Annotated in this window: 50 protein-coding genes (2 of these 50 only partly in view); 10 read left to right on the top strand and 40 right to left on the bottom strand. The window is 49.9% G+C overall.

What is annotated here, in order from left to right; all coding sequences use genetic code 11:
* Together ACFVVF_RS21885 and ACFVVF_RS21880 are read right to left on the bottom strand one after the other, a co-directional pair.
* Nucleotides 1-343 carry the 5' portion of a cache domain-containing sensor histidine kinase gene (locus tag ACFVVF_RS21885; RefSeq protein WP_387814204.1) on the bottom strand. 1,436 nt of this gene lie to the left of the window's left edge, so 343 of the gene's 1,779 nt are visible here — the first part of the coding sequence; its start codon is at nucleotides 341-343; its stop codon lies beyond the left edge, outside the window.
* 181 nt (nucleotides 344-524) lie between these two features.
* Nucleotides 525-1,424: a helix-turn-helix transcriptional regulator gene (locus ACFVVF_RS21880; RefSeq protein WP_387814202.1), complete on the bottom strand. Its 900-nt coding sequence runs from the start codon at nucleotides 1,422-1,424 to the stop codon at nucleotides 525-527.
* Here ACFVVF_RS21880 and ACFVVF_RS21875 point away from each other — a divergent pair.
* Both ACFVVF_RS21875 and ACFVVF_RS21870 read left to right on the top strand, forming a co-directional pair.
* A complete protein-coding gene (locus ACFVVF_RS21875; RefSeq protein ID WP_387814200.1) occupies nucleotides 1,423-1,722 on the top strand; it encodes a hypothetical protein in 300 nt (99 codons plus the stop codon). The two genes, ACFVVF_RS21880 and ACFVVF_RS21875, sit on opposite strands and share 2 nt — an antisense overlap.
* Nucleotides 1,723-1,762: 40 nt before the next feature.
* Nucleotides 1,763-2,677 (top strand): MBL fold metallo-hydrolase, encoded by a 915-nt coding sequence (locus ACFVVF_RS21870; protein WP_387814198.1) that lies wholly within the window; start codon nucleotides 1,763-1,765, stop codon nucleotides 2,675-2,677.
* Between the two features lie 103 nt (nucleotides 2,678-2,780).
* On the opposite strand, the gene ACFVVF_RS21865 is transcribed toward ACFVVF_RS21870, so the two are convergent.
* The 8 genes from ACFVVF_RS21865 to ACFVVF_RS21830 form a co-directional block, all read right to left on the bottom strand.
* Nucleotides 2,781-5,540: an alpha-mannosidase gene (locus ACFVVF_RS21865; RefSeq protein WP_387814196.1), complete on the bottom strand. Its 2,760-nt coding sequence runs from the start codon at nucleotides 5,538-5,540 to the stop codon at nucleotides 2,781-2,783.
* 31 nt (nucleotides 5,541-5,571) lie between these two features.
* Nucleotides 5,572-8,703 carry a beta-galactosidase gene (locus ACFVVF_RS21860; RefSeq protein ID WP_387814194.1) on the bottom strand — a complete coding sequence of 1,044 codons (3,132 nt, stop codon included), beginning with the start codon at nucleotides 8,701-8,703 and terminating at the stop codon, nucleotides 5,572-5,574.
* Nucleotides 8,700-10,019: a glycoside hydrolase family 125 protein gene (locus ACFVVF_RS21855; RefSeq protein ID WP_387814192.1), complete on the bottom strand. Its 1,320-nt coding sequence runs from the start codon at nucleotides 10,017-10,019 to the stop codon at nucleotides 8,700-8,702. Before ACFVVF_RS21855 ends, ACFVVF_RS21860 begins: the two co-directional genes overlap by 4 nt.
* Nucleotides 10,020-10,055: 36 nt before the next feature.
* A complete protein-coding gene (locus ACFVVF_RS21850; protein ID WP_387814190.1) occupies nucleotides 10,056-10,991 on the bottom strand; it encodes a carbohydrate ABC transporter permease in 936 nt (311 codons plus the stop codon).
* Between the two features lie 54 nt (nucleotides 10,992-11,045).
* A complete protein-coding gene (locus ACFVVF_RS21845) occupies nucleotides 11,046-11,984 on the bottom strand; it encodes an ABC transporter permease (RefSeq protein WP_387814188.1) in 939 nt (312 codons plus the stop codon).
* A 77-nt stretch (nucleotides 11,985-12,061) separates the two neighbouring features.
* Complete coding sequence (locus ACFVVF_RS21840) at nucleotides 12,062-13,525, bottom strand: ABC transporter substrate-binding protein (protein ID WP_387814187.1); 1,464 nt, start codon at nucleotides 13,523-13,525, stop codon at nucleotides 12,062-12,064.
* 195 nt (nucleotides 13,526-13,720) lie between these two features.
* A complete protein-coding gene (locus tag ACFVVF_RS21835; protein WP_387814185.1) occupies nucleotides 13,721-15,241 on the bottom strand; it encodes a response regulator in 1,521 nt (506 codons plus the stop codon).
* Entirely contained in the window at nucleotides 15,234-17,051 is a 1,818-nt protein-coding gene (locus ACFVVF_RS21830; RefSeq protein WP_387814183.1) for a sensor histidine kinase, read from the bottom strand. Before ACFVVF_RS21830 ends, ACFVVF_RS21835 begins: the two co-directional genes overlap by 8 nt.
* A 234-nt stretch (nucleotides 17,052-17,285) precedes the next feature.
* Here ACFVVF_RS21830 and ACFVVF_RS21825 point away from each other — a divergent pair, with 234 nt between their 5' ends.
* Together ACFVVF_RS21825 and ACFVVF_RS21820 are read left to right on the top strand one after the other, a co-directional pair.
* Nucleotides 17,286-17,510 carry a hypothetical protein gene (locus ACFVVF_RS21825; protein ID WP_387814181.1) on the top strand — a complete coding sequence of 75 codons (225 nt, stop codon included), beginning with the start codon at nucleotides 17,286-17,288 and terminating at the stop codon, nucleotides 17,508-17,510.
* A gap of 357 nt (nucleotides 17,511-17,867) precedes the next feature.
* Nucleotides 17,868-18,092 carry a hypothetical protein gene (locus tag ACFVVF_RS21820; RefSeq protein ID WP_387814311.1) on the top strand — a complete coding sequence of 75 codons (225 nt, stop codon included), beginning with the start codon at nucleotides 17,868-17,870 and terminating at the stop codon, nucleotides 18,090-18,092.
* Nucleotides 18,093-19,194: 1,102 nt separating this feature from the next.
* On the opposite strand, the gene ACFVVF_RS21815 is transcribed toward ACFVVF_RS21820, so the two are convergent.
* From ACFVVF_RS21815 to ACFVVF_RS21790, 6 genes are all read right to left on the bottom strand, one after another.
* Nucleotides 19,195-21,144: an FtsX-like permease family protein gene (locus ACFVVF_RS21815; protein ID WP_387814179.1), complete on the bottom strand. Its 1,950-nt coding sequence runs from the start codon at nucleotides 21,142-21,144 to the stop codon at nucleotides 19,195-19,197.
* A 9-nt stretch (nucleotides 21,145-21,153) separates the two neighbouring features.
* Complete coding sequence (locus ACFVVF_RS21810; RefSeq protein WP_387814178.1) at nucleotides 21,154-21,960, bottom strand: ABC transporter ATP-binding protein; 807 nt, start codon at nucleotides 21,958-21,960, stop codon at nucleotides 21,154-21,156.
* 204 nt (nucleotides 21,961-22,164) lie between these two features.
* Nucleotides 22,165-22,971 carry an ABC transporter permease gene (locus ACFVVF_RS21805; RefSeq protein WP_387814176.1) on the bottom strand — a complete coding sequence of 269 codons (807 nt, stop codon included), beginning with the start codon at nucleotides 22,969-22,971 and terminating at the stop codon, nucleotides 22,165-22,167.
* A gap of 13 nt (nucleotides 22,972-22,984) precedes the next feature.
* Complete coding sequence (locus tag ACFVVF_RS21800; RefSeq protein ID WP_387814175.1) at nucleotides 22,985-23,794, bottom strand: ABC transporter permease; 810 nt, start codon at nucleotides 23,792-23,794, stop codon at nucleotides 22,985-22,987.
* Nucleotides 23,791-24,813 (bottom strand): ABC transporter ATP-binding protein, encoded by a 1,023-nt coding sequence (locus ACFVVF_RS21795; RefSeq protein ID WP_387814173.1) that lies wholly within the window; start codon nucleotides 24,811-24,813, stop codon nucleotides 23,791-23,793. Before ACFVVF_RS21795 ends, ACFVVF_RS21800 begins: the two co-directional genes overlap by 4 nt.
* A gap of 98 nt (nucleotides 24,814-24,911) precedes the next feature.
* Nucleotides 24,912-25,949 (bottom strand): NAD(P)/FAD-dependent oxidoreductase, encoded by a 1,038-nt coding sequence (locus ACFVVF_RS21790; protein ID WP_387814171.1) that lies wholly within the window; start codon nucleotides 25,947-25,949, stop codon nucleotides 24,912-24,914.
* A 266-nt stretch (nucleotides 25,950-26,215) separates the two neighbouring features.
* On the opposite strand from ACFVVF_RS21790, the gene ACFVVF_RS21785 reads away from it, so the two are divergent.
* Together ACFVVF_RS21785 and ACFVVF_RS21780 are read left to right on the top strand one after the other, a co-directional pair.
* Nucleotides 26,216-27,229: a Gfo/Idh/MocA family protein gene (locus ACFVVF_RS21785; protein ID WP_387814169.1), complete on the top strand. Its 1,014-nt coding sequence runs from the start codon at nucleotides 26,216-26,218 to the stop codon at nucleotides 27,227-27,229.
* A gap of 127 nt (nucleotides 27,230-27,356) precedes the next feature.
* A complete protein-coding gene (locus tag ACFVVF_RS21780; RefSeq protein ID WP_387814167.1) occupies nucleotides 27,357-28,619 on the top strand; it encodes a GyrI-like domain-containing protein in 1,263 nt (420 codons plus the stop codon).
* Between the two features lie 49 nt (nucleotides 28,620-28,668).
* On the opposite strand, the gene ACFVVF_RS21775 is transcribed toward ACFVVF_RS21780, so the two are convergent.
* From ACFVVF_RS21775 to ACFVVF_RS21735, 9 genes are all read right to left on the bottom strand, one after another.
* Nucleotides 28,669-29,013 carry a DUF1801 domain-containing protein gene (locus tag ACFVVF_RS21775; RefSeq protein WP_387814165.1) on the bottom strand — a complete coding sequence of 115 codons (345 nt, stop codon included), beginning with the start codon at nucleotides 29,011-29,013 and terminating at the stop codon, nucleotides 28,669-28,671.
* Nucleotides 29,014-29,136: 123 nt separating this feature from the next.
* Nucleotides 29,137-29,532 carry a VOC family protein gene (locus ACFVVF_RS21770; RefSeq protein ID WP_387814163.1) on the bottom strand — a complete coding sequence of 132 codons (396 nt, stop codon included), beginning with the start codon at nucleotides 29,530-29,532 and terminating at the stop codon, nucleotides 29,137-29,139.
* 132 nt (nucleotides 29,533-29,664) lie between these two features.
* Entirely contained in the window at nucleotides 29,665-29,847 is a 183-nt protein-coding gene (locus tag ACFVVF_RS21765; protein WP_387814161.1) for a hypothetical protein, read from the bottom strand.
* A gap of 572 nt (nucleotides 29,848-30,419) precedes the next feature.
* The gene (locus ACFVVF_RS21760; protein ID WP_387814159.1) at nucleotides 30,420-31,265 is read right to left on the bottom strand and encodes a sugar phosphate isomerase/epimerase family protein; all 846 of its coding nucleotides are present in this window, start codon (nucleotides 31,263-31,265) and stop codon (nucleotides 30,420-30,422) included.
* A 52-nt stretch (nucleotides 31,266-31,317) separates the two neighbouring features.
* Nucleotides 31,318-32,325, bottom strand: a complete 1,008-nt coding sequence (locus tag ACFVVF_RS21755; protein WP_387814158.1) for a zinc-dependent alcohol dehydrogenase — start codon at nucleotides 32,323-32,325, stop codon at nucleotides 31,318-31,320.
* Between the two features lie 18 nt (nucleotides 32,326-32,343).
* Nucleotides 32,344-33,228, bottom strand: coding sequence for an AraC family transcriptional regulator (locus ACFVVF_RS21750; protein ID WP_387814156.1), 885 nt, complete (start codon nucleotides 33,226-33,228; stop codon nucleotides 32,344-32,346).
* A 93-nt stretch (nucleotides 33,229-33,321) separates the two neighbouring features.
* A complete protein-coding gene (locus ACFVVF_RS21745) occupies nucleotides 33,322-34,170 on the bottom strand; it encodes a sugar phosphate isomerase/epimerase family protein (protein ID WP_387814153.1) in 849 nt (282 codons plus the stop codon).
* 110 nt (nucleotides 34,171-34,280) lie between these two features.
* Nucleotides 34,281-35,540 (bottom strand): RNA polymerase sigma factor, encoded by a 1,260-nt coding sequence (locus tag ACFVVF_RS21740; RefSeq protein WP_387814151.1) that lies wholly within the window; start codon nucleotides 35,538-35,540, stop codon nucleotides 34,281-34,283.
* Nucleotides 35,537-35,971: a YciI family protein gene (locus ACFVVF_RS21735; protein ID WP_387814149.1), complete on the bottom strand. Its 435-nt coding sequence runs from the start codon at nucleotides 35,969-35,971 to the stop codon at nucleotides 35,537-35,539. The genes ACFVVF_RS21740 and ACFVVF_RS21735 overlap by 4 nt, the downstream gene beginning before the upstream one ends.
* Before the next feature lie 876 nt (nucleotides 35,972-36,847).
* Between ACFVVF_RS21735 and ACFVVF_RS21730 the strand changes: the two genes are divergently transcribed.
* A complete protein-coding gene (locus ACFVVF_RS21730; RefSeq protein WP_387814147.1) occupies nucleotides 36,848-37,618 on the top strand; it encodes a class I SAM-dependent methyltransferase in 771 nt (256 codons plus the stop codon).
* A 34-nt stretch (nucleotides 37,619-37,652) separates the two neighbouring features.
* Here ACFVVF_RS21730 and ACFVVF_RS21725 read toward each other — a convergent pair whose 3' ends face one another.
* The 13 genes from ACFVVF_RS21725 to ACFVVF_RS21665 all read right to left on the bottom strand — a co-directional run bounded on the left by ACFVVF_RS21725 (nucleotide 37,653) and on the right by ACFVVF_RS21665 (nucleotide 53,798).
* Entirely contained in the window at nucleotides 37,653-38,135 is a 483-nt protein-coding gene (locus ACFVVF_RS21725) for a GNAT family N-acetyltransferase (protein WP_387814145.1), read from the bottom strand.
* 141 nt (nucleotides 38,136-38,276) lie between these two features.
* Nucleotides 38,277-39,425, bottom strand: a complete 1,149-nt coding sequence (locus tag ACFVVF_RS21720) for a hypothetical protein (RefSeq protein WP_387814143.1) — start codon at nucleotides 39,423-39,425, stop codon at nucleotides 38,277-38,279.
* Nucleotides 39,426-39,543: 118 nt separating this feature from the next.
* Nucleotides 39,544-41,040 (bottom strand): sensor histidine kinase, encoded by a 1,497-nt coding sequence (locus ACFVVF_RS21715; protein ID WP_387814142.1) that lies wholly within the window; start codon nucleotides 41,038-41,040, stop codon nucleotides 39,544-39,546.
* A gap of 14 nt (nucleotides 41,041-41,054) precedes the next feature.
* The gene (locus ACFVVF_RS21710; RefSeq protein ID WP_387814140.1) at nucleotides 41,055-41,753 is read right to left on the bottom strand and encodes a response regulator transcription factor; all 699 of its coding nucleotides are present in this window, start codon (nucleotides 41,751-41,753) and stop codon (nucleotides 41,055-41,057) included.
* A 121-nt stretch (nucleotides 41,754-41,874) separates the two neighbouring features.
* On the bottom strand, nucleotides 41,875-42,927 hold the full coding sequence (locus ACFVVF_RS21705; protein WP_387814138.1) for a C45 family peptidase: 1,053 nt from the start codon (nucleotides 42,925-42,927) through the stop codon (nucleotides 41,875-41,877).
* A gap of 129 nt (nucleotides 42,928-43,056) precedes the next feature.
* On the bottom strand, nucleotides 43,057-44,097 hold the full coding sequence (locus ACFVVF_RS21700) for an NAD(P)/FAD-dependent oxidoreductase (RefSeq protein ID WP_387814136.1): 1,041 nt from the start codon (nucleotides 44,095-44,097) through the stop codon (nucleotides 43,057-43,059).
* Nucleotides 44,097-45,089, bottom strand: a complete 993-nt coding sequence (locus ACFVVF_RS21695) for an ABC transporter substrate-binding protein (RefSeq protein ID WP_387814134.1) — start codon at nucleotides 45,087-45,089, stop codon at nucleotides 44,097-44,099. Before ACFVVF_RS21695 ends, ACFVVF_RS21700 begins: the two co-directional genes overlap by 1 nt.
* 84 nt (nucleotides 45,090-45,173) lie before the next feature.
* Nucleotides 45,174-46,817 (bottom strand): helix-turn-helix domain-containing protein, encoded by a 1,644-nt coding sequence (locus tag ACFVVF_RS21690; RefSeq protein WP_387814133.1) that lies wholly within the window; start codon nucleotides 46,815-46,817, stop codon nucleotides 45,174-45,176.
* A 111-nt stretch (nucleotides 46,818-46,928) separates the two neighbouring features.
* Nucleotides 46,929-47,834, bottom strand: coding sequence for an AraC family transcriptional regulator (locus ACFVVF_RS21685; RefSeq protein ID WP_387814131.1), 906 nt, complete (start codon nucleotides 47,832-47,834; stop codon nucleotides 46,929-46,931).
* A gap of 155 nt (nucleotides 47,835-47,989) precedes the next feature.
* Entirely contained in the window at nucleotides 47,990-48,436 is a 447-nt protein-coding gene (locus ACFVVF_RS21680) for an OsmC family protein (protein ID WP_387814129.1), read from the bottom strand.
* Between the two features lie 464 nt (nucleotides 48,437-48,900).
* Nucleotides 48,901-50,718 carry a family 43 glycosylhydrolase gene (locus tag ACFVVF_RS21675; RefSeq protein WP_387814127.1) on the bottom strand — a complete coding sequence of 606 codons (1,818 nt, stop codon included), beginning with the start codon at nucleotides 50,716-50,718 and terminating at the stop codon, nucleotides 48,901-48,903.
* Nucleotides 50,719-51,031: 313 nt separating this feature from the next.
* On the bottom strand, nucleotides 51,032-52,675 hold the full coding sequence (locus ACFVVF_RS21670; protein WP_387814125.1) for a helix-turn-helix domain-containing protein: 1,644 nt from the start codon (nucleotides 52,673-52,675) through the stop codon (nucleotides 51,032-51,034).
* Between the two features lie 169 nt (nucleotides 52,676-52,844).
* Nucleotides 52,845-53,798 (bottom strand): ABC transporter substrate-binding protein, encoded by a 954-nt coding sequence (locus ACFVVF_RS21665; RefSeq protein WP_387814123.1) that lies wholly within the window; start codon nucleotides 53,796-53,798, stop codon nucleotides 52,845-52,847.
* 452 nt (nucleotides 53,799-54,250) lie between these two features.
* Between ACFVVF_RS21665 and ACFVVF_RS21660 the strand changes: the two genes are divergently transcribed.
* Complete coding sequence (locus ACFVVF_RS21660) at nucleotides 54,251-54,823, top strand: DUF4062 domain-containing protein (protein WP_387814121.1); 573 nt, start codon at nucleotides 54,251-54,253, stop codon at nucleotides 54,821-54,823.
* A 40-nt stretch (nucleotides 54,824-54,863) separates the two neighbouring features.
* Entirely contained in the window at nucleotides 54,864-55,466 is a 603-nt protein-coding gene (locus tag ACFVVF_RS21655) for a transglutaminase-like domain-containing protein (protein ID WP_387814119.1), read from the top strand.
* A gap of 165 nt (nucleotides 55,467-55,631) precedes the next feature.
* Here ACFVVF_RS21655 and ACFVVF_RS21650 read toward each other — a convergent pair whose 3' ends face one another.
* On the bottom strand, nucleotides 55,632-56,051 hold the full coding sequence (locus ACFVVF_RS21650; RefSeq protein WP_387814117.1) for a GNAT family N-acetyltransferase: 420 nt from the start codon (nucleotides 56,049-56,051) through the stop codon (nucleotides 55,632-55,634).
* 36 nt (nucleotides 56,052-56,087) lie between these two features.
* Complete coding sequence (locus tag ACFVVF_RS21645) at nucleotides 56,088-56,807, bottom strand: SDR family NAD(P)-dependent oxidoreductase (RefSeq protein WP_387814115.1); 720 nt, start codon at nucleotides 56,805-56,807, stop codon at nucleotides 56,088-56,090.
* A gap of 206 nt (nucleotides 56,808-57,013) precedes the next feature.
* Here ACFVVF_RS21645 and ACFVVF_RS21640 point away from each other — a divergent pair, with 206 nt between their 5' ends.
* Nucleotides 57,014-57,671, top strand: the 5' portion of a protein-coding gene (locus ACFVVF_RS21640; protein WP_387814309.1) for an SDR family oxidoreductase. It continues 107 nt past the right edge of the window; only the first 658 of its 765 coding nucleotides appear in the window; its start codon is at nucleotides 57,014-57,016; its stop codon lies beyond the right edge, outside the window.

Here is a 57,671-nt window from a genome sequence, read left to right as displayed (position 1 = left end):
CAATCGACTTAATCGAATAGTCGTGAAACGGATAGGTGAGCAGCTTTTGCTTCAAGGCGCTGACCGCTGTCAAATATTCCAGCGTCCCTTTTTCATGCTTGATCTGCTTCAGCCGCTCTTGAATATCGGGATCACTGACGAGGGTGAGCGTAAACTTGTCGATCTCGTTCAGTTTCTCTTCCATCCGCTCCGAATACAAATAAAGCTTGTCGCTCGCTTCCTCATAGACAAGCCGTTCATATAATGTCTGCATTCTTTGAACATACAGCAGGCCGACAAAACTAATGGCAACGGCCCCGATAATGACGAACAGCACCAGCTTGTGCCGCAGCTTGAGTTTCATGGCTCACCTTCCCTAATGATGGAGAAAAAGGCTTTCGCAGCAAGCTGCCGGCATTGCCGCCCTTGCCGAAAAGCCTAAGCCTGATCGATATGTATATCCCTATTAATCCGATATGCTTTGAATACTAGCATTCTAGCAAGCTTCACTAGACGTGTCAATTTACTGATCCGGCAATCGCTCGCTAGACATCTTCCGAATAGATTTGCAGCATTTTCCCCAGCGTATCTTTCAGCTCCTGACGCAAGCCAGCCGGCTCGATAATTTCTGCATCCTCGCCAAAGCTGAGCAGCACCCGGATGAGCCATCTGGAATTGTCTGCATCGCGAAGCTGCAGCTTGATCGTCATCGATCCGTCTTCGTGATAGGCTCGTTCCTGGTTGTTGAAATAATCCAGCGCCATGGCAAGCGACTGTTTCGTAAAACGCAGCACAACGTCCACAGGCTCGGCGCCTTCATTATGGAAATAGGGCCTGCGGTCTTCCGGAGCCAGCTCGACTCTGCGCTGGAAGTGCTCCGCCAGCACCTTCATATCCGAAATTCGCGACAGCTTGAATTCTCTGAAATCATTCCGTTCCCTGCAAAAGCCGTACAAATACCACGCTTGCCGTCTGAACTTCAGACTAGCCGGTTCTACGCTGCGCTTCGTCCGCTCGTTTTTCCAGCTGATATAATCGAATTGAATAACCGTCCTTTTCTTAATCGCCTCTCTTAGGTCGCGAAGTAGCTGGTTGTAAGAAGGGTGGCCGCCCATCTCCAGATTGAGCACCGGATCGGCGTTATCCCTTTGTATCGTTTGCAGCTTGCGTACCGTATCCATCGCCTGCTCGTCCTCAAAGACGGTCGACAATCCGCTCAGTACAGTAATAAGCGTTTCCGCGTCAAAAGCATTCAGCAGGCTTTTGTCCATTTTATAGGAGTCGATAATGCCGTAACCGCCGTTCACGCCCTGATAGGATACGACCGGTATGCCTGCCGCACTTATCGCTTCAATATCGCGATAAATCGTTCGCTGCGACACTTCATACTTGTCAGCCAGCGCGGAAGCCGAAATGACTTCATTGTTCAATAACATGTAAATCATGGATATGAGACGTTCTAGCTTCACTCGTGTACTTCATCCTCTACAATTGGCCCTTAGAAGGCCTAATATTGAGGTTATTATACCATTTATTTGCTGCGGGTCAGGCAGAAAGATTCCGCTGTCCGTTCATGCTATAATGGCAACAAAAAAAGAATTGAGGCTGACCCGTGATTGTATTCATTTCCCTGCTCATCTTGGTATTGATGGCAGCCTTCTTGATAATTGTTCTATATCCTCCGCTTGGAAAAAGGCCCTCGGCTCTGCTCCGCAGCCGGTATCAGCGCTATCCGAATTATAATGGCAGCAAGTTCCATAATGAGATTCCCACCTCGAAAAGCATGAAGCCATCCGAAATGGCGAAGGTGATGGCCGATATGGCCAAGGGCGATCCTTTACGAAAGCCAAGTCGTCCATTAGAAACCGTACCGTTCCGTCCGGAGAAAACAGGCGAAGCCCGCGTCGTATGGCTCGGCCATTCGGCAGTATGGGTCGAGCTTGCAGGCAAGACCTTGCTGCTTGATCCGATGTTTGGCCGCTCTCCGTCGCCGTTCCCGATATTCGGCAACGGCCGCTACAGCCGTAAATTGCCGTTTGATATTAGCCAATTGGGCATGATTGATGCCGTCGTCCTCTCGCATGACCATTATGACCATCTTGATTACGGCACGATTCGCAAGCTGAAGGACAGGGTCCGGCGCTTTATCGTGCCAGCGGGCGTGAGCATCCATTTGGAAGCATGGGGCGTACGGCAAGAAGCGATTGAAGAATACGGCTGGGGAGAAACGGCCGAATTTGAAGGCTTGAAGCTCGTCTGCGCGCCAGCCAGACATTTCTCAGGGCGCAATATCATCGGCGAAAATTCCTCTCTATGGTGCTCATGGATTATTGAAGGCGGCGGAGCGAAGCTGTTCTTCAGCGGTGACAGCGGCTACGGTCCTCATTTCCGTGAAATCGGGGAAAAATATGGCCCGTTCGACCTCACCTTGATCGAATGCGGCCAATATGACGAGCGCTGGCGCGACATTCATATGCTGCCCGAGCAATCGGTGCAAGCCCATCTCGACGTTCGGGGGAAACGGATGGTGCCGATTCATTGGGGCGCATTCACGCTCGCCGTCCATGACTGGCATGACCCCATTAACCGGGTCGTACGAGCGGCTGAGCAGCGGGGCATCGAGCTGGCCACTCCGCGAATCGGCGAACCGGTCGCTATGCGCTCCGCGCGCTTCCCTGCCTCCGTCTGGTGGCAATAAAGCGCCGGGCTTGCCGGACTGCAAAGCAAATAAAAAGCATCGATTCCAGGGAGCTGATCCGAGGAACCGATGCTTTTTTTAGCATACCTAATAATAAATCGCCTTAATGTTTAACGGCAATGGTCACAATCTCGCAAGGCCCGACCGGCACTTGCACGTAGGATTGCGACTTGCCATCTGCATGAACAGTCAGACCTTCGCCTGCCTGCTCCAGCACATCACTCTTATACGCCCCTTCAACCGTTGCGTAAGCAGCACCCGCCAGCTTCAGCTCGGCAGAAGCTGCATTCATGTTATACCATCTCGCCATGTAATCGCCGGACTGCTCGCTTACCTTCAGCGAGCTGAACGCCAGGCCGCTTCCTTCCCACTGGAACAAAGCGCCTGCCGGAGCAAGCTTTCCGGAATGAATGCCCGTCTGGCTGACCGTCCAAGGCGCTTGGAACTGGTAAGCCCCCGCATAAGCGCCCGAAGCGGCACCGTCTCCGTTATGCGGCAGAATGACTAAGCTGAATTGCTGCTCGCCCAGACATTGCGCTTCCGGTGTCGGGAATACGCCCCAGTCGCCAAGCTCGGCAACTGCGCGAAGCAGTGTAACGGCGATGGACTGGCGTCCGTCGCGCAGCACCTCGTACTCATTCAGGCCGAGGTTCGCTACCGTCAGACCTGCTCCTCCGTGACTCACGTCAACGAATGCCTGCTGATGCTGAGCGTTGCTTGGATTGCTCCACTCCGGCGCCGGCTCGTTGTCGCGGCGGACAACCTCGAAGATCGAATCCGCATGGTGGTATGCTGAAGCGAGATCCGTCGGGAACAATACGCGAACCCGGTGATCCTTCGCCTGGTTGTTGAAGGAAGACTTCCACTCGAGTCCTTTGCCTTCACGGGTCAATGCAATCTCAGTGCGGATGACAAGCGGAACCGTCGTCTCCGTACGCTGCGATTTGCGGTCCGGGAAATAGACCGCTTCTTGTTTCTCTACTTCGAAATTAGGCTCAGCGGAAGCCGGAATCGCCCATTCATGAATGATCTCGAAGGAAGCGCGGTATGGCGTATCCTCCACCAGTCGAATGCGTGCCGGCAATCCCTTCGTCGTCAATGCCTGCTCGCCGTTCGGCTGCTTGTACATATATTCGTTGCCGATATCGCCGGTATTCTCGTATACGCCAAGATCGGTGTAGACCTGACCATTGCGCTTATCGGTCAATTGGAACGACCCGTCGCTATTGATGTCGACCCGAAGCCATTCATTTTCCAGCGCATTCTGGCCAGATGCCAGTGATACGGAGGCCTGCTCTGCTGCTGTTGCAGCTACAGCAGCTTTGCGGACATAACCGTAAGCAGCCAGACCAAGCGCTGCAACGTCCTTTGCTTCGAACGTAAGACGTACTCTGCGAGCCATATAAGGCTGACGGAACTTGTCGTCCGGCAGCTCATAGCCGAAGTGAAGTCCCATATCGGTCATGCTGTGAGCAACTGCGCCGCCGTTATGGTCAACAAGCTCCCGGCCCGTCACATCAACGGCGTACATCATCTGATTCATCGTCTCCAGCAAGTGGCCGTCACGGAAATAGATGCGCTCGATATCGAGCTCAATGCTCACGACGCCGCTGCGGCTCCAGCCCGTCGTATTGTAGACGACGAACGGAACAGCCGCCTCACCGTATTGCTGGAATACGGAAGTATCGACAGCATCAGCGACAACTTGCTTGCTCTCGTCGATGATCGCTTTCGCTACATGGCGGCTCTTATCAAAGCGGGTCACCATCTCGCGGTGAACCTCGTCGACGCTGCAGCCGCAAATGCTGTCATGCGGATGGTTCTGCATCAGCGTCTTCCAAGCATACGTAAACAAATGATGCGGATATTCATGGCCGAGCGAGTAAGCAAATGCAGCGAGCGGCTCTGCTACGCGCTCCAGCATCGCTTGTCCCAGCTGATTCATTTGCTTCAAGTACACCCGTGCGGATGCCGTATTCACGAGCGTTGACCAGCCGTCCGTACGCTGACTGCGAAGCTCGCCCTTCACGACGGACAGCTCGCGGGTCATCGATGCGTTCACGGAAGCCAAGTAGTCCTCGAAGTTGGAATGAACAAACTCCGTGTCCGGGTATAGCTTCCGCGCCATCTCCAGCGCAGCGGGCAAATCCCGTTGGATCGGCTGGTGGTCGCAGCCGTTCATGAACAACAATTGCCCCGTAGCGGCATATTTCTCCGCATCGGCAAGCTTGCGCTCCCAATATTCCTTGGCGCTTGCTTCGTCCGCCGGCACTTCATTGCCGTTGGAATACCAGTTCGCGAAAAGGATGCCGAGTACACGGGAACCGTCCGGCCCTTCCCAGATCAGCTCCGAGAACGAGGATTCGTATTCCGAATCCGCTACTGTATTATTGAAGCCTGTCGGCTTCACGCCTCTTCCGAACACAGCGTTGTCAATGCCTGCTTGGCGCATCAGCTGCGGCGCTTGACCAATATTGCCGAACGTATCCGGGAAATAGCCGACTTTGGCAATCGTACCATAGCGGCTTGCATCCTGATGTCCAATCTGCAGGTTGCGGACATTCGCTTCACTGCTCGTCAGGAAGGCATCCTGCAGGATGTACCAAGGGCCGATTACGATTCGGCCTTCTTTAATATACCGCTCCAGCCGTTCCCGGTTATCCGGGCGAACCTGCAAATAATCTTCCAAAATAATCGTTTGTCCGTCCAAATAAAAGCTTTTGAATTCCGGATCAGTCTCCAGCGTATGAAGCAGCGTATCCACTAATTTGACGAGCAGTACATGATGCTTCTCGTATGGCAAATACCATTCCCGGTCCCAATGGGTATGCGAGATGATATGAGCAGTCCGTTTGTAGGTCATCGTTCAGACCCCTTTCTATACTCATTAATTCTTAGCTGTTAAGCGAGGTCACCGTAATACTAGACTCGTGAGGCCGATAGACAGAAAGCAGCCGGCCTTGGGGATCCGTTGCAAACAATACCGATCTTTCTTTCGGAAGCTCGAAAGCATACCCGGAGCCGGTAACAGGATCCTTCACTTCAATGTCTGCATGGCGCCCAAATTCCGAAACGAAGATGAACAGCGAGCCGTTCTGGAACTGAAGCTTGCGCCCGTATACGCCAGGCAAGTCGCCGCCTTTGATCCATTGCAGCTCCTGTGAACAGCCCGAGGAGGCTAAAGCATACTTATATAGTGCTGTAAGTGTCTCCGTACGATCGTTCAGCTCTACCGGCAGCGGGCACCAGATAATGCGTCCTTGGCCAAGCGGCAATTCTCTCAAATTGTCTGCATCTGTATCGGTCTCGCCTTTACGGGATTCCTTCCACACTTGCGCAATCCGGCGGCTGCCGTAAGAAACCGGCCATACCCGGTCGCCGATACGAAGCTGCTCCTCGCGCACGACGTTCTTAAGCTCTCTTTCTCCGAACAGCTCCGAATGACGGTCAATTGGCCGCCAATACGCATCCAGACTGGTTGGTCCCGTCAGCAGCAATGTCGCTCCCGACTTCTCGATGCAGCCGAGCAGCTGTTCGAACTGCGCGTCATCCAGGTTATGGGCACTTGGCAAAATGACCAGCTTGGCAGGATTCGCTTCCAGCTCATGCAAGTGGTATTCCGATATGCCGCGGAACGGCTTGTTCAGCTCATAAGCAAGTACTCTTGTCGCTTTCGTCGTTGCATCAAAGGCCAGCTTGCGGTTAGAGAAGTCATTGGAGTACGGGAATACGACTGCCGTATCCTCCAGCTCCCGGCCAGTGAATAAATCCCGGATTTCTGCCATGAACCGGCCGAAATCATAGGATACATCGGCCTCCGGCTTCTCCGTGCCGTCCGCGCGAACCGCTCCGATATGAGATTCATTAGCATTGTCCATATAGAAGTTGGTGTTCCAGATCCACTGCACAGCGCCTGCGCCGCCAGTCGAGAATGCATACGCATATTTGCGCTCTAGTATGTTCCGCAGCTCAGCCTCGGAGCGCTTCGCCCGGCCTTCCGGCGTCTCTACGTACATAATGCCGGTCTCCTGCACAAGGTTCGGCTTGTCCGCTGTCTTCGCAAAAATGCCGTCCCAGACGAGATAATCGTTCAGCCACCAGGAATGAACGGTCGTGTAATCAACCGCCTCGCCATAGAAGAATGGAGAAGGCCGCTGCGCGCCAAGCGCCTCGTCCTGACCGACCGTTACCATATGGTCCGGGCATTCCTCTTTGATAGCATCATACAATTCCTTAGCCCAGCGGTTGTGCATATCCATGGAGAACAGGACGTAATCCAGCCAGCGCGTCCCTTTCTTGCCTTGGTGCATATCCTGAACGTCGAAGTTGATTTCTTCCGGCTCTGGCGGTACCGCCGACTCGAAATCCGGCAATTGCTCCGGCGTCATGTTCCATACTTTCTGAAGCCTTGTGATGGAGCCATGACGCTCCTTCAGCCATGCCGCATAGGCAGCCTGCTCGAATGAATCACGCGCCGATCTTGGACCGTCCGAGAAAATCCGCGGCGGATCAAACATCGAAGGCTCGTTGATCAAATCCCAGTCGACATGCTTCGATTGACTGTGACGGGAGATGATCGACCGGATGAACCGCTTCTGAGCTTCCACGCTCCGCGGGTCCAGATACGGATTTTTCCCTTCCCAGGTTTCCGGGGTGAAGGAGAAGAACGTGAAGGTCACCTGCAGATCATGACGCTTTGCGGTTAAAAGGAAGGCATCGATTGCGCGAAGCGCTTCCTCGGAAGCATGTCCGTCTACCTGCATCACATTGCGGTAGGCGGTCCATATGCCGGTACGAATCCAGTTGATGCCGGCCTTTCGCATTTGCACCATATCGCGTTCCCAGACCGAAGCATTCGGCAGGAATAGAAACTTCCGCGCCACATCTGAGGTCATATAGGTCATGCCGACAACCGGCATCGGGCGGCCGTCCTTGATGAAGTAATCACGTTCGCAAGTAACGGGGCTGCCTGAGGCAAGCAGCTCGCGATCCATGCCCCAGAAGCCTTGACGAAGCACGCGCCGCTCACCCGTCGATGACTCGGCAATACACTCGACACTGTAATAGCCGCTCTCAAGCGTAAGCGGAACAGGCAAGCGAAGAATTAGCTGCTTGCTTGTCGCTTCCTCTTGCAGACGGTTCGACCAACGCTGCTCCGAATTGTTCTCATGCTCGACAGAGACAATAAAACTCCAGCTTGCAGAAGCTTTATCTGCACTGTAATGACAGCTAAGCTGCTGCATTTGCAGCGTCAGCATCGCCCGTTCACCCGGCTCGTAGGAAGCATAATTTGGCTTCAGCCACAGCTCTGTTACGCCTGCGCTGCAATAAGCCGCCCAGCGAAGCAGCTCTTGAACGCCGCCGCCTTGCCAGAAGGCTTCGGTCAACGGCTGGTTAACGAACAGCCAACGGGCACCGGCGAAGGCACCCTTCGTGTTCTCCCACAATAGTACAGGGGCGGCAACTTCTCTTCCTTGGGAAGAAACGCCCTTAAGCAGCGGATACAAATGAGCATCCATCGGACCTGCCGACCCCATTTGATGCGGCAAGTCACTGCTTTTGGATACATGAGGCACCAGATTCCACGTAGGCGAAGCTTCAAACAGCGATTCCTTGCCCGCTAGCAGCGGAATATCCGCCATAGCCGACAGCGTGCGGATTGGAGCGGCATCTACCGGCAGGGCTTCATGAATTTGCAGCTCGCGGTGATAAGCTGTCTGCGCAGGTTCCGCCTCCCACACCCCAGCTTCATTACGCGATACTGGAATTTGAAACGGCGCTCCGCCAACGCTGATCAGACCGCCGCCGCGCCGCAGGTAGGAGATAATATCACTCCAGGCTGCCTTCGGGAAGTAAGGCGCGTGCAGATTAATAAAGCTGCCGCCGCCATCCGCAGCGAGCGCTTCGCCTAGACCGTTAGCGTCAACGGCAAGCAAGCTCCCCGCAAGGAGCTGCTCTGCTGCCGAATCGGGGCGGGATGCCGCCGGGAATGAGGGATCGTAGAAAATGATGGCGTTATGGCTCATAGCAGCTCGTCCTTCATCGCCTGATACACAAGCTGCGAGAACAGGCTGTTCGACCAAGCAAACCATTTGCGAGTGAACTGAGTTGGATCATCCGAATGGAAGCCTTCATGCATATAGCCGGTATCTGCATCGGTTGCCTCCAGCATATCGATCAAAGCGAGCTTCTCTTCGCTGCTCGTTGCCGTAATGCCTTGCATCGAGAGCGCCATATGCCAGATATAGCCTGGAGGCGTATGCGGGCTGCCGATTCCTTTGGCCGCTTTCCCCTCGTAATAGAACGGATTCTCCTTGCTGAGCGCGAATCTTCTTGTGTTCTGGTAGATCGGATCGTCTGCATTCGTATATCCCAAGTAAGGGATAGAGATCAAACCCGGCGTACCGGCGTCGTCCATCAGGCAGTAGTTGCCGAAGCCGTCTGTCTCATAAGCATAGATCGGGCCAAACTCCGGATGACGGTAAATACCGTACAGCTGAATGCCATGATCCACGTCTTCCTCCAGCTTTTTCAGCTCCTTCACCAGATCCATATCACGGAATACCCATTCCGCAATATCTCTCATTTGGCGAAGCGCGACGACAGCAAACATATTATCCGGAATGTTGTAGTGGAAATCGCAGGCATCGTCGCTGGAGCGGAAGCCCGACCAGATCATGCCGGTATAATTGACAGGCATGCCAAGTCCGCTATTGCGCAGCGAATCGGTCGGAATGCCGTTATCCCGAACGAAACGGTACGGCGACAGCTCGAAGTGGCGCTGCTCTGTTTTCCACAGCGAGACGATCGTGCGCATCGCGGCCTTGAAGCCGGAATCGAAAATATCCGTCAGCTCGGTTTCTTTCCAGTAAGCATGGGCAAGACGCATCGAGAAGCAGATCGAATCGAGCTCGAACTTGCGCTCCCATACCCATGGGGACATATCCGTCTCATCCGTCGTATTCCAGTGCCAGTCATTGTCCGTCTCGTTGAACGCGTTGGCATACGGATCGATCTGAATGTATGCGATATGGCGCTTAATCAAACCGCTCAATATACGCTGAAGCTCTTTGTCTTGCTTCGCTAGCGGTACATAATGAATAACCTGCTCAACGGAGTCGCGCAGCCACATCGCCGGAATATCGCCGGTAATGACGAAGGTCGTGCCGTCCTCCATCAGCTTCGTAGTCGTCTCAAGCGTGTTCGGAAAACAGTTCTTGAACAGCTGCAGCAGCTTCGGACGATGCGCCAGCTTCTGCTCCGCTTCCTCCAGAACGTCTTGTACGGCCTTTGGCAGTGTGAGCTTCGGCATCGGGATTTTCGGTAGTCTAAATTGCTCCATAGTAGTTAGATGCTCCTTTGCAGACAGATGAGTAAACTATTCCTTAACGGCGCCAACCGTCAAGCCTTGAATGAAATAACGCTGGAAGAACGGATAAGCGAATACGATTGGACCTGTTGCCAGCACAACCATCGCCATACGCGATGTATCCTGAGGCATCGATTGCAGTACGCCTACGCTAAGCGACGTATTTTGCGCGTTCTGCATAATGAACTGCATATTATTTTCAATCCGCATCAGCATGGACTGCAGCGGCACTAAATTCGGCGTATTAATGTACAGGAGTGCATTAAACCAGTCATTCCAATAGCCCAGCGTGCTGAACAAAGCGATTGTGGCCAGACCCGGCAGCGCCAAAGGCAGCACCAGCTTGAAGAAGATGCCGAACTCCCCTGCACCATCAATTCTGCCCGATTCGATAATCGCGTCCGGCACCATCGTCGAGAAAAACGTGCGCAAAATCATAATATAGAAGGCGTTGACCGCCAGCGGCAAAATAAGTGCCCAGATCGAATCCTTCAACCCTAGCAATTGCGTAACGATAATGTAGGTCGGCACCAGGCCGCCGTTGAACAGCATGGTGAAAAATGCGAAGAATGCAAAGAAATTGCGGTATTTAAAGTCACGGCGCGATATCGCGTAAGCGAAAAGCGCAGTAGCCACGACACCGATGACCGTGCCGATCACCGTTACAGCAATCGTTACACCATAGGAGCGAAGCAATTGGTCGCCTGCTTTGAATAAATAGCTGTAAGCCTCTACGCTCCACTTTTCCGGAAACAGGCTGTAGCCGTTTCTAGCGAGCGTATTCTCGTCCGTAAAGGAAATAACCATAACGAATATGAAAGGAAAGACGCACATGAGAGCAAAAATACCGGCCATGGCATGAAAAATAACGCTCCATACCGGGCTTAGCTTATGAAAATCACGGCCTTTCGCCGATTGAGATTGAATTTGAGTTTGAGCGGACACAGCGGTTTTCCTCCCCTCGCAATGCTTAACTGTTCAACTGGATAGCCGGAAGGACTAGAACAAAGCATTGTCTTTGTTGAATTTGCGGACAATTCCGTTCGAAGTAATGACGAGAATGAAGCCGATAAGCGACTGATACAGGCCTGCAGCCGTACTCATCCCGATCTCGCCTGTCGATTTCAGACCGCGGTACACATACGTATCGATAACGTTCGTCACGCTGTACAGCGTTCCCGAATCCCTTGGCACTTGATAGAACAATCCAAAGTCCGCGTAAAAGATTTTGCCGATCGCAAGCAGCGTCAATATCGTCATCAGCGGCGTCAGCATCGGAATCGTAATGTTGCGGATTTGCTGCCATTTATTTGCGCCGTCAATCATTGCAGCTTCATACAGCGATTTATCAATGCCCATAATGGCCGCCAAGTAAATAACGCTGTTATAGCCGACCGATTTCCACAAGAAGACGACGACGATAATAATCGGCCAATAGGTGGGGTCGGAATACCAGCTCACGGGATCAAGGCCGAATGATCCGGCAATCCGGTTCACGACGCCCCGGTCCACGCTCAGGAAGCTGAATACGAAATAGCCAACGATGACCCAGGACAGGAAGTAAGGCAGGAACATGCCTGTCTGATAAATTTTCGCCAGCTTCTTATTCGTAATTTCCGCCAGAACAATCGCCATCGCAACGGCAATAATAAGTCCCAGCACGATAAAGAAGATATTGTACACGACCGTATTGCGCGTAATGATATAAGCGTCATTCGTGCTGAACAAAAACTTGAAGTTTTGCAGGCCTACCCATTTGCTCTCAATAATGCTGGCCAGAAACCCGTCCCGGCTGTAGCGGTATTCCTTAAATGCGATAACCATGCCGGCCATCGGCAAATAGGAGAATAAGATAAACCAGAGCGTCGCCGGCAGTACCATAACCAGCATCGCTTTATTTTTATTGATGTCTTTGAAAAAACGCCCAAAGGCTCCCATGTGATCACCTCTCTGCTGTTAAATGAATGAGAGAAGGTATGAATCGATAGACTGCCGACCCATACCTTCCCGCTAAATTACTTGTTGGCAGCTCTCCACTCGTCAAGCTGGCGCTGCGCCTCAGCCGTCACTTTATCCAGTCCGGCTGCCTTGAATTTCTCGATAGCGCGCGGCAGGTACACATCAGGGTCAACCGTACCTGTCATTAATGCCGCCCAGAACTCTTGCTTCACGTTGTTGACGGCTGCAATTTCCGTCGCAACCTTCGACGTATCGAAGTTGAAGCCAAGCAGCGGAGCTTTCGTGCCCGCATCGTTAAACTTCTTGAACTCCTCCCACTTGTTCGCAGGGTCAGTCGGATTCAAGTAAGTGAGCATAACGTTGCCGAACGAGAATGTCGGCATGTCATAGTTTTTGGACTCATCCAGATTTTCCATCACATTGTCGCTTACTTTCTTGTAGTGAACGCCTTCGATACCGGAATCAATCATGTTGCGAAGAACAGGATCGGTATTCAACAGGTTCAAGAACTGCATCGCTTTCTCCGGGTATTTCGTATTAGCGGAGATAGCCTGCATCGAGCCCATTACGGACCAGTTGTAGATCAAAGCGTCGCTGGCCGGTGTGGATACGACCGGATAGCCGTAGCTTGCGGACCACAGATTGTCTGCGAACGGCTGCGAAGTTGCACGGTCTGCAAACCATTTGCCCGTCGCTTGCAGATCTGTCAGCGAATCCAGCGTTGCTGCTTCCGTAGGGATGTAGCCGGCTTTATAGTATTTGTGCATCGTTTTCAAAATTTGCTTCATCTCAGGCGTTTCCAGTACGTTCACGATTTTGAAATCGGTCGTGTTAACCGGTACGGCCATCGGAAGCTTCTCAATGACGTAATCATAAGGAATGTAAGGCATTTGATTCTTATCTACGGCAAGCGGATAAATGCCCGGCTCGCTAGCCTTAATTTTTTGGAGCAGCGGCTCCAGACTTTCTAGCGAGTACACATTGGCAATATCCAAGTTGTACTTGTCGAGCATATTTTTGTTGAAGCGCCATACTTCTTGAGCAGGAAGCTCCTTGTTGGCAGGAATGCCGTAGTTGTGACCATCAACCTTGGAGCCTTCCAGGAACGCCGGGTCAAGAACATCTATGATGCCTTGGCCGTATTCCTTAAGCAGATCATCAATCTGCAGGAATGCCCCTTTTCTAGCGTTCTGAACGTAATCGAATGCCCATGAAGCTGTGAACATAATGTCTACCGCTTCACCGGAAGCAGTCATCACTTGCAGCTTCTGTGCGTAGTCGCCCCAGTCTACCATGCTCATTTTGATGGTAACGCCGATTTTTTCCGCCGTATATTTGCTTACTTCAGCCATAACTTTATCTACATCTTTCTGCGGCGTGCCAATCGTGTACCATAGCAGCTCAACCGGCTTTTCCGGCGTGCCTTCCACTTTGTCCTTGCCCCCGCAAGCGCTTAACACAATCGACATGACCATCAGCAGCGCAAGCGCCGGTATGAAGCCTTTTTTCTTTCTGCTCATCGTAATCCTCCCGTGTGTATCGTAATGCGAATCATCATGATGCAGCCCTCGAGAAAGCGGTTAACTGCCCGCCCCCATTTCAAGAATCCGTTTTCAAAGGCTAATATAAAAGTACCGGATGAAAAGGGTTTCAAAAAGACAACAAAGTAAAGATATGATGTACAAATTAAAGAAAAAACTGCTCCAATCTTTAAATTAGAGCAGTCCTTTGTAATCCGTTGGGGAGATGCCGACGTATTTCTTAAATTGTTTGTAGAAATAGCCAGTCTCCCAATATCCCACTCGAATGGCAATTTCCTGTACTTTCAATGGGGTGTCCTTCAGCATTTCCTTCGCCTTGTCGATGCGGTATTTGTTGATATATTCCGTAAACGTCTCGTTCGTTTCCTTCTGGAACAGATGGCCGAGGTAGACGGGATGGATGTTGTACTGCTGGCTGAGTGTTTTCAGCGACAGCGGCTGCGCATAATTGTCATGCACATTGGCAAGAAGCTGCTGGATAATCGGACTCTTTACGTCCCTGTTGAGCGAATCCACTGTCAGCGTTGCTGCTTCCTTCACGGCAGCGGCGAGCTCCTCGATTTTGTCAGCCTGCATAATTTGCACGAAACCGGCCTTGTACAGCTCCGGCTGATCGGTGCGCTTAATTTCCTTCAGCTCCATCTTGAAGCGGATCATCATCTCAATTGCCATGCTTTGAATATAAGCTGGGGTTACGCCGTCGATCAGCTGAATCTGCTCGAATTCTGCATCAATCGCCTCATGCAGCTGCCCCAGCTCCTTGGCCTTGATCAGCTTGGAGAATGGCGACCAGTCCAGAGCAACCGCCGCTTGGCTTCTATTGCCGCTTCGCTCGGACAGCGATTCATAATCCAGCACGACCGGTTCGTCATGCAGCATAAAATACTCCTGCGCTTCCTTCGCTTGCGCGTAGCTGGCCGGTGCTCCGTCCTCTGTCTGCTCCACACTGCCGAGCGATATGCGCACCAGGTTTGATGACATTCTGCTCTGCAGGCTGTTCAGGACATCCAGCGCTTTCGCCTTGCCCTGCTCCCGATCCGAGAACAGGAAGATAATGACCTGATCCCCGTCAATATCAACGAAAGGCAGGATCGACTTGTCCTCGTCAGCCAGCTGCTGCACCGTGTCATAAAAAGGCTTGCTCGGGCTGTCTGTACGGAGCACTGCAACGGCAAGATACGGGGCATCCAGCCGAATGTTCAGCATTTCCGTCCGTTCGTTCAGCTCATATGACGCAATTCGGCGAGTCAGCCAGCGATACAATATATTATCTCTAAGAATGCCAATATCGTATTCACTAAACATCCGGTCCGGCCGGCTCTGATCCAGCTTGTTAATCGTATTCGCAAGCGTCTCCTGCAGCTCTTCAATATTGATTGGCTTGAGCAAATAGTTCTCTACACCAAGCTTGAGCCCGGACTTGATATAGTCAAACTCATTGTAGCCGCTTAATATAATGACCTTCAGCTCCGGATGAAACTGCCGGGCTTCGCGTATTAAAGATAACCCGTCCATGACCGGCATGGAGATATCCGTGAGTAAAATATCGACGGACAGCCCTTTAAGCGCTTCCAGCGCATCCCGGCCATTTTCCGCAGAGCCGACGATTTCCAGTCCGTAAGCCGGCCAATCGATAATATCGTACAGCCCTTCGATAATGAATGGCTCATCATCCACTAAGAATACTCTATACATGCTGTCCCTCCTGTTGTCCGGGAAACTCGATGCTCACCTTCGTACCTTCGCCCGGCACACTTGTCATTTCAAGTCCGTATTCATTGCCGTACAGCAGCTTTAACCGTTCATGGACGCTTCGCAGTCCGAAGGATTCTCCGGTCTCTTCAATAGCATCCAGTGAATGGCGGATTTGCGCCAGCCGCCCAGGCTCGATCCCGCTGCCGTTGTCCTCCATTTCGATGCGGATCCGGCCTTCCTGTTCCGATACGCGAATTTCGATCCGGTTATCAGCTCGATGGGGCTGCAGGCCATGTACGACATAGTTTTCGATGATCGGCTGCAGAGCCATCCTCATAATCCTTTTTCGCCCAAGACTCTCCTCGCATTGGATGTCATAGGACAGCTTGTCTTTGTAGCGGATGCGGAACAGCTCCAGGTAAAGCCGGGAAGTCTCAAGCTCTTCCTTAATTGTGCTCTCCCCTTTGGGCTGTACGAAACTTTTGAAGAGGACAGACAGGCTGTAGATCATGTCGCCGACATCCTTCGCCCCTTGCGAAATAGCCCGCATGCGAATGACTTCAAGCGTATTGTACAGAAAATGCGGATTAATCCGCGCTTGCAGCGCCGCCAGCTCCGTATGCTTCTGTTTAATCTCCGCGACGTAGACGCGATCAATGTGGCGGGCAAGCTCTTCAAGCATATCGTTGAAGCTGCGGGAGATTTGTCCCAGCTCGTCCTCCTTCTCATCATGGATACGAGCCGACAAATCGCCGCTCTCCACCTTGCGCATGAAGCGGATAATTTTATTCGTACGTTTCGCATAGTTGATGACGACAAGCACCGGAACAAGCAGCACTATTGCGATACAGATAGCGCTTATGAGAATAATGGTCTGCTTGAGTCCCTGGTAGGACGAAGCTATCTCTGCTTTGGGAGCAACTCCGACGACCATATAGCCGGCCTGATTTTGCGACAGCGTCGTAACTAGAGACTCCTGCTCCAGCATCGCTGTGTCATTAAGCGGATCGATTCGGTCCGCATAAGGATAACGGCTGCCGTAGTAACGATTGGACGAGTCGAACAGCACCTCGCCGGCTGGTCCCAGCACAAGAATATAGCCCTTTAGCTGCTCCCTATAGCTTTCGAGCGCTTGAGCAATGCCGTCCGAATTAAAATAGACGAGCATTTGGCCGAGATTTTTCAGCGTGTTTTTATCCGTAATCGGAACGCGCATCGCGTACAGCTTCGGATCATGCTGATCGATTGCTTGACGGACCCATTCGTTGGGCACGGACATTGCACTGTTCTCGAGCGCCATGGCATCAGGAATATAGGAACGTGAAGCATTTGTTGAAATTAATTTGTTCACATGATCCTTTTTATAAACAAATAAGAATTGCTTTTCCGAGCTGTACAGCAGCAGATTCTCGATGTCGATGTCATTTTCCAGCTTATTGTTGAAATAATCGAGCCCCTTCGGCACATCAACATCCGCTCCGCTTGCATATTGGTCGAGCTGATACTTCACATAATCCTCAAATGGATGCTGCAGAAAATAAGAAAGATGCATCGACAGCGCTTCATTCCGGTACACATCGCGCATAATGGCTTGCACCGAATCGTATTTGCGGGTCATATAGCTATTGACGCTCTCCATCGCCTTTTTCTGATTTTCGAGATCATTGCCAATGATCGACTGCGTCATCACATTGAACATAAAGTAGGAAAAAGTCACGATTGTTGCCGTCGTAATGAGCGCGAACAGCAGAATCATTTTCATGAACAGATTGTTTTTAAGATAGCTGTCGTATAAGCCTCTGCCTTTCAAAACAGACTCCTTTCCCGTGCATGCATATAGGTCTCATCACGATGTTCGTTACAACGTCTAATCATACTGCACGGCTATTTGCGGATACAAGAAGAATTCCTTCATCAACTAGGCTTCCCCTATGGAGAGGCGATTTACCTTGCTGCGAGAAGGAAAATGACATGGGCTTGAATGCTGGCGAGGAAGGGGCGTATAATGTGGGGGTGAGGAAGAAGTGAAGGGAGAGATGATCGTATGACGCTGGGTAAAATGCTTCGCAATGTTTCTGTCGGTCTAATTTTCGGCATCATCGCAATCGGACTCCTGCCGTTTTTAGTCATTTTCAACTGGGTGGAAATGATCAATGTGGCCGAAATCGAAGCCTCGCCGCTGTTCTTAATTATCGGACGGTTCGTCGGCACTGTTGCCCGCAAAGACAGGAAGAGTGAGCCGGATCAGTCGCAGCAGATCGACTCGTAGTTATTTGTACTCATTATGGCTCAGAAGCGCTTAGCTGCTTCTGGGCCTTTCTTTTTTTGTGTGGGGGCAGGGCCGTATCGTTTGACCGCAGACGTGTGACTTCAACTCTTATCGTGATGGGATCACGCATTAGGAGATGTGTGCGCTGCGGAATGGCTGGAAGAGGTGCGGCAGTAGTGACGAATACGCTAATACGCCTCATTAGCGCAGCTGGGGATGCCCTATAATTGCATTGCAGAGCCAAGCACAAGGTAAAGCACATGCGTACAGGACTGTTTCTTACTTAGTTAAATCCTCTTTTCACCTCCGCAAAGGCCCTTCATACAATGTAGTGGAGGTGAATACGCGATGCTGCAAATGGCATGGTATTCCAAAGCATTGGGATTGGTCGGCCAGCCTGTCGGCGTGTCTCTGACGAATGGGCAGGGCGTCACTGGCGTGTTGTGCAGCCTTACAGGCGGCAGCGTTGTCCTGCAAGAATATTTGTACCAAAGTCAATTCGCTACCAAGCAATATCCGTTCAATACCGTACGGGATATTAATGGTTTTCCCGGATGCGCGGTCCCCGGGCCGCTGTTTTAAGAGCTGGGCAGGGCTGGTCTGGGCATCGACAATGGTGGCGCGACGCTTTAAAGGGCGTCATATTACCTTAATTTGCGAAGCTGGTTCGCTGCTCGTAGGGGCTCTTTCCTCGAACGAACCAGCTTCGCTTTTTTGCGAACCTATCTTCGCTGCTCGGACGGACGCTGTTCTCGAACGAACCAACTTCGCTTTTTTGCGAACCTATCTTCGCTGCTCGGACGGACGCTGTTCTCGAACGAACCAACTTCGCTTTTTTGCGAACCTATCTTCGCTAATTCACCCTTTGCAGCATGCGCCTGAGTCTGGAACGAACTAATTTTCGCTTTCCGTGAACCTTGGTTCTCCAGTAGCGAAAATTAGTTCGTTGTTGCCTCATAGCTGCCCATGAACTCATCGCATAACGAAGTTTGCTTCGCTTTTTTACGAACCTAGCTTCGCTAATTGGCCCTTTGCAGCGTGCGCCTGTGTCTGGAGCGAACTAATTTTCGCTTTCCGTGAACCTTGGTTCTCCAATAGCGAAATTTAGTTCGCTGTTGCCTCACAGCTGCTCATGAACTCATAGCCGAACGAAGTTAGCTTCGTTAATTTGCGAAGCTGGTTCGCTCTGGGAGCCACCGTCGTTGAACAGCGAAGCTGACTTCGCTATTTGCGAAGGCTGGTTCCCTTTTAAACTCCACAGTACTTTCTAACGAAAAAATTACTTTAATTTGCGAAGCTGGTTCGCTGCTCGGACGGACTTTCCCGTCGAACGAACCAACTTCGCTTTTTTACGAACCTGACTTCGCTAATCCAACCTTTGCAGCGTGCGCCTGTGTCTGGAGCGAACTAAATTTCGCTATCCGTGAACCTTGGTTCTCCAGTAGCGAAAATTAGTTCGCTGTTGACTGTCGGACACTTGTGGAACCATCGCCGAACGAAGTTAGCTTCGTTAATTTGCGAAGCTGGTTCGCTCTGGGAGCCAACGTTGCTTCTCAGCGAAGCTGGTTTCACTATTTACGAAGCTATCTTCACTAATAGTGAAACTAGCTCCTCTGCAGCAACTCCCCACACGCAAAATAAAACAGACTTCGCTATCAAGCGAAGCCTGCCCTACCTACTGCTGCTAGCGCAGCACGATTCTCTTATACAAATTCACTGTTATGAAATAGTAAGCGGAGTAGATTACCGCAAACAGCAGAATCGGCAGCCAGAGCCGGTAATACGGCTCCGCCAAAATAAACGAGAAGAGACGCATGCCCACCAACACATGCAGCAAACCGGCAATGCCCGGGAATAAGAAGACGAGCAGCAGCTCCGTGTAAATCGAACGAGACAGCCTCTCTCTCCGTACGCCAAGCTTATGCAGCATTTCGTAGCGCTGAACATCTTTGGCTGCTCCGGACAATATTTTGAACATCAGGCAGCTGGCCATCATCGCCAGAAAGGCGATGCCGAGGAAGAAGCCCATGAACATCGTGCCGCTTGAAATGCCGAGCGCCCGCTGATAGTTCTCATATTTGCTCCAGGTAACTCCCATCCCCTCGTTTTTCTTCATTGCAAGTTGGTCTAACTGCTCCCACGAGGAACGGTATGCCAGAAAGTCATCTGTTCTGCCAATTACGACAATCTGCTCCTTCGCCTTCAACGCATCAAATTGTGCGTTATCGGCCAAACGAACGTCGGAGTAGGACAGACTAGGAGGTGCAATTTGCCACAGAAAGGTTGTCCACTCCCCACTATGGTTCTCCCCTTCTCCCCTTACATTCCCGTCATTTATTACAACATTAGCTTTACTTTCATTTCCCGTATCATAGCTCGAAGCAGCTCCATCCGTGCTCTCTTCCGTCACTTCCCCAGCAGAGCCACCCGCGCTCTCACCAGCCGCCGCCTCTCCTGCAGAATCGGCCGTCGCCTTCGGCAGCGGATCCGCCAATCGCTTCAACTGATCCCAATAATCACGCCCTTGCTCCGAATGAACGAGCGGCCGTTGCGACTCCAGATCCTCCTTCGCATAATAAAGAATTTCATTGTCCAGCTTATAGCGATAGGTGAACCGCTCTTTGAACGGAATGCCCGCAAGCACATTCGTCTCCGCTTCATTCGGATCATGAACGGTCGCATCGTAAACCCGGTATGTCTCGCCTCGTATAAACGCATCATTCCAGAACGCTAACCCGCCCGCGATAGCTCCCGCTCCAAGCGCAATGAGCATCGCCACTGTAGCGAGCAGCTTCGTCAGTCCATTAATGCGAAAACTAAGCTGACCAAACGTAAATGCCCGGATGCCGCGTAATTGATGACTCTTCTTCAGCCTGGCAACAAGCGGCGGCAAAAACGCCATAAACAACAGATAAGTGCCGAGCGGCGTCATGATGGTTGCCGTGAATAAACCGATCTCGCGCAGCTGTTCCATGAACGTCAAGGACAGATACCCAAGCACGATGGCGATAACGCCAACAACGACCATTACCTTTTTCCAGCCGTTGCTGTGCCAAGGTCGATCCGCCCTCATACTGCCATGCAATAGCTGCAGCACCTGCATACGCGCCAGCTTCAATTGATTCCACAATGCCGAGAACACAAACAACGCGACGAAAAACAAAACGGTAAATCCGATTGCCGGACCGTATACCGGATAATAGCCTGTCAGATCTGCTTGAAGCTGCTGCGCCATGAGACGCCCAACCAGCGCCGAAAGACCGAAGCCGATACCGAGTCCAGCGGCCATAGAAACCATACCGAGCACGACTGTCTCGATAAACATCAGCATGCGTATTTTATCTTTTCTGGCCCCCAGCACCATATAAAGGCCAAACTCCCGTTGGCGGAGCGAAAGCAAAAATCCGTTGGCATACAAAATATAAAAAAATGTAATGGCTGATAACAAGATGGTCCCTAGCACATATACCAGCTGAATTGAATTAATTACCGCATTGTTCTCCGTGAAGCTGCGATTCCAAGCCATCGTCTGAAACATATAGAAGATCGATATTGAAATAACAAGTCCGGCCAGCAGCACCAAGTAATCCTTCAGCTTGCTCTTCATGCCGGATAAGGCGAGTTTGATCAACATGATGCCAGCCTACCCCCTATCCGCATCAGCGGATATTTCCTTGGCAGCCGCTTCAGCTGCCGCCGCGCCGTAATCGCCCAGCACATTCAGGATTTGCTTGTAAAAAGCTTCGCGGCTCCCCAGCCGATAAAGCTCCTGCACCAGCCGTCCGTCTTGTATGAACAATATTCGGCTGCAATAGCTCGCACTGAAAGCATCATGCGTCACCATCAGAATAGAGATTTGCTGCTGCTCGTTCAGCCGCTTCATTTGCTCCAGAAGTCCCACCGCATTTTTCGTATCCAATGATCCCGTCGGCTCGTCTCCCAGCAGCAATGCAGGCTCATGCACAATGGCCCTTGCAGCCGCCGTCCGCTGCCGTTGTCCGCCCGATATCGTTGCGGGATATTTATCCGCAAGCTCTGCGATGCCAAGCTGATCCAGCACTTTGCCCACTCGGTCCATAATTTGATGTACAGGCATGTCTTGCAGCGATAAAGGCAAAGCAACGTTCTCGTAAACCGTCAAATTATCGAGCAGATTGAACTCTTGGAAAATAAAGCCTAGACGCTGCGCGCGGAAATCCGACAGCTCCCTCGCTTTCATCCGTGTGATATCCGTACCCGCAATAGCGACTGTACCCTCCGTTGGATGATCCAGCGTGGAAACCGTGTTCAGCAGCGTTGTTTTTCCCGAGCCCGATGCGCCCATAATGCCAATAAATTCGCCTTTTTGCATCGTAAAAGAAACATCATTCAAGGCATAAACCTGATTTTCGGTTTTTCCCCCGTATATTTTAGATACATGGTTCATCTCGATAACATTTTCTATAGCCATTCCTTATTGCCTCTCCTTCTGAACGCGGCGCAGCGAAATCAACCCTGCCAATCGCCGCATTTGATTCACTTAGTATAAGGAAGACTGTTAAAGAGACTCTAATGTAACCTTTAAGATTTTCTTATTTTCCCGCCGGCGAAATTTAAGAGATGGATACACGCAAAAAAAGCGGCCGCAATGGCCGCTTGCTCACTATCACTAAACCTAGCTTCCGGTACCTTGATACCGGTTCAACCCCGCATTCCACACTCGATACGCGATAAAGAATAGAATGACGCCCACAACAGGAGTAGCATAAGGCAGCCATGACGCGAACAGCGACCCGCCGCTTTCCTTATCCAGAATAAGCTGGGACGGGTAGAAATTGACGAAGCCGTAAGGAATGATAAACGTCAATATGACCCGCAGCACTTTGCTGTAGATCGAAATCGGATAATCGGCAAAGCCCCGGATGCCGAAAATAACGACGTTCATCACCGAACGGGCTCGCACGATCCAGAAGCACATCGAGCCTGTAATAACGATGAAAGCCGCTTGAATGAGCACCGCTCCAAGCAGCAAAGCTGCAAATCCGGCATAAGCCGCCAAGCTTGGATGAAGATCAAGACGGCTGAAGCAGAATCCGAGCATCAGAATCGCGATCACAATATCGCCCAAGAAGAAATGGCCGAAGCTGCGGATAATCATATGGATGAACGGATTAATCGGCTTGACCAGCAGACTGTCGAAGGAGCCTTTATGGACGTCCTCCTCAACATCATTCATTTGGAAAAAGAAAAACACCGCTGCGATGGCGTAAGTGAACATATTGAGCGTATAAATGATCATGACCTCGTACATATTCCAGCCGTTAATCGTCTGAAACCGGCTCATTAACGCCCAAATGACCGCATAGCTGACGATATGGGAGAGGGCAAAGCCGACAAAGTCCATATAAAAGCCGAAACCATGCTCCGTTTTGCTTTTGAAATAAATCGGAATAAACCGTGCGTAAAGCTTCAAGTATCTCATGATAACCTCCCCCTTAGCCTCCCTGAACGACAAGCCGCCGAACCGCTTTCGACCACATCCACTTTTGCAGCAGCAGCAGGCCTATAATCCATGCCACTTGCTGAATAACGATTGCTAGCAGCTCCTGCCAGCCCGTTACTTTGCCCAAATAGACGGAGATTGGTTCATAGTAAATGAGGCGGAACGGCAGGAAGTAGGAAACCTGCACCAGCGAATCGGAAAAGAACCAGATCGGAATAAACGCTCCGGAAAACAACCGGATCAGCCCGTTAAGCACCGTGTTGATTTGCCAAATCAGAATATACCAGAACGCAATGAGTCCAATCGTATACGTAATGAGGAAATTAAGAATCAGGCCGTTGAAGACTAGAACTAGGAAGGCGATGCCGCTTGCAAGCGAAGGAAGCTGTACGTGGAAGAATAGCAGGCTGACAATAACGAGAGGCACTAATTCAAACAGCATCCGGTACATGTTCGTACCGAAGGTCTGGCAAAAGACGACAGACCGGAAACTCATCGGTTTAATAAGATCCATCGCGATCTCTCCTGAGGATACCTTGGAGCTGACTTTAAAAATAACGTCATTCGTAGCAAATACCGATATGACGGAGCTGATGACGACATACGTAATCATTTCCTGAATGGAAATCGATCCGGCCTGTGAGGCCAGTTGGCCAGAGTCGCCGAACAATGCGTGCCAGATATAGACCTGCACGAATATTTTGAACAGCTGACCGAACAGGAACAGCAGTACCTCAGCCCGGAAAGCGAGATGCGTACGAAAAGCATTCATCGTCATTTCCCGGTAAAGAGCGATTCTCATGCCATCACTTCCTGACGCGGCCGCTCTTCCTGACTGAAGCCCGCATATAGATTGCGGATGATCTCTTCAATTTCGGTTTCCTTGACCTTAAAGTCACGAACCGAGTAGCGTTCCATAATCCATTTGATAACAGCGGAGGAGTTAATATTTTTCTTGTCGTAGACGAGTTGGGTGCGGGCTTCTTCGGTCTGGGAGGACGTAATTCCCATGCGCAGCAGCGCATCGTCCATGACAAAAACTTCCTCGGTATCCAGCTCCATCGTCTCCATATTGCCGTAGTCATTCTTGAGCGTTGATAAATTCCCGTCATACATGAGTTTGCCATGATCAACTACCATAACGCGGCTGCACAGCTTCTCAATATCGGACATATCATGCGTCGTCAAAATGACGGTCGTGCCTCTTTCCCGGTTAATCTCGCGAATGAATTCGCGGATTCTCTCTTTCACGACGACATCAAGGCCAATCGTCGGCTCATCGAGATAGACGATGTCGGGATCATGAAGCAATGCCGCGCAAAGATCAGCCCGCATCCGCTGCCCCAAGCTAAGCGACCGTACGGCTACATTCTTAAATTCATCCAGCCCGAGAATATCACCGAACAGCGCCATGTTTTGCTGATAGCGATCATCTGGTATATCGTACATATACTTGGTCAGCCGAAGCGACTCAATGACGGGCGTATCCCACCATAGCTGGCTTTTCTGGCCAAACACCGCGCCGATTCGCCGCGCGTTCTCGATCCGGTTCTCGAACGGCACCAGTCCGTTCACATGCACTGCCCCGCTTGTCGGGACGAGAATGCCGACCATCATTTTGATCGTGGTCGATTTGCCTGCTCCGTTTGGCCCGATGTAGCCGACAATTTCGCCTTGGTCGATCGTAAACGAAATGTCCTCGACCGCTACCTTTTGCTCATATTCCCGGTACACCAGACTTTTCATCAACGGCCAGAACCCGTCACGACGCTTTTGTCTTTTGAATTCCTTGCGCAGATTTTGTACCTCTATAAGCGGCATGAGTGACCCTCCCTTTATCCGTATCCGATTAATTGTAGAAAAAGGAAATAGATAAAGGTATATGGGAATCTAGTCTTTTGCAGTACGGTATTAGCCGTTTAAGATTCTACAACACCCAGCGCTTTGTTTTTCTCTTTAAATCTTTCGTTATGAGAGGACACGTATGCCATTCTAGCAGCCTCAGGCTCCAGATACAGCTTTGCGCTGTTAACTGCTATTCCTGCATCGGTGAAAGCGCCTGCGATCAGGTTCAGCTTACTCTCAAAATATGCAAAATCACCCGCCGCATAAATACCCGGAAGATTGGTCGCCAGCTTCGGACTTACGAACACATTCCAATCATCCATGTCCAAGCTCCAGTCCTTGATTCCGACGAAATCGGATTTCAATCCATGGTTAACGATTACTTCGTCCACGACGATCGTCTCGGATTCACCTGTCTCTATATGACTGATTGTTACCTGATCGATTGCCTCTCCATTGCTGCTGAACAGCCGGCTAACCTCATACGGCGTCCGCACGTCGGCCGAGGAGTTCATCATTTTCGCGATATGGCTCTCATGTCCGCCAAACTGGTTTCGCCGATGCACCACCGTCACCTTCTCCGCAATCGGCTCCAGCTCGTTGGCCCAATCTACTGCTGAATTGCCTCCCCCGGAAATAAGCACTTTTTTCCCGCGGAAGGGTTCCAGCTCCTGTACCGTATAATGCAAATTGGACACCTCGTACCGCTCGGCCCCTTCCAGCTCCAGCTTCGCCATTTTCAGGATGCCTCTGCCAATCGCCAAAATAATCGTCCGGGTCCAGTGCCTCTCCCCGCTAAGTGTTTCCAATATATAAGTACCATCTTCTTGTTTCTCCAGACGCTCAACCTGCTGCCCCAGCACGATTGTCGGCTCGAAGGTTTGTGCTTGCTCCTCCAGCGTAACAGTTAGCTTCTCGCATAAGGTTGGCGCGACGCCGCCTACGTCCCAGATCATCTTTTCCGGGTAAATGAGCATTCTTCCGCCCAGCTTCTCGTTCGCATCAATTAGCTTCGTCTTCATATCTCTCATACCGCTATAGAAAGCAGCGTACAACCCCGCAGGACCGCCGCCAATAATCGTCACATCATATAATTCCAGTTGCTCCTTCACGCCTATCCCTCCATTGCCTAATTGTGAGAGTCATTCTCAATTAAAATTGTAGACCGCAAGCAATAACGGAGGCAATGGACAAACTGTAATCCTGTTTTGTAATTATACAAAGCCGAGAACAGCCAATAAGCCAATAATGAAACAGAAAATTTAAGTTTAGCTTCTAGGGACGGGGCGGCCATTGTTCTAAAATAAGGGCATTCAATACCGATCAGACAGCCTGACGCAACCCAGATAGAGGTTGTTTGAGATACGAGGAGGAAAAGATGATGTCAGCGATTGAAGGAAGAGCGGTACGAACGGCCGTTATCGGCTACGGGGGTGCATTCAATATTGCCAAAATGCATGCCGATCACATGCTGCAATGCGGTATGGAATTTGTTGCGGTCTGTGAAATGAATGAAGAGCGTCTCAATCAAGCGATTAATGATTTTCCCGGTATTCGCGGCTATGCCACAGTAGAAGAGCTGCTGGCACAACCGGATATCGATCTGGTAACGGTCATTACTCCGCATAATTCCCATTACTCACTGGGCATGCAAGTGCTGGAGAGCGGCAAGCATTGCGTGCTCGAAAAACCGATGAGCATTACGGCGGAGGAAGGCGATACGCTCGTCCGTAAAGCGAAGGAAAAAGACGTCATGCTCTCCGTCTTCCATAACCGGAGATGGGATTCCTGGTATTTGACCGCCAAGCAGCTGATTGCCGAGGGGCGTCTAGGCGATATTTTCGCCGTGGAGCTCCATATCGGCGGACATGGCCATCCAGGTCATTGGTGGCGCGCTGACAAAAGTATTTCCGGCGGGCTCGCTTATGACTGGGGCGCACACTACATCGATTGGCTTCTCGGCCTTGTTCCAAGCCGGATGACGACAGTCCGCGGCTTTACGCACAAGCTGAAGTGGCATGATGTGACGAATGAAGATCACATGGATATTTTCATCGGCTTCGAGAACGGTACATCGGCAAGCTTGTCCGTTTCATCAATCGCCTATGCGCCTAAACCAAACCGCCGGATTTTGGGTACAAAAGGTGCGATTATCAGCAACGGCGATGAGGAAGTTATTTTATACGAGGATGTAGACGGGAAAAGGGTGGAGACGAAGGTTCCTTCCATTCCAAGCAGTTGGATTAGCTACTATAGAAATATAGCAGCCCACCTGACACAAGGCGAAGAGCTTGTCGTTAAGCCTGAAGAGTCACGGCGGATTATTGCCGTGCTGGACACGGCCGGCCGTTCCGCGGCAGGAGGCAGAGAGCTGTCTGTACCGTTCGAATAGACGGTTATGAAATAATTTTCCAAATTATGATCATTCCGGGAGGATTTCCACAGCAAAAAGGCGAATGTATATTCGCATTTAACTTTCCGTATAAAGGAGAAGGTTCATTGTGGCTGGGATCCCCTTATTGTATGAAACACGGATTGTCTGGGAAAGTGAAACGCAAGTCGTAGGAGAAATCATCCGGTTCGACCCTTCGATACCGGCTCTTCCGTCGGAAAACGAAATATCCGCATTGTGGCCTCGATTTATGAGCCGTGTGCCCGAAATCCGTAATGCTGCAGGCGGAACCTATGGTTTGAATCTGTTCGGGGAAGGCTGTTTACCTGGCGGGCCCTTTCATTACATGGCGGGAATCGGCGTAGAGCCTCCCTCTGCTGACAGCTTGCCGGAAGGAATGGATACCGTCACAATCCCTGCCGGGCTGTATGCGGTAGTGACACGGAAAGGCGTGATCGACGGCATCCGGGATGCTTTCCGTTATTACTGGGAGGAATGGCTTCCCGCCTCCGGCTACGTAACACGCAGCAGCGGCATTGAGTATGAGTATTACGATGACCGTTATTTGGGCAACGATAACCCGGAATCGGTCATGGAAATTTGGTGTCCGATTGAACTGGCGCAGCCTGCTCCGGTGGAGAACCGTGTAGCCTCCGTATTTGTCCATGTCACCGACTTAAGACGGTCCGCAGAGTGGTACAGCACATTATTAGGCCTGCCTCTTCGGGAAGAGCGGCTGGATGGGCCCGTCTATTGGTTCGAGCTGGAAGGCACTCAGATCCTGCTTGACTCCAACGTCAACAACCGCAGAAACCCGGACTGGCACGAGGAAATGAAGCCCCGGCTTATGCTGGCGACGAATGATATTGATGGGGCATACCGCTATGCGCAGGAATTGGGCGAACCTTTCACAGAGCCGCAGCATTTTGATCCGGTGGCATTCTTTACCTTCCGCGACCCAGAGGGCAACTCGTTAATGGTCTGCCGCAATCTGGCGACGGCTGAGGCGACAATCCGTCCCTCGGCGGACAGTCCGGTTACAGGCATCGGCGGCGTTTTCCTTGATGTGAAGGAAGTGGCTTCCGCAGCTCGCTGGTACTCTAAGCTGTTCGGCCTGCCGCTGGAGGAGTCCCGGCTGCAGGCACCGATTTATCCGATTCCTGTGACCAAAGGGGCGGCCTTGCTGCTGGACGGAAACCGGCATCGGAATCAGGAGCAATTCACGGAGCTGTTTTATTTCGAGACGGAAGATTTCGACCGTGCTTTGACATTCATACGGGAGCATGGAATTGAGCTCGCTAGCGAGCCGCAGCATTTCGATGATCTATCCGAGGTTACGCTTCTCGACCCGGACGGCAACCGGATTGTTATCGCTGCGATGAAACGCTAATTAAGGAACCCCCGCTCCGGCTGTTGCTGGAAGGCGGGGGTTCTCTTGTTTATGATAAAGTTGCTGCAGCCTGATTGAGCAATGAGGATAACAGCTGGAAATCAACCGGCTGATCCTTACGCAGCTTGATTGTCTTCCGTTCGGGAGGACCGTCGAACAGCCCTTCCGGCAATTCCAGACTGCTCGTATTAAAGATCGTAAAGCTGACTGCATCCTTTGAGGTGGAAATAACAGCGGCATACTTGCCGTTTTTCAGAAAATGAGGCTTCTTATACTGCATGCGTTCCTGGTGATTAGGAATCGTCTCCTGGACGACGGCACGCAGACGGCTGCATAGCTCGGCTTGCCAATTCTCCTTAACTGCGTTAATAAAATCCGTTACTTCCTGATTCATCGGTCTGTTCTCCTTTTCTGTACCTCTATGTTTGTTGGTTAATTTGCTCGTATATCGTTGTTAATGCTTTACTCTGGATTTACGGCTGCTTTACTATACTTTGAATTACTTTGCTTATCTTGTCTACTGCTTAACAATTTGCCAAGTAACGCCGAATTTGTCCACAACCTCGCCATAATAAGCTCCCCAGGGCTGAAGCTCGAACGGGTATTTGATGCTGCCGCCTTCTCCAAGATTCGTGAAGCCTGCGAGTGCCTCGGATTCATTGTCATAGGTTAACGACAGATTCAAGCTTCCTGTGAAAGAAACAGGACCAAATGCTTCGCTCATAAATAAGCTGTTGCTGCCTGCCACCGTCATGCTCAAATGCATTACTTTATCCTTAATAGCTTCAGGTGTGCCCGGTATTTGACCATGAGTAGCCACAGACAAGATTTCTCCGCCCAGCGCCTTTGTATAAAAAGCCGCCTGCGCTCTAGCATCCTCCGATAAAATATACGGTGTAAGTTGTGCTCCCATTTTTCATCAATCTCTCATGTTTAGTAGTAGTAGACGCATTCTGCGCGATTCTAAAAACCGCCCGTTCATTTCCGTCTCTATTCATACGACGAACGGGATCCGCCATAATCGACATCGAGTCAAAAAAACTTTTTAACTTTTTTTGAGCATGTCGATATGCTCGTGAAGATCACTCTCCAGCCCCGGCATCTCCGTTGGCTGAACAGTTAATGTCCCTTCAGCCGCCGGTATGCTTTCACTGTCTCCGCCCAGATTCGGCATGCTATTGCAGTCTGCATTCGAATTGATGTTTCTATCACAGTTTCCATCCCGCATTCAATCATCCTCCCTCCTACTTTACTCATTGCGCTGAGACGGCTCCAAATCATTTCCGCTTCTATTCTTACGACGAACGAATGAGGCAGTAATCGACATCTCTATAAAAAAACTGCGAATGCATGCAGCATTCACAGTCTCTATATAGTCCATATCTTGCTGACACTTAACGAGCAGCTTGTAGGGGAAAGCCTTTAGCCGACATCAACGAACGAACTGAAGTAGGTCTTATCGAGTGTAGCAAAAGGCCACACAGTTCATAAAAGCGAATCGTGTTTGTGTATAAGGCCTTCAGAGGGTCTTATCGTGCGTTACTTGCCCTTGTGCGAGGCCGTTAAGACCCTCGCAAGGTCTTAACGGCCTCACACAAGGGCAAAACAGTTAAAAAAAGCAGCTCCATTTTGTGCATAAGGCCTCCAGAGGGTCTTATCCCGTTATATTTAACTTTATGGGAGGTCGATAAAGCCCTCGCAGGGTCTTATGGAGTGCAGCCGATGCCCAAGCAGTTACATAAAAAAAAGGCTGTCGAGATTTTCTCGACAGCCTTTTTTCAAACACATACCGCAAACTGTTTAAACGTTCTGGAGCGTCGCGAACGCCCGGTCAAACCCGGCCTTTGACCGCTCGAACGCCGCTTCCGTCGTTGCCGGAGCATCGGCATCCTGCGGCATCAGCACCTCTTGCGCAACGATGCCCGTGTAGCCGATTTTTTGCAGGCTGCTCAAGAACCCGCCCAGATCGATAACGCCCTCGCCCGGATAAAGCCGCTCATGATCGATGACTTGTTCAATCGGCAGCGGTTTGGCATCGTTCAGATGAACATAAACGATTTGATCTGCCGTCAATTGCTCCAGATCAGCAGTAGTCAGACCGTTGGTATACCAATGGTAGGAATCCATCAGCAAGCCGATATTTGGTCTGCCGATTGCAGCAGCAAGCGCCAGCGTATCCTCCATCGTATGGATGAACGGATAACGGAAGGCTGTCCGCCAATGATGCGGCCCAACGAATTCAAGCGCCAGCTTTATTCCATGTTCGCCAAGAATATCGGCGCATTGCCGAAGCCGATTGACGGCTTGTACAGCCAGTACCGCAGGCGAATTATCCGTTGAAGGCAATATATACGTGGTGCAAGTGTCGCCGCCCAGCAAAGCGGCTGCCTTGGCACGGCGTCCCAGCTGCTCGAGGCCTGCCTGGAAGTCCTCCTCGCCATTTCGCCAATCCAGGCCCAAATCGATAGCGCCCATGACGATTCCGTAATGTTGCAGCAATTCTCTGGCTCCGTCTAATCCCTCTGATTTAATCAGACCTTCTGCATCAAGCTCTACAGCCTGGAAGCCATATTTCGAGGCCAGCTCCAGCAGCCGCTTATCGTCGCCGACGTCACAGAGACCCGCACGTGTTAATCCTTTTAGCATCGTTATCATCTCCATCTGTACACGAGTTGAATAGAATTAGAATTAAATGGAATTAAGACCAATCGAACAGAACGCCGGAGTAATGCTCCTTGTCGTTCCGCAGTCCTTCATAAGCGGATGCCGCTTCCTCTGGCTTCAAAATATGGCTGATGAGCGGTTCAATGCTCAGCTTATTGTCCGCCATCAATCCGAATACAATCTTCGAATTGCGCTCAAGCGAATGCTTAACAAAACCGTCTCTGCCAACCGGGTAACGCCATTCATGCGCACCTTTGAACGTAATGCTGCCGTAGTTCGCCAAATGCACATAATTGAATATTTCGGTTACATTCGTCTGGTATTCACCGCGCGGACTGCCGAGGAAAATCAGCTCGCCGAACTTGGCGATGAGCGGCAAATTATCAATGGCTGCTTTAGGCACGCCAGTAGCCTCGATCAAGGTCGATACCCCTTCGCCGCCAGTCAGCTTCATAATCTCTTCACGGACATTCGTCTGTCCCCCATGCAATGCTGCACGGATTCCCGTCTTTTCCGCCAATTTCAACCGCTGCTCCGATAAGTCGATTCCGAATACATTCGCTCCCTGCAATGTGGCCAACTGGGAAGCCATATTGCCGATTAAGCCGAGACCTGTAACGGCTACGTTGTCGCCCAACTCAATTTGCGATACCCGTGTCGAGGTAAAAGCAACTGTCGCCATCCGAGTGAATGGAACCCAAGCGAGCGGAATATTGTTAGGCGCTTTCAAAAGTAAGTCGTTCGTCGACACGATTTGGTACGCCGAATGATCACCATAGTGGAACACGTTCTCGCCGGGGCTAAATGCGGTAACGCCCTTGCCTACCTCCACAATTTCACTTACCGCCGCATAGCCGGGTACGCCCGGCATACCGAACCATCCCTCGTTGCCAGACAGGCAGGCGAGCTCCGTTCCGGGGCTGATCAGCGTAAATTTCTTTTTCACTAAAATATCATGCTCTCCAATATTGGCAGCGGATAGTGATGCGTCCTGCAGTTCAACCTGCCATGGCGCTGTAAATACGATCTGTTTGTTTTGCATCCTGGAATGCTCCTCTTCTTAGCCATCCTTGCGGACCGTCGAATGAGCAGCGTAAAACTGGCTGGGCGTAATGCCAACCGTCGCTTTGAACGACCGGCTGAACAAATGAATGCTGGAGAAGCCTACCTCCTCCGCAATGACTGTGATCGTCTTGTGCCCTTCCATAATTTTCGCCTTCGCCTGTTCGATCCGCACGTGGGTAATATATTTTTGAATCGTAATTTGCAATTGTTCTTTGAACAAAAAAGACAAATGATTAGTCGAAACACCTGCATGTCCGCTTATCGTCGCATTGTCGAGACCCGAGTCAGCATACCGCTCATGAATGTAGGAAATTGCCCGTTCGAGCACACCCCATCCTTTCGTCAGCTTACCCTCCTGCTCGTTGCGTCCCGTTTGGCCTTTGAGAAAAAAATATAAAAGCTCGATGACGATCGCCTTTGTCGCTAAATCGCGATTAGCCTTCTCATCCAGAAACACCTTCTGCATGAGCAAAAATCTTCGCTTCACATCCATCCGATCCGCCGTCCGCAAGTGCGTAACGGGAAAGACGGTTGCCAGTCCCTGCTCTCTCTCAGGAACCGCTCTCGTCAGCTCATTGATCAGCCCTGTTTCCTTCCACCCGCTCCGGATCTCATCGTAGAAAAGGTCGAAATGAACGATATACTGAATAAGCGGAACGTCCGACGTCGTTCGGATAATATGCGGAAGCAGCGGAGGCATCAGAAAGAGATCGCCCTCTTTGGCCTGATATTTGACCCCGTTTAATATAAAGTCTGCTTCGCCCTGCTCGATATAGGTAAAGACATGGTCAAAGTCAATCCACTCGCCGGCAAGCGAGGAAGATTTTACGATTTTGACGACTCTTACATAAGGGGAAATTGCATTCAACCAGGCTTCCATCCGTCGTTCCTCCATGCCGTTTAGATTATGCTCTTACTATAATCCATTCCCTGCATCGATCACAGCCCCGAAGCTCGGCCCGTCCAATCCTGCCTATCCCCTAACCGGTATTCCCAGTCTCTGCTCGACGAAATCTCTGCAAATCTCCAAGCTGCGGTAAGGCGTGCTCGTCGAATGGTCGATCTCAACCGTCAGCCAGCCGTCATATTGAATTTCGTTCAAAGCTTCGATAATCGGGTCGAAATCGATTTTCCCGAGGCCAAGCTCGCAGAACACCGGCACATCATTGCCTTCCATCAACGGAAAGTCTGCCGCTACCGCGCCGTCCTTCGTTACATCCTTGAGATGTACGTAGGCAACTCTTTCACGATAGCGTCGGATCAGTTCGGCGGGATTCATTCCCGCTCCCGTCAGTTGAGCCGTATCTGGCGCGAAAAAGACAGCATCAGAATTGCATAGCTCCATGATGGCATCGACTTCATTCTCATCCTGTATTTCTGTCCATAGATGCGGATGAAGACAAGCTTTAATACCAAGCTCAAGCGTTCGTTCCGCCGTCTCGGCAATTGTTGCAGCGGCAGCCTTGAGTTCCTCCAGAGTGGCAGGTCCTCTACGGGAACCAGGACCCAGCACGACATGTCCAGCTCCGCATTGTTTCAGTATTCGGGACAGCCGGACATTATAATCCACAATATCTTGACGTTTCGACGGATCAGCAAATCGGCTGTCTCCCGGCACGCCGCCGTAAAGCGCTGTCAATTCTAAGCTGAACTTTGCCAGCAATTCCTTAAACTCGCCAATATTATGTTCATATTGCAGTGCAAAGTGCGGCCATGGCTCGATTGCCCGATAACCGATTCTGGAAGCCTCTTCTATCGCTTGCAGATGGTTATCGCCCCAGGTAATGGCGTGTACCGCTACTTTCCCTCTAAATGCGTTCAACTGGCTTCACCTCCGCAGTAAAATAAAAAAATCCGGATATACCCCGATTATAGGGGTTGTATCCGGATGTAATCTTTAGCTTAAACCATTACTTTTTGTCCATAACACCGCTAAGTGCCATCTGTACCCAAATCGGCCGCACGCCGAAGGAGCAAATCACGCTCCGGTACATTGCGTGCTAGTGATGCGGCGCGTTCAAATTCACAGCGCGCTTCCTTCGTCCGGCCCAGCTTGACAAGCAAATTACCGCGTACGCTGGGCAGCAAATGATAATCTTGCAGCGCCGGTTCAGCGGCCAGCGCATCGATCAATTGAAGACCAAAGGCTGGACCAAAGGCCATTGCGATTGCTACTGCGCGATTCAACTCCACGATCGGTGACGGCATGACACGGGACAACGCCTCATAAAGAGCGGCAATACGCGCCCAATCGGTCTCTTGCGCGGTACGCGCCTCTGCATGACAGGCGGCAATTGCTGCCTGAAGCGCATAGGGACCAAGTGGACGGCCCTGCCCCCGTGCCCGGCCGAGCGCCGCCAAGCCGCGGCGGATAAGCAGCTGATCCCACAGCGCGCGATTTTGATCCATCAGCAGAATCAGTTCACCGCCGCCGCTTACGCGTGCTTTGAAGCGCGAAGATTGGATTTCCATTAATGCGACTAAACCGTGCACTTCCGGCTCCCCAGGCACGATTTCCGCCAAAATCCGGCCGAGCCGAAGCGCCTCCTGGCAGAGCAGCGGCCGTATCCAGCTGCTTCCCGACGATGCGGCATATCCCTCATTGAACATCAGATAGATGACCTCCAGTACTGAAGACAGCCGCTCTGCAAGCTCCGCGCCTTCTGGTGCCTCAAAAGAAACCTTCCCTGCGCTCAGCGTTCGCTTCGCACGTACGATCCGCTGTGCAATCGTAGACTCCGCCACAAGATACGCCTGAGCAATTTCTTCGGTCGTCAGCCCGCCTAGCAGCCGAAGCGTCAGCGCTACCCGCGCTTCTTGGGACAGACTGGGGTGGCAAGTCGTGAAAATTAGCCGCAGCAGGTCATCGCCAATCCCGCCATCAAGCGCGTTCTCTACATCTTGCACGGTGTATAGCTCGGCCCCCCGGCCAAACTCCTCATATTTCTGGTCACGCAGCTTATTCCTTCGAAGCAAGTCGATTGCCCGCCGTTTCGCCGTCGTCATGAGCCAAGCGCCGGGATTATCGGGAATGCCGCTCTCCGGCCATCGCTCCAGCGCAGCGACCAGCGCGTCATGCGCCAAATCTTCCGCAAGGCAAACGTCGCGTACAATACGCATCAGCCCGGCAATTAAGCGGGCCGATTCAATACGCCAGATTGCGTCGATCCTTTCCGCGGCAGCCGTCCTCATCCTTTGCTATTCTGCTCCAGCTGCTCCCGCAGCGCGGCTTCCTTAGCCTTCGTCTCCGGATTGTCCGACAGCTCCATCGGATCAAATACTTGACGGAGCTCAATCTGGCCTGCTCCATTGCCATGCGGATCGGGCATGCGCATCGCCCATTCAATGGCTTCCTCCCGCGACTTCACCTCAATGAGCGTGTAGCCCGCGATGATTTCCTTCACTTCGGTGAATGGGCCGTCTGTAATTTTGGGCTTGCCTCCTGGTTCCGGGTAAGAGATGCGGATCGCATTCGAGCTGGCCATCAAGCCGTCCGCCGCGAGCAGCACGCCGGCTTTAACCAGCTCCTCATTGTAGCGCTGCATCGCCTCCAACAGCTCTTGGCTCGGCATAACGCCCGCTTCCGTATCCTCCGTCGCTTTTACAATCATCATAAACCGCATATTCGTTCCTCCCAGTTATGGCCGTTTACTATTAACGCTGTTAAGGCAGGCCTCTTATTTCGCTTCCATTATGCGACGAATAAGAGGAGCCTGAATCGACCGCTTTGTAGAAAAATTCGATATAGCCGAATTGAATTCCTCTGCCGTGAGGCAAGAACCTCCGCGTTGAAGATACTAGGTGGCAGCCGCCAGATACAGCAATTTGATGCAGCAGTAACCGTGACCGTCTAACATAAGCTTGCAAAACGTCTGTGCCGCCTTATTGTCACTTAGGAGAGCAGTTAGCGAAACAGACTCCCTAATTAGCGAACCTAAATTCGCTAATGCCTACCGCCAAAGTGCAGATATGGCTCGAGCGAAGCAGGCTCGCTAATTAACGAATCCAAATTCGCTAATGCCTACCGCCGAAGTGCAGACATGACTTCGAGCGAAGCAGACTCGCTAATTAACGAATCCAAATTCGCTAATGCCTACCGCCAACGTACATGTCATGGCTTCGAGCGAACCTAGCTTCGCTATTCATGAACACAGGTTCACCAGTAACGAAGCTAGGTTCGCTATCGGCGGAATAGGGGGGGGGGATGTACCCCTTACAGCGAAGTTCACTTCGTTAATTTGCGAAGCTGCTTCGTTATCCTGCCAACCCGCCAACCTGCCATCCCAACACTAACCTGCAAAACGATTCTTTCGATTAAACAGCAGAAAATAAACCGTACAATTGACCACATTTCACCAATCGATTACAATAATTTCAACTATTAGGAAAGCGAGTGATTTTCATGCAAATGCACAAATCCGATACGTCCATCTCTGAGGTACGGAAGGGATAAATCGAATAATCCCTTCCGCAACAATTATCCACGCGGAGGGAAATGCATGTCTTTTAGCTACTACGGTCCATTATGTACAGAGGTCTACGATCATACGAAAAAAGTTGGTCAATCCTTCAATGGGGATATCGAATATTACTATGAACGACTCAAGCATTGTAAGGGGCGTATACTAGAGCCGATGGCGGGGTCTGGGCGTGTCCTGATTCCGCTGCTAGAGCGCGGATTGCAGGTAGACGGAGTTGATTATTCGCCCGAAATGCTGGCCTCTTGCCGGCAGCGGTGTGAGGAGCGCGGTTTGAAGGCAACTTTGCTTGAAGCCGATCTGCAGCAGCTTTCCTTGCCTCAACGTTATGAGGCGATTATTATTCCGGGCGGTTCTTTTCTGCTTATCGAAAAACGTGAGGAATCGTTAAACGTCCTAAGACGCCTGTACGAACATCTTCAACCGGGCGGACGTCTTCTGCTCGACCTGTTCCTGCCGGATTCCGCTAACGACGGCAATCAATTTGGCGGAACTTCAACGTTCCACTTGCCGGACGGCGATATCATCACAATGGAAGGCAAGCTTGTTGAATTCGATCTGTTTCATCAATATAAAATATCCTATCTGAAATATGAGAAGTGGCGCAACGGCGTACTGCTGCAAACCGAATTGCAGCGATTGGCGCTGCGCTGGTACGGCGTTGAAGAATTTAAGCTTGTGTTGGAGAGCATCGGCTTCACTAATGTCGTCATCTCAGCCGATTTTGAATACGGCAAAGCTCCCAGCAGCGGAAATCAGAAGTTTGTATATGAAGCTGTGAGAAAAGAATAAGTATTCAGCCGCCAATAATATGGCGGCTTTTTTTTCATCGCTGTATCTCCATTATTTTCTCATAACCGATTAATGTCATTTTATCGTTCACGACCTGTGAAAACTCGGTTCGCTTGTAGCCCATCTTCTCATAGAGATGGCAATTACCCGCTTCTTGCAGTACGGTCGCCAGCTCCCATCGTTTAGCGTCGCTGTACTTCTGCTCAATAATAGCGAACACCTGCTGTGCAATGCCTTTTCCTTGATGCTCCGGTACGACAAATAGCGGGCTGATCCGGTAAACCTGATTATCCCTCTTCACAATTCGGATGGCGCCAACTGCCTCGTCATCGCTGTTGATGAGGTAATACTGGGTGAAGGATTGATTCATACGGTTCACAATAAGGTCAATCGGTTCGTTGGCCGGACTTGTATCATAATCCCGATAGTTTTCCAGCAAAGGCAGAAACGCTTTAATCTGCATCGCATGAATAACTGCTGCATCTTCCAATCCGGACTTGCTTAATGAAACACTCATGAAAGCTATACCCCCAATCGTTATCTCAGCATCAATGCTATACAACAGTTCGCTCTTCGCGTTCATATTCCTTCCATATCAGGAAACAAAACAAGCCGGCAGCCTATTCAATAGGTGCCGGCCTGTTCAAGTGTAAGCTGCTTAGGAAGCAGCTTTGAATTTTACGATATTTTTCACAGTAATTGCTGCAGTGCTTCCTTCGTCGTAAGCCAGGTTAATATAGTAAGATTTCCCGTCGGGACTCCAGTTCGTCACATCCCAAATGTGAGCGTACATGGAATAACCCCGCATCACAAACCGTTTGTGAACCAGTTGTCCCTCCTTAAGCTCCGCAATCGACACATCTTCATTGACCCGATCTTGAATCAGAATGCGGCTCTCATCTGGCGACAGACTAATGGCATACGAAATCTTTCCAATCTCAAATTCCCCTTCACTCAGCAGCGTCACACAATTACCGGTAGCAGGATCATATAGAAACAGGCCTTCTTTATTCTTGAACTGGCCATTAAACAATAGCTTGCCGTCAGACAACGGCTGGTATCCGGCCATATACAAATCATCGCCCTCGATAACAGGCGTGAACTTCCAGCTTTGCAAATCCAGCTTATACAAGTTCGATAGTTTGCCTGTTTTTACAACGATGGGCAGATACAGCTCGTTTTGATAAACTTTAAAATCACTTGTATATCCAAACGTTTGTATAAAATCATTCAGCCGAATCGGATAGACTTCATCAGTCAACGTATCGGTAATCGATATTTCGCCTTCGTGGATGGTGTCTGCTATCTCAAAAAGCACATAGCGGCCTTCCGCATCTGCAAATTTCATATCCCGGTAGCCCATTGAATTAGAGGCCGGTGTCCCCCGCTTCTTATACAGCACTTCCTTGCTCTTGCCGCTCTCCAGATCAAGAAGATAGGGAGCCGTACCTACTCCGTACAGCACCTTTTTGCCATCCTGCGACACTTCGATTGCCGGCTTGTCGAGCAGACGGACCGGGGTTCGTTTCCCGTTATCCTCAATGTTAACGGCGTATAAGCCCTGCTTGTTATTGTAGAGCATAATGCCGTTCTGGACAGATAAAATATCATCAGCATTCAGTCCCTCGCTTAACGTCAGCAAATCGCCTGCCAACAGCGGAGATTTCATGCTTCGAATGTCCGCCTTCACGTCTTCGCTTAACAGAAATGAGCTTGACTGCTGCTTTTCCCCGCCGACTGAAGAACAACCGCTCAAAGCAATCACTACCGCAAGCAGACCAATCCACCAGCCCCGCTTGTTCCCCATCCCGTTGTTCCTCCCTGCAGCTGCACCCATAATCATATCCGCCTGCACCCCTTTTGATCGTTTCTTACGATCACTATACCGAAGGGTTGTGTCCAACTTGATGCCCGTTATTGCCAACTTATGTCCAGAGCGGAAGCTCTACCTGAACATGAACCTGTCTTCCCTCTTGGCGAAAAGCGATCGTCCCCCCATGGCTGTCGATAATGGATTGGCAAATCGCCAATCCAAGCCCCATACTACCGTGGTCCTTTATTTCAGATTCATTCACCCGGTAAAAGGGCTCGAAAACCAGCCGTTCGTCAATTTCCTGCACTTGATCCTGATCCCGTTCATTGCTCACTTGCACAACAGCACATTCAGCTGTCTGGCCTGCCTTTAGATGAATGCTTGTCCCTGCTGCGCCATATTTAATCGCATTGTCGAGCAAATTAACCCACACCTGCCGCAGCTCCTCCTGCTGCCCAACAACCGTTACCGCCTCTTGCAGCTCGCATTCTAGCTTCATATCATAGCGCAGCGCCTTAATCTCCATATCTTCACAGCATGCTTCGAGCTGAGCCGATAAATCAATCGGCACTACCAGCTGCGTGCTACCCGTTTCCTCCCTGCGGGCGAGCTCAAGCACTTGCACGACCATACTGTGCAGTCTATCGCTTTCCAGCTTAATACGTTCAGCCGCACGCGCCAGAAATACGGGATCATTGAAATCCGGCTTGCCGATAATTTGCGCATAACCGGAGATGGATGTCAGCGGCGTCTTCAACTCATGCGTAATATGCTGATAGAACCGTCTCTTGCTTTGCTCTAGCTCCATTACCCGGTTACGCTCCGCTTTTAGATGAGCCCATTGATCCTCGATTTGTTCCCTCATTCGCTCAAAACTTAATGACAGCTGCCCCACTTCATCACGCCGGCCAACCGGCAAATACGCTTTCGTCTGCTTGCCTTCCCCGAAGCCCCTCATCGCAAGAGACAGCTTGAACAATGGACGTGTCATTCTGCTAGATAAAATGTAGGTGAACAGAGTGACTACGACAAAAAGAACAGCCGCGAACCACGAAAAGCTTTTTAATATCGCATCATTATGCCGGTAACGGCTCGAATAATCGCTGGTCATACGAAAAAAGCCTTCATAACGTTCATTGGAATAGTAAGGAAAAGTTAGCAGCACAAGATGCTTGCCGTTACTCTCCGTCATCGTAACGACTGATTTATTGTCTAGAGCTAGCGCCTTGTCTGCCTCAAACGAATAGGCCAGGACCTCGGAGGGCTGCTGCTCCAGCCGGACGCTGCCGTTTTTAGTAAAAAGAGTTTCGCCTATGAAGTTCCCTTCCTTGTCATAGTAGGCAATGGGATGCCCCGTGCTTCGGCTAATGCCATAGAGAAGCGGAGTCATCCTGTCCCTCTCCTCCCTCGCTAGTTCCTCATTGCCTTGATTAAGCAGCGCATACTGCTGAATGTGATCATAGGCGAAGGATTGAAGCTTCTTCATGTCCTCCCTGATGGTCATCTTTGTCTGCTCGGTCAACACGTAGGACATATAGAAATAAAGGCAGCAGGTCGCAATTGTGAAAATGACGATAAACCCTGCCGTGAACCGCCAATGGATAGGCAAAGAAGATCCCCTTCTCATCCTGCCCCACGCCCGCTCATCCGGTAACCGACGCCAAAGACCGTCTCGATTAAAGCGGTGTCAAGCTTCTTGCGAATGCGCTGCACATGGACATCCACCGTCCTGAGATCTCCGTCATAGTCCATTTCCCACACATGATCGACGATTTCTTCCCGTGAGAACACGCGGCCAGGGTATTCATGGAAAAGAAGCAGCAGCTCGAACTCCTTCGGCTTAAGCTTAATCTCCTGCCCATGCTTGTACACCGCATAGGCTTTCTTGTCGAGCTCCACGCCTTCCGGCAGCTGCGCCCGCCCATTGCCGCTGCGGTTTACCGCTTTATCCTTCCGACGCAGCAGCGCCTTGATTCGGGCGGATACCTCCCTCAGCTCGAACGGTTTGGTCATATAATCGTCTGCGCCTAGCTCCAGACCAACGATTTTATCGATCGTATCAGTTCTTGCTGTAAGCATGAGAATGGGAATCGCATATTTCTCCGATACCTCCCTGCAAATATCGAAGCCGTCCATATCCGGCAACATCGCATCCAGCAGCAAAGCGTCAGGCTCCACTTGCTGGATCAGACGAAGGCCGCCTTTTCCGGTAGCAGCCCCAATCACCTGATATCCTTCGGCTCTTAGCGCATAGGTCAATAAATCCCGGATCGATTCATCATCTTCTATAACTAGCAGTTTCTTGGGCTTCTGCTCTTGCATCGTGCTACCTCGCTTCCAGACTGCAAATCTATCTTTTAATTATAGTCTACAGTTGTTGCCATTTTGTCACCAATAGTAGAGAAATAAGCAAAAAAGCCGGCAAGCTGCCGGCTTCATCCAATTACCTCAATTTATGCAGCAACAGATCCTGACTCACCCCTGTGTTGCCACTCGTAATACCACCTTGAAGAATGATTTGCTCATATTGACCCAAATGACTTTTTACAAAAGTAAATCGCGCATCATGAGAGGGTGCATACCACTCGCTCTCATTCCCTATTCCCTGTATGAGTCGTATTAAAACGGCATTAGGGCGATTATTAACAGCAGCATATAACGATCCTTTATCGCTTTTTATAGTAAATTGAAGCTTTTCGTTCAGCTCATAAGTACCTTCAAATATATTTAGAAATTCTTCGGTAAACGTTAATGGAGCCAATTCGGATGCTATCGTTTTATAATCTTGGATGAGCGGCTCTTCTAATTGGTTAGCAAGCTGATGTAGGTTATAGCAGTGACTGCCTCCCTTCAGTTCCTCCATCAGATTGAAAGTAAAGCATTGGATGCTTTCATGGAAATCATAAACACGCACTTCGCGTTTCAAAAGGTCATAGATATTAGAATATTGCGTAGGGTTTTCCCCCGTTTGCAAACAGCTTTGCAATAGGTTTTCGAAAGCCGCTATAGATTGGCTACTAATTTCACATAGTGCAGAATTAGCCGTATGATAGGCATAGCCTAGCGTTTGATGGCTTTTACCATAGTCGATATGAAGCTGTCCGTTCTCAAAACCGATAACGGCAGAGGCTCCCGTCTGATCCACATACATAACTTTAGCATTGAAAAAAGAAGGTTCGTTATACCTTTCATATATTTCAATAACTTGAGCTAGTGACGAGGATTCCTCTATTATTTTCTCAGACAAATTGCCCGCAAAATTGCACTTATCCGGAGAAGAGTTCCACTCTTCCTCATATCCGGAAACCCAGTCAAAAAACAAGCCTTGATCATTCATACCGCCCTGAGCCCAACCATTGAAATAGCCAAAGTATACTCTTCCATATTTACCGTCCTGAGGTGCAAGAAACCATACTTTTGTATTGGAATCGGAGTAGTCTTCATTGTTGCCTACCAGTGTGACCCCACTCTGAGTTGCTTTGAATATGGTACACATCTAACCAGCTCCTTCTACACTTCATCACTTTAATATTACCACAATTAGAAAATAATAGATTTCGAAACAAAATAAAAAGCCATTCCGTCTTCAAACTAAGGAGGAATGGCTTTTTAATCTCGCAACTGATTACGCTAGGGATGACTCTTTCAAAATCTCTTTGTTTTTCTCAAAAAACCGGGCATTGTGAGAAGACACGCCTGCCATATCCGTCGCTGTCGGCTCCATGTAGAGCTTGGCGCTATTCACCGCAAGCACCGCGTCGTTAAACGCACCGGCAATTAAACGGACCTTGCTGCCATACGTTATAAAGTCTCCGGCTCCGAAGATGCCGGGAATGCTTGTGCGCATTTTCGGATCGACCGTTAGGCCATAATCTTCCTTCTTCAGTCCCCAATTCAGCAGCTCGCCAAAATCACGGTCAAATCCATGGCTGACGATCACTTCATCCACTTCAATGCGCAGAATTTCACCCGTCTCCGAGTGCTCAAGCGCTACGCTGTCCAGCCGGTCGCCGGCGCCGTACAGCCGTGAAATATGATAGGGCGTAACCACTTTCGCAGACGCTCTCATTTGGGACACTGGCTGCTCATGCGCCGTAAATTGATCCCTTCTATGAACAACGATAACTTCCTTCGCCAATGGAATAATTTCATTCGCCCAATCGACTGCCGAATCGCCTCCGCCCGAGATAAGCACTACTTTATCCTTGAACCGTGACAAGTCTGTCACTACATAATGCAGGTTCGTCAGTTCATAACGGCTTGCGCCTTCTACATCAAGCTTCTGAACTTGTGTCATTCCCCTTCCCGCACATAGCAGGATCGTACGGGTGTAATGACGCTCGCCCGTCTTTGCGGTTAGAGCAAATACACCGTCATCTCCTCGCTCCATATGCGCGATTTCCTGGCCCAGCACAATAGTGGGGTCAAATGTTTTGGCTTGCTTCTCCAATTTATCGATTAATACCTCGCAGCGAATAGGGTCGACACCGCCAACATCCCATACCAGCTTCTCGGGATAGGTGCGCATGAAGCCTCCCAGTTCTTCTTTGGCATCGATTAATTTCGTACGCATCGCTCTCATGCCGCTGTAGAAAGCCGCATACATGCCTGCCGGGCCGCCGCCGACAATCGTAACCTCATAAATATCACGTTTATCCTTACTCATTATGGCACCAACTTTTCTACAATATAGTCAATCAGCATGCTTGTTCCGATTGGACCTTTTGCTTGAATATAATCATTGGTGCGGAGCGGGAATACGCCATTGTTTTTGACGGCGTCCAGATGCTTCCACAGAGAGCTGTCTTCCAGCTCTTTCAACGAATCGGAGCTGTCATAGTTCTCCATGCTTCTTTTTTCCAGGAATACATAATCCGGGTTGATCTCAGGCAGCAGCTCTAAGGAGAGCGGTGTGAACCATTCCGTTGAATCTTTAATAAGCTCAGGGCTTTTTAATCCAAGCGTTTCGTAAAAGAATTTGCTGACATCATCTTCGGATTTCGGGCCCAGATAACGATAACGCCTTGGCTCCACTCGCAATACAAGAACCGTTTTATCGCCGATAGCCTGGTGAATCTTTTCTTTGGCTTCTGCCGCCTTCTTATCAAATTCAACCAGCACCTTGTCCGATTCTGCTTTCTTATCGAATAGCTGAGCTAGCTTGGACATCGCTATGTGCATGCCGCTATTCGCGTCCAGCGCAACGGTAGGCGCTATTTTCGACAGCTCGTCATAGACGTTTTTCTCCATCCCTTGCCCGGGAACGATAATCAGATCCGGCGACAGGCTGAGCAATTTCTCATAGTTGAAGTCATATTGCTGCGTTGTCATTAATTCAACGCCGTTCTTTTCCAAGTAGGGCTTGCGGTAATCCGGCTCAATTTCAGGAACGACGAGCGCATATTGCGGGGCTATCCCCATTTCGATTAAATACTCGGCATAGTTGGAGCTCGATACGAGCAGATTTTTCGGTTTGACAGGAATCGTTACCTCTCCGAACATATCCTGCACTACTCTAGTTTCATTTTGGTTTGCTGCTGGTGTCTCCTCTTTCTCTTGCTCTTGCTTTTGCTCTTGCTTCACGGGTGTGTTGGAGCAAGCAGCAGCAATAATTAGTATGAATACTGCCCCCAGCAGCAGCATGGAACGTTTGAACATTGCGTATTCTCTCCTCATATTGATAATAATAATCACTATCAAAGATTATCAAATAAGGAGATACCGTTCCATAGCAAATCGTGCCTATTCGATTGGATTATTGTGCGCTTCCTGACGTGTTTCCGTCAGGCCGGACACAATTTGATTCAGAATGATACTCTGCCCGGCGATTCCGCAGCCGTCTACCCAAATTCTAGTATCGGCATAGAAAACACGGCCGTTTCTAACCGCTCTTAGATTTGCCCAGCAGCTGCTGTCCATCAGCTTCTCCATATTTTCCTCGGCGCTGAAGTTTTCCATAACACGTTTTTCTATGAACAAGTACTCCGGGTCGGCAGCAGCAAGCTGCTCCAGCGAGCAAGGATTGAACCAAGCCTTGCCCGCCTTTAAGCCATGTGGAAGCGTCAGCCCCAGCTTATGATACAGCAATTGAGACACGCCGCTGGAGTTTCCTCCTAGATAGCGGTATCCGAAGGGCTCCACGCGCAGCACCATTACAGAAGCCTTAGCTTCAATTACGGCCTTCAACCGATGCCGCGCTGCGTTCACTTCATTCGTCATTCGCAATTGGATGCTTTGTGCTTCCGCACCTTTATCAAACAATTCCGCAAACCGCTCAAGCAGCGGTGCAATATCGACCGGAAGCCCCGTAAGAACCGGTCCGATTGTGCGCAGTCTCCTCTTCATGTCCTCTGTTAAAAAATGTCCGACAATGAGTGCAGGCTCCGCTTGCTCAATGAGCTCGACAGGAATAACATACTGCGGCACTTCGAGAAGCTTGACTTGATGCTTATCGAACAGGTCACGGTGATGCCCGGACAGCAGCAGCGGAGTTGCCATTACGGCATGAGGTGTGACGCCTAATGCAATTAGCACTTCAGCACAAAGCGGCGACAACGATACGATTTTACGCTGCGGCAGCGTCCGGGCATAATTTTTAGGCGATACGCCTGTCATATGCTTAAAGCGGCGGCTAAAATAATGAACATCCTCAAAGCCTGTTTTTCTGGCAATTTCCTGAGATTTCGCTGAGGTTAACAGCAGTTCTTCCTGCGCGCGATACATTCGGTAGGCTGCCAGGTAGTCCGAGGGACGCTTGCCGCACCATTCGCTAAATTTCCGGGAATAATGCCACGGGCTAATGCCAGCAATTTGTGCAAGCTGTTCCCGCGTTATAACCTCTTCATAATGCTCCTGCATATAGGCAATGGATCGTAAAATTCCTGCTCTCGTCGTCTGCCGCTCATCCGGTTGCTTCTGATACAAGCTTCTTAGCAATCCGTACAAGAAGTATTGATGCTCAACCAGCATTCTGCTCGTCTGCTCCGGCTGTTCTTCGTTCAAATAATCGCTAATTCCAGTCAGAAAACCGCCTGTCAATTGCACTTGTTGAAACGTATCCCCTGCAGGCACCTTCCATTCGAATGCTTCATCATTATTTAAAGCGAAAGCATGGAATTGAATGAGCCAGCCTGCCAAATCCAAATTCCCGCCCTCGACAACCTCTATTACCGAGCTCGCTTCAACAGCGATTAATTGGCCAAATGCGGCGTGCACTAGTTGTCCGTTGATGCTCCACATCGCTTGACCGTCTGTAATGAGAAGGAAGGCCGGACAAGGAAAATAATGCACTTCACCTGCGGCCATCCATTTATCCTCTAATGGCTTTGTCGATTGCCAATGTGCAATCCACTGCGGCTCCTCTTGCTGTCGTTCGATTCGACTCACCCTTCCCTATGAAGCGTTCCCTTCTATAGTACCACGAATAGAAACTGAAAAAGGACGATGACAGTCCGCTTCACAGCAGCCGGTCATCGCCCTTTTTCATATAACGGGTTATTAAGCTTCTTCTTTGCGCTTCACCGGAATGTAAATATCCATTTCCAGCAGCGTATTGCGGTCACGCCAGCACCGCTCGTCATAATATTCAAATTCTACAGCACCCGCATGCTCATAGCCGGAATGAGGAAACCATTCGTTGAATATAGCCGACCAAGTAGTTTGAATCGAATCGGTGAAATGATCGAAATCCGCCTGAGGCGTCGTAAATACAGCATACGTCTGCTCCGGGTAGTGGCGGGTAACCGTGCCTTCGGGCGCTTCCGCTCCTTCATTGGCTTTGACACCGATTATATAGCTGAACTCGCCTGACTCCATATCAAATTCATCACAAATACCATACTCTGCATTCGAGCAGGTTAGTTCATACAGACGCTTGCCCATTCCCTCCTGCATATAGCGGCTCCAGAAAGCTGGAATGTCCCGGTGGTTCTGGCCGTCTGCACTCCGTGTACGAATGGAATAACCAATTACCTTAAACGCTGGTTTCGTAACGATTTGATAGTTCATCCGAATTCCTCCTAAATAGGGATTAAATCTTCGCTCGAGCACATTCACCTTGGCATAGACAGGCGGGCAAATGCCGCGCTTTCTAAATTCACCAGGAGTGACTCCATACATTTTGCGAAAAGCGCGAATAAAGGTTTCCGGCGTGCCAAAGCCGTATTTTAGCGCGATATCGAGCAGCTTATCGTCCGTATTGGCCACGCTGTACGCAGCATGCACCAGCCTGCGCTTGCGAACATATTCCATTACGGGCAAGCCTGCTATGGATTGAAAGACACGGTGGAAATGAAATTCCGAGAAATTCGACAGCTTCGCGAGATCGGCAAATTTCAATTCCTCTTCCAGTCTGACCTCGATCTCATCCACCACATGCTGAATGATACTTTCATAAGTTGGCACCCGTTGACCCCCTCTCTTCTCTTCCATTGTAGATGCATACAAACAAATGTTCTTGACCTTTTTTGCTCTATGTGGAAAGAATAACACAAATAGGGCTGCATCAGTTTGCCTAATAGCAATCTGATGCAGCCCTCTAATCGCGCGATTAGCACAGTTTAATTCTCGATAATGATACCTGCCAATTTCAAATTTACAGGGTTTGCAAGGGTATCCCCTACCGGACATTTGCTTTCCAGAAACTGCACGAACTCTTCTACCTTCTCTTTCGGAGAATCCGTCTTAATGTGGAATGTATATCGGATATCGGAATAACCCGGACGGACTGGCGCTTTGTTGAAAAATCCATCGAGATCCAGATCTCCTTCAACCTCTACGCGGAAATCCTCCAGCTTTACACCAAACCTAGGCGCATATACTCTCGCAACGATAGCTTGGCATGCGCCTAGTGACGCAAGCAGAGCCTCCACGGGATTCATCCCCGTATCTGTTCCTCCCAAGCTTGCAGGCTCATCGATGATAAGCTCGAATTGTCTAACATTCGTTTTTACTTTAACGCCATCCTGTAAATGCGCAGTTGCTTTGAACGTGTTAACAGCAGCCATCGTATAATCCCCTTTGTATGTATAAATTTTTATATAAAACCAACTTGTCCACTATGTATTATGAGTAGTATACATTTGGTATTGAATACCGTCAATCTGTCTAGCTATATGATTTGGATATACTAGTGATGCATGTAAGGAGCAAAATTCCAGCAGCTTCATAAGTCAAAATGCAAAAGTGCAGGTGGCAAGCCGAATTTTCGGCGATTTACCGCATCAAAATGTAAAAGTGCAGGCAGATCGGCTTAAAAAGCCCCAATTCGGTGAAATCCGGTGATTTCAAATGTACTTTTACATTTTGATGGCCTTTTTGGCCGATTGGGGGCTCATCAACATGCACTTTTGCATTTTGTTCCCGCTTGCGGGCAGAAGACGTGCGTGGCGCGGGTCTCTGCTCAACTAAAAAAGCAGTGGCAGGCTGCCCTTCAGCAACCTGCCACTGCCACCAGTTATGATGCCATCATCTACTGATTCAACTTCACAATGACACGAGAGACGTTGGCTCCTCCGAGCCCGCCATTGACTTTGATCGTGTTGTTCGCCCCCGCATTCAGATTAACCAAACGAGTGACTTGGCCGGTATAAGTGTTCCAGCCGCCTGTTCCAGGCAGTGTGACTGTATAACCGTTCCCCGTCGTGTCGCCGCTCGTATTAATCTTAAACGTAGTCGAAGTATCCGCGGAGGCATAGACCAAAGTTACACTGGCCTGGCCGCCTGTGCCGCCGTTCACTCCCGTCAGCTGGAAGTAAGAGCCCGCAATGTGTAGATTCTCAATATTGCCTCCCGAACGGGTCGCTCCTCCGCCGAAGGTCACATTGCTGCCGCTCATCGGATATTCTGTCTGGGTTACCGTTTGCGGTTTCAGCGATACGCTGACGCTGGACACATTGGCTCCGCCCATGCCGCCGCTAAGCTTAATCGTATTAGCCGTTCCCGGGTTAAGATCAATTAAGCGGCTGGTCTTGCCCGTGTAATTGCCCCAGCCTCCGGTGCCAGGCAGGGCAAGGAAATAGCCGTCTCCCGACGTATCACCGCTGGCATCGACCTTAAAGGCTGTTCCGGCATCGCCGGAAGCATAATTTACGGTTACCAGCGCTTTTCCGCCGGCGCCCCCATTAATACCGCTCAGTTGAATGTAGGAGCCTGAGGTATGCATATTCTCCACATTGCTGCCTGGTCTAGTCGCTCCGCCGCCAATGGTTACATTGCTTGCAGTCATCGCATAATCGGTCTTCTGGGTATATTCGGAATAGTTCTGGTTCACCAAATCATAGTACTTCGTTTCGGTAGCATGGGAGCGCGGCCCGACTGCCGGAACGCCATCTGTCGTCTGAACAACTTTCTTAATCGTACCGTCTGCATTGAAATACAACTGGTCTACACAAACGGAACGCAGTGTACCGTTCGAAGAAATTTCGGCGTTATGGTAGAACATATACCAGTTGCCTTTGTATTCTACGATGGAACCATGGGACGTTCCGCTATTTTTGACAGGGTCCAGAATGACGCCCCGGTTCGTCCAAGGACCAAGCGGGTTGCTGCTCGTCGCATAGCGCATCTGATTGCCGCTAGGATTATTGTCGGAATACATCAAGTAATAGATGCCGTTCCGTTTGAAGACCCAGCTCGCCTCATGGAAGTCGTAAAGCTCAGTGAACTGCTTGAGCGGACCGTCCAGTGACATCATATTGCTGCCCAGCTTGGCACCGTAGCTGTTGCCGCCTCCGCCGCCATAGAGGTAGTAGCTGCCATCGTCATCCTTGAATACAGCAGGATCAATAAAGCTACTGCCCGGCAAGCCGTTTATATAGCCTTGGACTGTGAAATCGGAAGCCGGCTTATTGCTTGTCGCCACCCCGATTTTCCAAGTGTTGTTCCAGTCTGTTCCGCTCGGATGAGGGAAGTAGAGATAGTAGGTTCCGTCCTTGTAGGCCGCATCCGGCGCCCACATAAAGCCGCCCTCAGGGCGTCCCCAAGATACGTCGGCAGCACTGAGGATTTGACCCTCGTCCACCCAATCGACCATATTGTCCGACGAGAAGACATGGTATTTATCCATTAAATCACTGCCTCTGGAAGGGAAAATATCATGCGACGCATACACATAAATACGCCCGTCATTCCACACATGCGCAGAGGGATCAGCGGTAAAAATACTTGTGAAAATTGGATTGCCGGACTTGACGACGGGATCAGCAGCTGATGAAGAGTACCTGAATCCGACTAAAATAGACAGCAGCATAACTCCTGACAAAAACAGATTCATAACCTTTTTTTTCATTAGTGTTACCTCCCCATTACTAGTATCCGGAATGCGATTCCGGCTGACAACTACAGCAGGCCTTCACGGTAAAGACATGAATAGCGTCTATTCGTCAATTTTCACCTCCCGGCATTCAACATGTAAAAATTGTAAATGAGCAACGCATCAATAGTGTACAGCAAATGTAAGCGCTTTTATAGTGAGACAATTATAAACTCTATTAGTTATTTTTGGCTTATGAAACCAAACGAGAGCCCTATAACCTGTTTTATTATGTAATTTGCACCAGATAATCATTTCATCGCATAAAAAAACACACCGTTCAAGCATCTTAGCTTGAAACGGTGCAGCTTTCTTCCCTTCGCTTCAGCAATAAATCGGTAAGCAGCCCCAGCTGAGCCTCCAGCGATACCGGGTCAAAATACGAGAAGCGTTCCTTACTCAGTTCAAAGACATGATTGTGATTCACTGCTCTAAGGCGGTGCCACATGTCCTGGTCTGCTATAGATTCAGCTCCTTCACCTTCATTAATGACGAACAAATAATCGGAGGCTTCTGCATAATCGGGCAGCATGGCAATTGGCATATTCTGCGAGATCTGCCTCCCGCTCTCGATGAGCTGATGCACCTTGCTTGGCGCTTTAAGCCCTAATCCCCGGTATATCGCCCAGCCGCTCCGTCCGTAGTTGTCGCCAAATACAGAGAACCGGCTGCCGCTCCCTTCGACCCGGATAATCGTTGCGGTTGGATTGCCCTTGGCTATACCTGCCGCTGCAATTTTAGACCGTGAAGCCGCCGCATTCCGTTCATAGCGCGCGATAAACTGCTCTGCCGCCTGTGTATTATCGATTAAATTGCCCACCAGACGGATATCCTCATACACGTTTCGTTTGCCGTCGTAGGGAATGACGACTGAAGGCGCTATTTTCGAATATTGGCCATATTGCTGGGAGTGGTTATCGTTCATCAGAATCAGATCGGGCTGGAGCTCCGCGATCATCTCCAGAGAAGGCGGTGCGCCGACATCGATAATTCCCTTCTCCTGTTCCTTCAGGAAGTCGCTGCCGCCCCACCACGTCAAATTCGCGCCTACCGGCCTTACCCCCATGGACATGAGAATGCCGGCATAATAAAGAGCTACAACCTTCAGCTCGCGCCGCCTTTTCGTTACGAAATGCTTCGGAGATATCCCGACCACCTGCTTGAACCGTCTGCTAAAATAATAGACATCCTCAAAGCCGGCATTACGGGCTATGACATTCAACTGATCGTTAGAAACGAGCAGCTGCTGCTTCGCCTCATTCATACGCAGCTCCGTTATATAATCCATCGGACTCTGTCCGGTTTGTTCTTTAAACAAATAATTGTATTGCCTGACGCCTATCTTTGCTTTTTCCGCCAGCTGCTTCACAGTAAAGCTCTGTGTAATATCAGCGTGCAGCTCATCAATCGTTCGTCCGACTGCACTCCGCGGATCATGTTCGGCATGTACGGCGTTCCGCTCGCACAAATAATAGAGCAGCTCCTGCAGCCGGATAAACTGCCGATACCCTTCTATTCCAGCTGTATTCGCCCGGTGCAAATAAAGCTGTTCCAGCATGGCAGACCACTTTCCGAACGGTTGAACATTGAGCTTGCCGCCCTGTACAATCACGTGCTCAAATATTCCCCCAGCGGCGGGCGCCTCATCCGACGCTGCTACCCGTTCCGCGCGAAATGACAGCCGGTAAAATGCCAGCTCTTCCGAATCGGCACCATCCACTTCCACTAGAACGCCAGGCGAAGCTATAAAACAATTGCCCTTCGCCAGCCTGCAGCGCTTGCCGTCGATGACCCCTGTTCCCTTTCCACGCATGACTCCGATCAACGTGTAATGATGCATGAACATCTTCATAGGCGTGCTTTCAGCCCGGTAATGGATATAGTCCATCTCCGCAAACGTGAACAAGCAAGTCTGGAAAGGCAAATCATTCATAAGAATCAGCTCCTTGCTGCAAACAATTGAGAACAATTATCATAGTTGTGATAGGTTTATTTTAACGAGACGGGCATACTCTAGCAACCATGAATCGTGTAAAATGCAAAAGACGCCCCAGTCCGCTTATTATGCGGAGCCGGTGCGTCTTAATGGCCTGCAGAACTGATTAAGAATGTTGCAGCAGCAGTTCAGTAATCAAGTCAAGCTGAGCTTCAATCGATATCGGATCGAAATAAAAATATTGTTTGCCGTCAAGCTCGATTGCTTTATTGCTTTTGACAGCAGGGATCGTCTTCCAGACATCGCGGTTCGCAAGGCTGTCCATCCCTTCGCCCTCATTGGATACCAGAACATAGTCGGCATCAGCCAAATATTCCGGGAGCAGCTCGATCGACAGCTTCTGAACGATTTGCGCGTTCTGATCGTTAAGCTCCTTCTCGATTTTGGCCGGCATCTTCAGATTCAGGCCTTTATACACCGACCAGCCGCCCCTTCCGTAGTTATAGCCAAAGATAGAGAATTGGCCGCCTTTTGCATCGATCCGGATAATGGCCACCTTCGCATTCTCATCCATTTTACCAGCGAGCTTCTCTCTTGCGGCTTTAGCCTTTTCCTCAAATTGCTTGAGCAGCTTCTCGCCTGCCTCCGGCTTGCCCAGCACCTCGCCAAGCAGCTTCGAATCGTCATAGACGCTGTTGGCAGGATCGTAAGGAATGAGCACCGATGGGGCGATTTTGGCATATTGCTCATAATCGTCCGCGTTATTGCTGTTCATAATGATCAGATCCGGGTCCAGTGCGGCTACCGCTTCCGGAGACGGCGGGCCGCCTACATCTACGATTCCGTCCGCTTCAACATCCTTCAGAAACGGGCTGCCTCCCCACCAGGTCAGGTTCGCTCCAACCGGCTTCATATCGAATGCGAGCAAAATATTATGATAGTACAAAGCTACAATTCGCTTAGGCTCTACCGGAATTTCCACATCACCGTTCACCGTGCTGACAACACGGGTTTTCTCTTTCTTCCCGCTATTGGCTGCTCCGCCGCAGGCGCTGACCACAGCCACCATAAGCGCAAGAACAACGCCCATCCATACATATTTCATTCTGCGTGCTTGCATCGTTGTTGACCCTCCATCTGTCTGATAATAATTCTCATTTACATTCATTATAGGAGGGGGGCATGGCTCAAACAATAGATTTTTCGGATAAAAATAGTGCCATTTCGGCAAAAAGTTGTTACTTTGTACGAATAGCCGATCGCTCTTGCGTCTCAAAATGTAAAAGTACATTTTGATTCGCCCCAAAATGGCTAAAACAACGATCAAAATGCAAATGTGCATTTGAAATCGGTCTATGCGGCTCTATTCGGCTGATTTCGGCTAAACAACCTGCACTTTTGCAGTTTGAGGCGATAAATGGCCGGAAAACCGGCTATCTACCTGCACTTTTACATTTTGATGCGTAGATAGCTTCTACAAATTACAGTTTGCTATAATATTCATACCAAAGGCTAATCGCTGCGATACTGCTGCTTATGGTACAACTTAAATTCATTTCATACAGGTGACCTATGCGAAAAAAACTACAAGTCTATATATCTTCTACCTTCAACGATCTAGTAGAGGAAAGACATGCCGCTGTGCAAGCGGTGCTTCATGCCGGCCACATTCCTGCTGGAATTGAGCAATTTGCTAAAGAAAGCCCTCTTTCTACGCTAAAAAGATGGATCAGCGAATCCGATGTTTATATTCTCATTCTTGGAGGGCTCTACGGCTTGATGTTTCCTGATGAATCACAAAGCTACACGCACTGGGAATATGATTATGCCGGAGAGCTCGGAAAACCGCGATTTGCTTTTGTACTCACGGATGAGGCCTTGAGGCAAAAGCCGTATGATTTCACCCAAAATGAAAGCTATGAGAAGTATCAAGCGTTCAAGCAATCCGTATTTGAAAACATACCTGTATTTCATGTTGAGGATGAACGGCACATTCATAGGGTCATTCGGGGAGAACTGCCCCAGTATGCAGAGAAACTGCCTGGCTGGTTTTCCGGTAAGGATATCCCGGATGTGCAAAGGTTACAGAAAGAGAATGCGGAGCTGCGTGCTGCGTTAGAGAGATTACAACGGGGTCGCAAATGACAACCGATTATAATGAATTAGAAACGGAGGAACCGGAACTATGCAATTAATCGTTGAATCGGGCAATATGAATGACTATTTAATAGAGACGGATGAAGTCGACCATTCCCATTTCTCAATAGCAGAAAAGGCAAATGAGTTGAGCAGCAGCGCTAAGAATGAAGTTGAATTTGTACAGGCCGCTTTCGAATATGTCCGCGATCAAGTTTTTCACTCTGCCGATATTGGCAGCTCTCGTGTTACTTACAAAGCATCTGATATTCTCCAGCACAAGGAAGGATTGTGTTATGCAAAATCGATACTGCTAGGGGCTATATTAAGAAATAAAGGCATACCGGCGGGATTTTGCTACCAAAAGCTTGCCTATGGAGACACACCGGACGCAGGTCATGCTCTCCATGGGTTAAACGCTGTCTATTTAAGCACGTTAAACAAATGGATTCGGTTGGATGCCCGCGGCAATAAAACGGGAATAAACGCCCAATTCTCTATCGATAAAGAGCAGCTGGCCTTTCCTATTCGGAGTCATTGCGGAGAGATCGACTACCCGACTATATACATCCATCCGAATCAAAACTTAATAACGATACTCAAGCAAGCCGCTAACGGCTCTGAGCTTCACTTGCCATCTGACATAGAATAATGTGGGGCAGACAAGAATCACGCTAGCTTATAGCCTCTTTTTAAAAATAACATAGTCTTTCAGTATATAATTTGAGCGCTCAGGGCAACTAGATGGTGTGCATCATCTCTTGTTGCCCCTCTTACGTATATGCCTGGCTCTATCATATGTGCCCCCTGACTTACGTTATTCGAATACGACAACCCAATACTTTTCTCCCGGGTTGCCTTCTTCCACAACTTTTTTCCCGCCGTTACTTTCGTAAAATCTCAAGGCTCTATGATTTTCGGATACACATTTAAGCCTTATAGGCTTGTTCATTGTTTCTAGTGCATGCTGGAGCAACTCCGCCCCCACGCCCTTGCCGGTATAGCCAGGCTGTACGAATAAGTTATGAATGAAGTTCTCCGGCAAGTAGAGAGAGGAAAAACCGACGATACGTGAATTGTCCTCTGCTACAATAATTTGTTCCTCAACCGTATCCCGGTCAAAATCCTCCAGTGTCATCTCATTACTATTCGCCCAGTGAAAGTTCTGCTGACGTGATTCCAGATAGATCTTTCTTAGCTCCGGGTAGTCTTGTTCACTTGCTTCTCTAATTATCATTGTGGTTCTCCTAACTTGTTCTTTCTTCTATTTTTTCTATGTGTTCATATCCGTTAGTGCCGGGATATTAATCTCTTTCACACATGCAGCTTTGGATAAGCTAACTACACATTTTACCAGAGCAACGATATCCTGAAGCGGAATACGTGTCCCATTATAGGCAGAAAGCGCCCGTTCACTTCCCTCTTCATAGGGAATCTCGGCAGCCAGTTCACCAGGGTTAATACAAGTAACGGCAATGCTGTCTTGTCTCGTATGCTCTCTCAGCGCCTCTGTAATGCCACGTATTGCGAATTTGGATGCGACAAAAGCGACTTGCGTACTATTTGCATTATTTAAACCAGCGGTCGAGCCGATTAGAATGATTTTCCCAGCTTCTGATTTGCGAAGAGCGGGCAACAATGCCTGCACGCATACAATGGTGGAGGTTACATTCACATGAATAAGCTGGCTTATATCGGCAGGCTCATCCTTATCAAATGTATAGTGATCTTCAAAGCCCTCCTTTTCCCAAATGCCGACATTGTATATGAGAACGTCCAATACTTCCTCACGCAATTCATCGGCAACAACTGCAGCGGCATCTAGTTCAGACAAATCTGCCTTGATCCATATCCGTTGCACACCATCCTCCAAGTTCAAGCTGTCAGGTTTACTGCGGGATACCACCCACACCTTATCGCCCTGCTGGGGCACTCCTCTGACGAATGCATCTCCTAAGCCTTTACTTGCACCAAACACAAGATAGGTCTTCATATATTTAAAACCTCCTTTTTTTCTATTCGAGCATTACTTGATGTGAGGAAGGCCTTACCATTCTTTGTTTTGAAGCCAAACCTTCACTTCAGAGATAGTACTAGCATACCAAACTAACGACCCTCCCTGCCCGGAATGAGAGCGCAACATTTCAAACATCGCCTAGTGATATAGTTACAATGAAATTGAAATTAGGAGATGAAAATATGCAAAAACTGATAGGCAAAATCGCTCTAGTAACCGGTGCAAGCCGGGGAATTGGTCGCGGTATCGCGTTGCGTCTAGCTCAAGAAGGTGCAGTTGTTGCCGTACACTATGGAAAAAGGCAAGATGAGGCTGCTGAAGTTGTTCATGAAATTGAGCAAAGCGGGGGTACTGCTTTCACGCTCGGTGCCAGCTTCAATTCCCTCAATGGTATTCATGATTTATACGCAGCTTTCGATGAAGCGCTGCGGGAACGTACAGGAGATAATCGTTTTGATATCCTTGTGAATAACGCTGGAATCGGTCAGATACTAACCATGGAGGAAGCAACCGAGCAAAGTTTTGATGAAGTCATGAACCTGAATGTGAAAGCACCGCTTTTTGTTACTCAACAAGCTTTACCGCGTCTCCATGACGGGGGACGCATTATTAATATTTCATCATTTGTTACACGCGCAGCTTCCCCTAGCGTTTTTACGTACAGTATGTCCAAAGGTGCTATCGATACGTTTACCCTGGCCTTAGCCCAGCAGCTTGGGAGCCGTAATATTACCGTCAATGCGATTCAGCCTGGCATTATTAACACAGAGATGAATGCGGGCACGCTGCAAGACCCAAATGGACAAAAATATGCTGCCAGCCTTTCAACCTTCAACAGGT

Source organism: Paenibacillus sp. NPDC058174 (assembly GCF_042883865.1).
Classification (GTDB): Bacteria; Bacillota; Bacilli; order Paenibacillales; family Paenibacillaceae; genus Pristimantibacillus.
This window is presented reverse-complemented; position numbering and strand designations above follow the sequence as displayed.

Coding starts and splice junctions, on each gene's coding strand:
- ACFVVF_RS21875 (WP_387814200.1), top strand. CDS start 1,423: ATGGATATGAGACGTTCTAGCTTCACTCGTGTACTTCATCCTCTACAA.
- ACFVVF_RS21880 (WP_387814202.1), bottom strand. CDS start 1,424: ATGATTTACATGTTATTGAACAATGAAGTCATTTCGGCTTCCGCGCTG.
- ACFVVF_RS21870 (WP_387814198.1), top strand. CDS start 1,763: ATGAAGCCATCCGAAATGGCGAAGGTGATGGCCGATATGGCCAAGGGC.
- ACFVVF_RS21865 (WP_387814196.1), bottom strand. CDS start 5,540: ATGACCTACAAACGGACTGCTCATATCATCTCGCATACCCATTGGGAC.
- ACFVVF_RS21860 (WP_387814194.1), bottom strand. CDS start 8,703: ATGAGCCATAACGCCATCATTTTCTACGATCCCTCATTCCCGGCGGCA.
- ACFVVF_RS21855 (WP_387814192.1), bottom strand. CDS start 10,019: ATGGAGCAATTTAGACTACCGAAAATCCCGATGCCGAAGCTCACACTG.
- ACFVVF_RS21845 (WP_387814188.1), bottom strand. CDS start 11,984: ATGGGAGCCTTTGGGCGTTTTTTCAAAGACATCAATAAAAATAAAGCG.
- ACFVVF_RS21840 (WP_387814187.1), bottom strand. CDS start 13,525: ATGAGCAGAAAGAAAAAAGGCTTCATACCGGCGCTTGCGCTGCTGATG.
- ACFVVF_RS21835 (WP_387814185.1), bottom strand. CDS start 15,241: ATGTATAGAGTATTCTTAGTGGATGATGAGCCATTCATTATCGAAGGG.
- ACFVVF_RS21825 (WP_387814181.1), top strand. CDS start 17,286: ATGACGCTGGGTAAAATGCTTCGCAATGTTTCTGTCGGTCTAATTTTC.
- ACFVVF_RS21820 (WP_387814311.1), top strand. CDS start 17,868: ATGGCATGGTATTCCAAAGCATTGGGATTGGTCGGCCAGCCTGTCGGC.
- ACFVVF_RS21815 (WP_387814179.1), bottom strand. CDS start 21,144: ATGTTGATCAAACTCGCCTTATCCGGCATGAAGAGCAAGCTGAAGGAT.
- ACFVVF_RS21810 (WP_387814178.1), bottom strand. CDS start 21,960: ATGGCTATAGAAAATGTTATCGAGATGAACCATGTATCTAAAATATAC.
- ACFVVF_RS21805 (WP_387814176.1), bottom strand. CDS start 22,971: ATGAGATACTTGAAGCTTTACGCACGGTTTATTCCGATTTATTTCAAA.
- ACFVVF_RS21800 (WP_387814175.1), bottom strand. CDS start 23,794: ATGAGAATCGCTCTTTACCGGGAAATGACGATGAATGCTTTTCGTACG.
- ACFVVF_RS21795 (WP_387814173.1), bottom strand. CDS start 24,813: ATGCCGCTTATAGAGGTACAAAATCTGCGCAAGGAATTCAAAAGACAA.
- ACFVVF_RS21785 (WP_387814169.1), top strand. CDS start 26,216: ATGATGTCAGCGATTGAAGGAAGAGCGGTACGAACGGCCGTTATCGGC.
- ACFVVF_RS21775 (WP_387814165.1), bottom strand. CDS start 29,013: ATGAATCAGGAAGTAACGGATTTTATTAACGCAGTTAAGGAGAATTGG.
- ACFVVF_RS21770 (WP_387814163.1), bottom strand. CDS start 29,532: ATGGGAGCACAACTTACACCGTATATTTTATCGGAGGATGCTAGAGCG.
- ACFVVF_RS21765 (WP_387814161.1), bottom strand. CDS start 29,847: ATGCGGGATGGAAACTGTGATAGAAACATCAATTCGAATGCAGACTGC.
- ACFVVF_RS21760 (WP_387814159.1), bottom strand. CDS start 31,265: ATGCTAAAAGGATTAACACGTGCGGGTCTCTGTGACGTCGGCGACGAT.
- ACFVVF_RS21755 (WP_387814158.1), bottom strand. CDS start 32,325: ATGCAAAACAAACAGATCGTATTTACAGCGCCATGGCAGGTTGAACTG.
- ACFVVF_RS21750 (WP_387814156.1), bottom strand. CDS start 33,228: ATGGAAGCCTGGTTGAATGCAATTTCCCCTTATGTAAGAGTCGTCAAA.
- ACFVVF_RS21740 (WP_387814151.1), bottom strand. CDS start 35,540: ATGAGGACGGCTGCCGCGGAAAGGATCGACGCAATCTGGCGTATTGAA.
- ACFVVF_RS21735 (WP_387814149.1), bottom strand. CDS start 35,971: ATGCGGTTTATGATGATTGTAAAAGCGACGGAGGATACGGAAGCGGGC.
- ACFVVF_RS21730 (WP_387814147.1), top strand. CDS start 36,848: ATGTCTTTTAGCTACTACGGTCCATTATGTACAGAGGTCTACGATCAT.
- ACFVVF_RS21725 (WP_387814145.1), bottom strand. CDS start 38,135: ATGAGTGTTTCATTAAGCAAGTCCGGATTGGAAGATGCAGCAGTTATT.
- ACFVVF_RS21720 (WP_387814143.1), bottom strand. CDS start 39,425: ATGGGGAACAAGCGGGGCTGGTGGATTGGTCTGCTTGCGGTAGTGATT.
- ACFVVF_RS21710 (WP_387814140.1), bottom strand. CDS start 41,753: ATGCAAGAGCAGAAGCCCAAGAAACTGCTAGTTATAGAAGATGATGAA.
- ACFVVF_RS21705 (WP_387814138.1), bottom strand. CDS start 42,927: ATGTGTACCATATTCAAAGCAACTCAGAGTGGGGTCACACTGGTAGGC.
- ACFVVF_RS21700 (WP_387814136.1), bottom strand. CDS start 44,097: ATGAGTAAGGATAAACGTGATATTTATGAGGTTACGATTGTCGGCGGC.
- ACFVVF_RS21695 (WP_387814134.1), bottom strand. CDS start 45,089: ATGTTCAAACGTTCCATGCTGCTGCTGGGGGCAGTATTCATACTAATT.
- ACFVVF_RS21680 (WP_387814129.1), bottom strand. CDS start 48,436: ATGGCTGCTGTTAACACGTTCAAAGCAACTGCGCATTTACAGGATGGC.
- ACFVVF_RS21675 (WP_387814127.1), bottom strand. CDS start 50,718: ATGAAAAAAAAGGTTATGAATCTGTTTTTGTCAGGAGTTATGCTGCTG.
- ACFVVF_RS21670 (WP_387814125.1), bottom strand. CDS start 52,675: ATGAATGATTTGCCTTTCCAGACTTGCTTGTTCACGTTTGCGGAGATG.
- ACFVVF_RS21665 (WP_387814123.1), bottom strand. CDS start 53,798: ATGCAAGCACGCAGAATGAAATATGTATGGATGGGCGTTGTTCTTGCG.
- ACFVVF_RS21660 (WP_387814121.1), top strand. CDS start 54,251: ATGCGAAAAAAACTACAAGTCTATATATCTTCTACCTTCAACGATCTA.
- ACFVVF_RS21655 (WP_387814119.1), top strand. CDS start 54,864: ATGCAATTAATCGTTGAATCGGGCAATATGAATGACTATTTAATAGAG.
- ACFVVF_RS21650 (WP_387814117.1), bottom strand. CDS start 56,051: ATGATAATTAGAGAAGCAAGTGAACAAGACTACCCGGAGCTAAGAAAG.
- ACFVVF_RS21645 (WP_387814115.1), bottom strand. CDS start 56,807: ATGAAGACCTATCTTGTGTTTGGTGCAAGTAAAGGCTTAGGAGATGCA.